General features: G+C 67.6%; 57 protein-coding genes and 4 tRNA genes (2 of these 61 only partly in view). 31 read left to right on the top strand and 30 right to left on the bottom strand.

Annotated features, from left to right (window positions below; translation table 11 throughout):
* The 6 genes from AB0I19_RS22510 to AB0I19_RS22485 all read right to left on the bottom strand — a co-directional run.
* Positions 1-102, bottom strand: partial view of a hypothetical protein gene (locus tag AB0I19_RS22510; RefSeq protein WP_357150867.1) — the beginning only. Its footprint begins 153 nt before the window's first position; 102 of the gene's 255 nt are visible here — the first part of the coding sequence; it begins with the start codon at positions 100-102; the stop codon falls past the left edge of the window.
* A gap of 194 nt (positions 103-296) precedes the next feature.
* Positions 297-1,322, bottom strand: coding sequence for an AAA family ATPase (locus AB0I19_RS22505; RefSeq protein ID WP_357150865.1), 1,026 nt, complete (start codon positions 1,320-1,322; stop codon positions 297-299).
* A 230-nt stretch (positions 1,323-1,552) separates the two neighbouring features.
* Positions 1,553-1,888, bottom strand: coding sequence for a hypothetical protein (locus AB0I19_RS22500; RefSeq protein ID WP_357150863.1), 336 nt, complete (start codon positions 1,886-1,888; stop codon positions 1,553-1,555).
* Positions 1,889-1,939: 51 nt separating this feature from the next.
* Positions 1,940-2,227, bottom strand: a complete 288-nt coding sequence (locus AB0I19_RS22495; protein ID WP_357150861.1) for a hypothetical protein — start codon at positions 2,225-2,227, stop codon at positions 1,940-1,942.
* Positions 2,224-2,739, bottom strand: a complete 516-nt coding sequence (locus tag AB0I19_RS22490; protein WP_357150859.1) for a hypothetical protein — start codon at positions 2,737-2,739, stop codon at positions 2,224-2,226. The genes AB0I19_RS22495 and AB0I19_RS22490 overlap by 4 nt, the downstream gene beginning before the upstream one ends.
* Positions 2,740-2,828: 89 nt before the next feature.
* The gene (locus AB0I19_RS22485; protein WP_357150857.1) at positions 2,829-3,017 is read right to left on the bottom strand and encodes a helix-turn-helix domain-containing protein; all 189 of its coding nucleotides are present in this window, start codon (positions 3,015-3,017) and stop codon (positions 2,829-2,831) included.
* 124 nt (positions 3,018-3,141) lie between these two features.
* Here AB0I19_RS22485 and AB0I19_RS22480 point away from each other — a divergent pair, with 124 nt between their 5' ends.
* Together AB0I19_RS22480 and AB0I19_RS22475 are read left to right on the top strand one after the other, a co-directional pair.
* Entirely contained in the window at positions 3,142-3,609 is a 468-nt protein-coding gene (locus tag AB0I19_RS22480) for a helix-turn-helix transcriptional regulator (protein ID WP_357150855.1), read from the top strand.
* On the top strand, positions 3,596-4,765 hold the full coding sequence (locus tag AB0I19_RS22475; protein WP_357150853.1) for a tyrosine-type recombinase/integrase: 1,170 nt from the start codon (positions 3,596-3,598) through the stop codon (positions 4,763-4,765). The genes AB0I19_RS22480 and AB0I19_RS22475 overlap by 14 nt, the downstream gene beginning before the upstream one ends.
* Before the next feature lie 38 nt (positions 4,766-4,803).
* Here AB0I19_RS22475 and AB0I19_RS22470 read toward each other — a convergent pair.
* From AB0I19_RS22470 to AB0I19_RS22460, 3 genes are all read right to left on the bottom strand, one after another.
* Positions 4,804-4,894, bottom strand: a tRNA-Ser gene (locus tag AB0I19_RS22470).
* 46 nt (positions 4,895-4,940) lie between these two features.
* Positions 4,941-5,375, bottom strand: a complete 435-nt coding sequence (locus AB0I19_RS22465) for a nucleoside deaminase (protein WP_084457211.1) — start codon at positions 5,373-5,375, stop codon at positions 4,941-4,943.
* Between the two features lie 11 nt (positions 5,376-5,386).
* Entirely contained in the window at positions 5,387-5,926 is a 540-nt protein-coding gene (locus AB0I19_RS22460) for a tRNA adenosine deaminase-associated protein (RefSeq protein WP_067494712.1), read from the bottom strand.
* A gap of 58 nt (positions 5,927-5,984) precedes the next feature.
* On the opposite strand from AB0I19_RS22460, the gene AB0I19_RS22455 reads away from it, so the two are divergent.
* Positions 5,985-6,932, top strand: a complete 948-nt coding sequence (locus tag AB0I19_RS22455; RefSeq protein ID WP_357150851.1) for a prephenate dehydrogenase — start codon at positions 5,985-5,987, stop codon at positions 6,930-6,932.
* Between the two features lie 95 nt (positions 6,933-7,027).
* On the opposite strand, the gene AB0I19_RS22450 is transcribed toward AB0I19_RS22455, so the two are convergent.
* Genes AB0I19_RS22450 through AB0I19_RS22440 form a run of 3 tightly spaced genes read right to left on the bottom strand, consistent with a single transcriptional unit; the run spans position 7,028 to position 11,368 of the window.
* Positions 7,028-7,645, bottom strand: a complete 618-nt coding sequence (locus tag AB0I19_RS22450) for a putative glycolipid-binding domain-containing protein (protein WP_357150849.1) — start codon at positions 7,643-7,645, stop codon at positions 7,028-7,030.
* Positions 7,646-7,694: 49 nt separating this feature from the next.
* Positions 7,695-9,539, bottom strand: coding sequence for an ABC transporter ATP-binding protein (locus AB0I19_RS22445; RefSeq protein WP_357150847.1), 1,845 nt, complete (start codon positions 9,537-9,539; stop codon positions 7,695-7,697).
* On the bottom strand, positions 9,539-11,368 hold the full coding sequence (locus AB0I19_RS22440) for an ABC transporter ATP-binding protein (RefSeq protein ID WP_357150845.1): 1,830 nt from the start codon (positions 11,366-11,368) through the stop codon (positions 9,539-9,541). Before AB0I19_RS22440 ends, AB0I19_RS22445 begins: the two co-directional genes overlap by 1 nt.
* A gap of 271 nt (positions 11,369-11,639) precedes the next feature.
* Between AB0I19_RS22440 and dcm the strand changes: the two genes are divergently transcribed.
* Both dcm and AB0I19_RS22430 read left to right on the top strand, forming a co-directional pair.
* The gene (gene dcm, locus AB0I19_RS22435; protein WP_357151028.1) at positions 11,640-12,773 is read left to right on the top strand and encodes a DNA (cytosine-5-)-methyltransferase; all 1,134 of its coding nucleotides are present in this window, start codon (positions 11,640-11,642) and stop codon (positions 12,771-12,773) included.
* The gene (locus AB0I19_RS22430) at positions 12,770-13,219 is read left to right on the top strand and encodes a very short patch repair endonuclease (RefSeq protein WP_357150843.1); all 450 of its coding nucleotides are present in this window, start codon (positions 12,770-12,772) and stop codon (positions 13,217-13,219) included. The genes dcm and AB0I19_RS22430 overlap by 4 nt, the downstream gene beginning before the upstream one ends.
* Positions 13,220-13,262: 43 nt before the next feature.
* On the opposite strand, the gene AB0I19_RS22425 is transcribed toward AB0I19_RS22430, so the two are convergent.
* On the bottom strand, positions 13,263-13,391 hold the full coding sequence (locus tag AB0I19_RS22425) for a hypothetical protein (protein WP_255284037.1): 129 nt from the start codon (positions 13,389-13,391) through the stop codon (positions 13,263-13,265).
* A 112-nt stretch (positions 13,392-13,503) separates the two neighbouring features.
* Positions 13,504-15,084: an esterase-like activity of phytase family protein gene (locus AB0I19_RS22420; RefSeq protein WP_357150841.1), complete on the bottom strand. Its 1,581-nt coding sequence runs from the start codon at positions 15,082-15,084 to the stop codon at positions 13,504-13,506.
* A gap of 85 nt (positions 15,085-15,169) precedes the next feature.
* Between AB0I19_RS22420 and AB0I19_RS22415 the strand changes: the two genes are divergently transcribed.
* Together AB0I19_RS22415 and AB0I19_RS22410 are read left to right on the top strand one after the other, a co-directional pair.
* The gene (locus tag AB0I19_RS22415; RefSeq protein ID WP_067494731.1) at positions 15,170-15,565 is read left to right on the top strand and encodes a RidA family protein; all 396 of its coding nucleotides are present in this window, start codon (positions 15,170-15,172) and stop codon (positions 15,563-15,565) included.
* Between the two features lie 144 nt (positions 15,566-15,709).
* Positions 15,710-16,435, top strand: coding sequence for a maleylpyruvate isomerase family mycothiol-dependent enzyme (locus tag AB0I19_RS22410; protein ID WP_357150839.1), 726 nt, complete (start codon positions 15,710-15,712; stop codon positions 16,433-16,435).
* A gap of 55 nt (positions 16,436-16,490) precedes the next feature.
* Here AB0I19_RS22410 and AB0I19_RS22405 read toward each other — a convergent pair.
* The 3 genes from AB0I19_RS22405 to AB0I19_RS22395 form a co-directional block, all read right to left on the bottom strand.
* Positions 16,491-16,563 (bottom strand) — tRNA-Arg (locus AB0I19_RS22405).
* A gap of 30 nt (positions 16,564-16,593) precedes the next feature.
* A tRNA-Ser gene (locus tag AB0I19_RS22400) sits at positions 16,594-16,683 on the bottom strand.
* A gap of 93 nt (positions 16,684-16,776) precedes the next feature.
* On the bottom strand, positions 16,777-17,505 hold the full coding sequence (locus AB0I19_RS22395; protein WP_357150837.1) for a dienelactone hydrolase family protein: 729 nt from the start codon (positions 17,503-17,505) through the stop codon (positions 16,777-16,779).
* A 45-nt stretch (positions 17,506-17,550) separates the two neighbouring features.
* Here AB0I19_RS22395 and hisC point away from each other — a divergent pair, with 45 nt between their 5' ends.
* Together hisC and AB0I19_RS22385 are read left to right on the top strand one after the other, a co-directional pair.
* Positions 17,551-18,618 carry a histidinol-phosphate transaminase gene (hisC, locus tag AB0I19_RS22390; protein ID WP_357150835.1) on the top strand — a complete coding sequence of 356 codons (1,068 nt, stop codon included), beginning with the start codon at positions 17,551-17,553 and terminating at the stop codon, positions 18,616-18,618.
* A gap of 247 nt (positions 18,619-18,865) precedes the next feature.
* Complete coding sequence (locus tag AB0I19_RS22385; RefSeq protein WP_357150833.1) at positions 18,866-19,654, top strand: PRC and DUF2382 domain-containing protein; 789 nt, start codon at positions 18,866-18,868, stop codon at positions 19,652-19,654.
* Positions 19,655-19,710: 56 nt separating this feature from the next.
* Here the strand turns inward: AB0I19_RS22385 and AB0I19_RS22380 are convergent, their stop codons facing one another.
* Positions 19,711-20,127, bottom strand: a complete 417-nt coding sequence (locus tag AB0I19_RS22380) for a hypothetical protein (protein ID WP_357150831.1) — start codon at positions 20,125-20,127, stop codon at positions 19,711-19,713.
* A 47-nt stretch (positions 20,128-20,174) separates the two neighbouring features.
* A tRNA-Ser gene (locus tag AB0I19_RS22375) sits at positions 20,175-20,262 on the bottom strand.
* Positions 20,263-20,423: 161 nt separating this feature from the next.
* Between AB0I19_RS22375 and AB0I19_RS22370 the strand changes: the two genes are divergently transcribed.
* A complete protein-coding gene (locus AB0I19_RS22370; RefSeq protein WP_357150830.1) occupies positions 20,424-21,407 on the top strand; it encodes an NAD(P)H-quinone oxidoreductase in 984 nt (327 codons plus the stop codon).
* Between the two features lie 18 nt (positions 21,408-21,425).
* Here the strand turns inward: AB0I19_RS22370 and AB0I19_RS22365 are convergent, their stop codons facing one another.
* Entirely contained in the window at positions 21,426-22,628 is a 1,203-nt protein-coding gene (locus AB0I19_RS22365; RefSeq protein WP_067494785.1) for a cysteine desulfurase-like protein, read from the bottom strand.
* An 86-nt stretch (positions 22,629-22,714) separates the two neighbouring features.
* Here AB0I19_RS22365 and AB0I19_RS22360 point away from each other — a divergent pair, with 86 nt between their 5' ends.
* The 6 genes from AB0I19_RS22360 to rsgA all read left to right on the top strand — a co-directional run bounded on the left by AB0I19_RS22360 (position 22,715) and on the right by rsgA (position 28,056).
* Positions 22,715-23,305, top strand: coding sequence for a bacterial proteasome activator family protein (locus tag AB0I19_RS22360; protein ID WP_067640291.1), 591 nt, complete (start codon positions 22,715-22,717; stop codon positions 23,303-23,305).
* Between the two features lie 173 nt (positions 23,306-23,478).
* On the top strand, positions 23,479-24,306 hold the full coding sequence (locus AB0I19_RS22355) for an ABC transporter permease (RefSeq protein WP_067494965.1): 828 nt from the start codon (positions 23,479-23,481) through the stop codon (positions 24,304-24,306).
* 18 nt (positions 24,307-24,324) lie between these two features.
* On the top strand, positions 24,325-25,143 hold the full coding sequence (locus AB0I19_RS22350; RefSeq protein WP_067494791.1) for an ABC transporter ATP-binding protein: 819 nt from the start codon (positions 24,325-24,327) through the stop codon (positions 25,141-25,143).
* Positions 25,140-26,222 carry a glycosyltransferase family 2 protein gene (locus AB0I19_RS22345; RefSeq protein ID WP_357150829.1) on the top strand — a complete coding sequence of 361 codons (1,083 nt, stop codon included), beginning with the start codon at positions 25,140-25,142 and terminating at the stop codon, positions 26,220-26,222. The genes AB0I19_RS22350 and AB0I19_RS22345 overlap by 4 nt, the downstream gene beginning before the upstream one ends.
* A gap of 39 nt (positions 26,223-26,261) precedes the next feature.
* A complete protein-coding gene (locus AB0I19_RS22340; RefSeq protein ID WP_357150828.1) occupies positions 26,262-26,789 on the top strand; it encodes a hypothetical protein in 528 nt (175 codons plus the stop codon).
* 235 nt (positions 26,790-27,024) lie between these two features.
* Positions 27,025-28,056, top strand: coding sequence for a ribosome small subunit-dependent GTPase A (gene rsgA, locus AB0I19_RS22335; RefSeq protein ID WP_357150827.1), 1,032 nt, complete (start codon positions 27,025-27,027; stop codon positions 28,054-28,056).
* A gap of 72 nt (positions 28,057-28,128) precedes the next feature.
* Here the strand turns inward: rsgA and AB0I19_RS22330 are convergent, their stop codons facing one another.
* Together AB0I19_RS22330 and AB0I19_RS22325 are read right to left on the bottom strand one after the other, a co-directional pair.
* Positions 28,129-30,027, bottom strand: a complete 1,899-nt coding sequence (locus AB0I19_RS22330; RefSeq protein ID WP_357150826.1) for a glycosyltransferase — start codon at positions 30,025-30,027, stop codon at positions 28,129-28,131.
* A 110-nt stretch (positions 30,028-30,137) separates the two neighbouring features.
* Positions 30,138-30,668 carry a GtrA family protein gene (locus tag AB0I19_RS22325; RefSeq protein WP_067640283.1) on the bottom strand — a complete coding sequence of 177 codons (531 nt, stop codon included), beginning with the start codon at positions 30,666-30,668 and terminating at the stop codon, positions 30,138-30,140.
* A 128-nt stretch (positions 30,669-30,796) separates the two neighbouring features.
* On the opposite strand from AB0I19_RS22325, the gene AB0I19_RS22320 reads away from it, so the two are divergent.
* Complete coding sequence (locus AB0I19_RS22320) at positions 30,797-31,762, top strand: glycosyltransferase (protein WP_357150825.1); 966 nt, start codon at positions 30,797-30,799, stop codon at positions 31,760-31,762.
* The gene (locus tag AB0I19_RS22315; RefSeq protein WP_357150824.1) at positions 31,759-33,276 is read left to right on the top strand and encodes a DUF2142 domain-containing protein; all 1,518 of its coding nucleotides are present in this window, start codon (positions 31,759-31,761) and stop codon (positions 33,274-33,276) included. Before AB0I19_RS22320 ends, AB0I19_RS22315 begins: the two co-directional genes overlap by 4 nt.
* A 25-nt stretch (positions 33,277-33,301) precedes the next feature.
* Here AB0I19_RS22315 and rfbB read toward each other — a convergent pair whose 3' ends face one another.
* Positions 33,302-34,303 (bottom strand): dTDP-glucose 4,6-dehydratase, encoded by a 1,002-nt coding sequence (gene rfbB / locus AB0I19_RS22310; RefSeq protein WP_357150823.1) that lies wholly within the window; start codon positions 34,301-34,303, stop codon positions 33,302-33,304.
* Positions 34,304-34,609: 306 nt separating this feature from the next.
* On the opposite strand from rfbB, the gene AB0I19_RS22305 reads away from it, so the two are divergent.
* A complete protein-coding gene (locus AB0I19_RS22305; RefSeq protein WP_067640277.1) occupies positions 34,610-35,311 on the top strand; it encodes a hypothetical protein in 702 nt (233 codons plus the stop codon).
* 117 nt (positions 35,312-35,428) lie between these two features.
* On the opposite strand, the gene AB0I19_RS22300 is transcribed toward AB0I19_RS22305, so the two are convergent.
* Complete coding sequence (locus AB0I19_RS22300; protein WP_357150822.1) at positions 35,429-36,478, bottom strand: alpha/beta hydrolase; 1,050 nt, start codon at positions 36,476-36,478, stop codon at positions 35,429-35,431.
* 242 nt (positions 36,479-36,720) lie between these two features.
* On the opposite strand from AB0I19_RS22300, the gene rfbA reads away from it, so the two are divergent.
* Both rfbA and rfbC read left to right on the top strand, forming a co-directional pair.
* Entirely contained in the window at positions 36,721-37,593 is an 873-nt protein-coding gene (gene rfbA, locus AB0I19_RS22295) for a glucose-1-phosphate thymidylyltransferase RfbA (RefSeq protein ID WP_357150821.1), read from the top strand.
* Positions 37,594-37,596: 3 nt separating this feature from the next.
* Positions 37,597-38,145, top strand: coding sequence for a dTDP-4-dehydrorhamnose 3,5-epimerase (gene rfbC, locus AB0I19_RS22290; RefSeq protein ID WP_357150820.1), 549 nt, complete (start codon positions 37,597-37,599; stop codon positions 38,143-38,145).
* A gap of 50 nt (positions 38,146-38,195) precedes the next feature.
* Here the strand turns inward: rfbC and AB0I19_RS22285 are convergent, their stop codons facing one another.
* A complete protein-coding gene (locus AB0I19_RS22285) occupies positions 38,196-39,659 on the bottom strand; it encodes an MFS transporter (RefSeq protein WP_357150819.1) in 1,464 nt (487 codons plus the stop codon).
* 85 nt (positions 39,660-39,744) lie between these two features.
* Between AB0I19_RS22285 and AB0I19_RS22280 the strand changes: the two genes are divergently transcribed.
* Positions 39,745-40,143 carry a MarR family transcriptional regulator gene (locus tag AB0I19_RS22280; RefSeq protein ID WP_067494823.1) on the top strand — a complete coding sequence of 133 codons (399 nt, stop codon included), beginning with the start codon at positions 39,745-39,747 and terminating at the stop codon, positions 40,141-40,143.
* Between the two features lie 3 nt (positions 40,144-40,146).
* Here the strand turns inward: AB0I19_RS22280 and AB0I19_RS22275 are convergent, their stop codons facing one another.
* Positions 40,147-40,992, bottom strand: a complete 846-nt coding sequence (locus AB0I19_RS22275) for a helix-turn-helix transcriptional regulator (protein WP_357150818.1) — start codon at positions 40,990-40,992, stop codon at positions 40,147-40,149.
* 121 nt (positions 40,993-41,113) lie between these two features.
* Positions 41,114-41,719, bottom strand: coding sequence for a DUF4282 domain-containing protein (locus AB0I19_RS22270; protein ID WP_067494828.1), 606 nt, complete (start codon positions 41,717-41,719; stop codon positions 41,114-41,116).
* Positions 41,720-41,899: 180 nt separating this feature from the next.
* On the opposite strand from AB0I19_RS22270, the gene AB0I19_RS22265 reads away from it, so the two are divergent.
* The 3 genes from AB0I19_RS22265 to AB0I19_RS22255 all read left to right on the top strand — a co-directional run bounded on the left by AB0I19_RS22265 (position 41,900) and on the right by AB0I19_RS22255 (position 45,423).
* Positions 41,900-42,391, top strand: coding sequence for a hypothetical protein (locus AB0I19_RS22265; protein WP_174552230.1), 492 nt, complete (start codon positions 41,900-41,902; stop codon positions 42,389-42,391).
* A gap of 107 nt (positions 42,392-42,498) precedes the next feature.
* On the top strand, positions 42,499-44,661 hold the full coding sequence (locus tag AB0I19_RS22260; protein ID WP_357150817.1) for a molybdopterin-dependent oxidoreductase: 2,163 nt from the start codon (positions 42,499-42,501) through the stop codon (positions 44,659-44,661).
* 138 nt (positions 44,662-44,799) lie between these two features.
* Positions 44,800-45,423 carry a pyridoxamine 5'-phosphate oxidase family protein gene (locus AB0I19_RS22255; protein WP_357150816.1) on the top strand — a complete coding sequence of 208 codons (624 nt, stop codon included), beginning with the start codon at positions 44,800-44,802 and terminating at the stop codon, positions 45,421-45,423.
* A gap of 1 nt (position 45,424) precedes the next feature.
* Here AB0I19_RS22255 and AB0I19_RS22250 read toward each other — a convergent pair whose 3' ends face one another.
* The gene (locus AB0I19_RS22250) at positions 45,425-45,880 is read right to left on the bottom strand and encodes a GtrA family protein (protein ID WP_084457194.1); all 456 of its coding nucleotides are present in this window, start codon (positions 45,878-45,880) and stop codon (positions 45,425-45,427) included.
* A 69-nt stretch (positions 45,881-45,949) separates the two neighbouring features.
* Between AB0I19_RS22250 and AB0I19_RS22245 the strand changes: the two genes are divergently transcribed.
* The 3 genes from AB0I19_RS22245 (at position 45,950) to AB0I19_RS22235 (ending at position 50,261) form a co-directional block, all read left to right on the top strand.
* Positions 45,950-47,365: an FAD-binding oxidoreductase gene (locus AB0I19_RS22245; RefSeq protein ID WP_357151025.1), complete on the top strand. Its 1,416-nt coding sequence runs from the start codon at positions 45,950-45,952 to the stop codon at positions 47,363-47,365.
* On the top strand, positions 47,362-48,141 hold the full coding sequence (locus AB0I19_RS22240; RefSeq protein ID WP_181700776.1) for a decaprenylphospho-beta-D-erythro-pentofuranosid-2-ulose 2-reductase: 780 nt from the start codon (positions 47,362-47,364) through the stop codon (positions 48,139-48,141). Before AB0I19_RS22245 ends, AB0I19_RS22240 begins: the two co-directional genes overlap by 4 nt.
* A 149-nt stretch (positions 48,142-48,290) precedes the next feature.
* Positions 48,291-50,261, top strand: a complete 1,971-nt coding sequence (locus AB0I19_RS22235; RefSeq protein ID WP_357150815.1) for an arabinofuranosyltransferase — start codon at positions 48,291-48,293, stop codon at positions 50,259-50,261.
* 1 nt (position 50,262) lies between these two features.
* Here AB0I19_RS22235 and AB0I19_RS22230 read toward each other — a convergent pair whose 3' ends face one another.
* Positions 50,263-50,655, bottom strand: a complete 393-nt coding sequence (locus AB0I19_RS22230) for a type II toxin-antitoxin system VapC family toxin (protein ID WP_067640260.1) — start codon at positions 50,653-50,655, stop codon at positions 50,263-50,265.
* Positions 50,652-50,906: an AbrB/MazE/SpoVT family DNA-binding domain-containing protein gene (locus tag AB0I19_RS22225; protein ID WP_357150814.1), complete on the bottom strand. Its 255-nt coding sequence runs from the start codon at positions 50,904-50,906 to the stop codon at positions 50,652-50,654. Before AB0I19_RS22225 ends, AB0I19_RS22230 begins: the two co-directional genes overlap by 4 nt.
* 190 nt (positions 50,907-51,096) lie before the next feature.
* Here AB0I19_RS22225 and AB0I19_RS22220 point away from each other — a divergent pair, with 190 nt between their 5' ends.
* The 3 genes from AB0I19_RS22220 to AB0I19_RS22210 all read left to right on the top strand — a co-directional run.
* Positions 51,097-51,633 (top strand): hypothetical protein, encoded by a 537-nt coding sequence (locus tag AB0I19_RS22220; protein ID WP_357150813.1) that lies wholly within the window; start codon positions 51,097-51,099, stop codon positions 51,631-51,633.
* Between the two features lie 191 nt (positions 51,634-51,824).
* Positions 51,825-52,334 (top strand): hypothetical protein, encoded by a 510-nt coding sequence (locus tag AB0I19_RS22215; protein ID WP_357150812.1) that lies wholly within the window; start codon positions 51,825-51,827, stop codon positions 52,332-52,334.
* 48 nt (positions 52,335-52,382) lie between these two features.
* Positions 52,383-55,387, top strand: partial view of an arabinosyltransferase domain-containing protein gene (locus tag AB0I19_RS22210; protein WP_357150811.1) — the 5' portion only. 430 nt of this gene lie beyond the right edge of the window; 3,005 of the gene's 3,435 nt are visible here — the first part of the coding sequence; it begins with the start codon at positions 52,383-52,385; the stop codon falls past the right edge of the window.

Below are 55,387 nucleotides of genomic sequence, written 5' to 3'. Positions count from 1 at the left end.
GGGCTGGACTTCCACGGAGTGAACGGAGAGCCAGTCTCGCCGATCGTTCAGGAAGTCGTCGGCGGTGATGTAGGCGCCACGCTCACCAAGCGGTTCGGTCATCGGGGTCTCCTCGCTGTTTCCGGGTGGTGAAAGTGGTGAAAGTGGTGAATTCGTCGGAGCAAGGGAGCACGGCTCGCGTAGACCCGCTCCCTTGCTCCCTTGCTCCCTTGCTCCCTTGAAACCCCTTGCGAACTGGAAGGGAGCAAGGGAGCACGCCACAGGTGTAGTACTCCGTTGCGCTCCCTTGCTCCCGCTCATCCGACTGCCTTCTTCCAGAACCACAAGTCGCCGTCCTTGTAGCTCGTGGCCTTGATGCGGGCCTTCGCACGCTTGGCCTTGTCGGCGGAGAAGCCCGCACCTACCGCCGCCTTGTAGACATCCGTCGACTGGACTGGGTTGTTGGCGAGCAGATCGCGAAGCCATTCGTCGACCTCGTCGTTGGCGGAACGTGAGTCCGACTCGGTGCGGCCGTTGTCGCGTAGGACGTCGCCGACTGTTCGGTCGGATGTCCCGACGATGACGAACCGGCCGACGTCGGCGGACTTGCCGGTGTCGGTGGTGACGGTGGCCGACTCGATTCGGTAGGTGAGGGCCAGGTCCTCCTCGCCGATCGAGTTCTTCTCCTGCGAGAGGATTCGATCGCCATCGTCGGAATCGGGATCCTTGGCGAAGCCGAACACCGACCGTGCGACTTCACCGAAGGCCGACGAACCGTTGATCCCGGCGACGACGTCGCCGTTGCCGGACTTGTTCAGGTGGGCGATACCGAGGACCACGCCGTCGATGTCCTCGGCCAGCTTCGACCATGGCTCGATCAGCGAGCGGACCTCGTTGTTGCGGTTGATGTCGGTCTTGGAGCCGATCGTCGACATCAGTGGATCGACGACGACGAGTTTCACCTCGTGCTGTTTCAGCTGGGCGGCCAGCTCCTCCATGTCGTGTGAGGACAGGAACCGGACCTGTTCGCCGATGATCTGCACCTTCGGCATGAACACGCGGCGTAGGTCCGCACCAGCGGCCCGCAGTCCTGGCTTCACCACATACTTCGCGGACTCCTCGGCGGCGATGTACGCGGTGTTCACCGGCTTGCCATACCAACAGCCCTCGAGCACGCCGTTACTCGCGGCCGCGGCGAACCATCGTCCGGCGGTCGACTTGCCAGCGCCAGGGCGACCGGCGAACAGGGCCAGCGCACCCACGGGTACCCGACCCTTTCCGCCGTAGCTCCATGCCCAGACCGGAACGTCGTCGCGCTCGGTGGCGAATGAGGAAAGGACCACAGACCGGGTCGCTGGGACCGTTCCCGGAACGGTCCCGGCACGTTCTGGGCCCGCGGGAACGTTCCGGGCTGGTTGCTCGAAGTCATCCGTGACCACCTCGAGTGCCGGGCGCTCCTGATCCTGGCGCAGCTCCTCGATCTGCTCCTGATACGCCAGGTCGCAGGAGAAGCACCCCCGCTTGTGAGTCGGCCGATGGACGTGGCAACTCCGGGGCGGCTCGGTCGCTACGGTCACTGTCCACCGCCGAGAGCTTCCTCGGCCTGGTCGCGCGACTCGACCAGTTTGGCGCGGAACTTGATGTGAGGCAGCGCCTGGTCAAGAACTTCCAGCAGCGGCGCGAGGATGTTTCGCGTCATCAACGACAACGCGCCCGCGGCCACGTACCCAAACGCGTCCGGGTCGAGGCGCTCGACCCACTCGCATGCGATGCGATCTGTCTCGGCGTCATCCCCCGCGACGGCAGCAAGTTGATACATGAGCCGGGTCGCGTCGCTCTCCATCCGGTCGCGGTCGACAACACCGCGCGGCAGGCCGTCGTCGCCGACGACCATAAACAGGTCAGGCATTACGGTCTCTCCTCTCGGCCGCCCGCTCCGGAGAGCGGGCGGCCTGCGTAGCTACGGGGTGGTGAAGACGGATCGAGCGAGCTGGATGGCCGAGAGCCACGCGGCCTCGGCGTCCGGCCAGGGCGCACGGTCCGCGCCCTCGAGGCGCTGGCGCGCGGCCTCGAGCTGGTCTCGCCGGACCCGTTCGCGGTCGGCGTCGGCCAGGGCACGGCGCAGACGGTTTGCGTCGGGAGCCTGTGTAGGTACCGGCCGATCGCCGCTCCACTTAGCCCACAACGCGCGCACGTCGGCTTCGGAGAAGATCGCGTGACCCAGGCTCGGGGCGATATGGCGGGTCATGCCTGCTCCGCCTCGGGGAGCGGGTCGTTGCACCCGGTGAGATCGGCGCAGGCATGGTCCACGTGCCCGGTCTCGGCATCGTGGCCGACAACCAAGGCATCAGCGCCCAGTCCACGGCCGCAGTAGACGCAGTGCACGGGCACGTCGTCCCGGCCGATCCTCGGGTCGAACTCCGCGGCCACATCGGACGCCGCCCGCCCCTGCTCATCGGCCATGGCGAGAACGTCCGCGACAGTCACCGGCAGGATTGCCACCCGCAGCGCCTCAAGGTTGTCGAGCTCGGCGATGAGTCGTTCCCATGCCTCGACAGGGTCCATCTCACGGATCTCGGCGTACACGGGCTCGAGCAGGCCGATCACGTTGAGGTGGCCGCCGTAGTTGCGACGCAGCCCGGCCATCCACCCCTCGATCGGCAATGCCAGCGGGTGAACGACGCCGAGGAAACTGGAGACCATGAGGATCAGGTGACGCACGCCACTGTTCTCGGCGGGGGTGGAGTTGGTATCGTCCATGCTGAAGTCCTGCTTCCTAACGGGGTGGCTGGATTCGTTGGCCCGGTGAGCTGTTCGAGCAGCTCCCGGGCCGCTTTCGTTCTGGGACATCAGGCAGCGCCCGGCTTCACAGTCCGCGAGTTCTCGTAGTCGGCGATATCCGACAGCCGGTAGAACACGCGCTTTCCGCCGACCTTCACGTAGGCCGGACCGCGGCCGAGGTAGCGCCACTGCGCGAGGACCGCCCTCGACGTTCCCCAGCGGGTAGCCAGCTCGTCCGGATTCAATAGATCACCCATGTTCGCCCATCCTTTGAAGTGTTTGCGCCATCTTTGATGCCACACACTTTAAGAGATACAGGATGAACGGTCTCTAATCAAGCATGATCTATCTGCGTCATGTTTGATGTGCCATGATTCAGTCATGGCAGGGAAGAAAAACGAACTTGGACCGACAGGCGAAACCGTCGCGACCAACGTGCAGAAGATCCGAACCAGGCTGAACCTCAGCTATGCGGAGCTCTCGCGCAGGCTCGAGGCTGTCGGCCGTCCGATCCCAGTTCTGGGCCTTGGGCGCATCGAGAAGGGCGAGCGGCGCGTCGACGTGGATGACCTGATGGCCCTGAGCATCGCGCTCGACGTCACGCCGGCCGCGCTATTGATGCCGGAGACGGCCCTCTCCGAGGACGTCGTCGAGCCGACCGGCAGCACCGTCGATGGCCTCACCGCCCGGGCTCTGTGGAACTTCCTCACCGCACGAAAGCCGTTGAGGGGAGGCAACGTCCGCGATATCGCCGAGTTCCACAGCCGCACCTATCCACGATGGGAGGAGCTCCAAGTGTTCATGGCCCCCTCGGTGACGTTCGAGGGTCCGGCCGATGGCGACGATTGAGCCGTACGACACCCAGTCAGGAAAGCGGTACCGCGTCCGCTACCGCAAGCCCGACGGCAAACAAACCGACAAGCGCGGATTCCGACGCAAGCTCGACGCCGAGAAGTTCGCCGCCACCGTCGAGGTTCAGAAGATGTCCGGCGAGTACGTCGCGCCGTCGCTCGGACGGGTGACCGTGGGCGAGCTGGCGCCGAAATGGCTACTCCGGAAGGAGGTCGACGTGGCACCGTCGAATTACCGGACGCTGGATTCCGCATGGCGCACGCACGTCGAACCACGTTGGGGCACAACACCTGTCGCCGATATAGAGCTCGACGCCGTCGAGACTTGGGTAGCCGATATGGGTCGTACGATCACGGACCCGCAGGACCCGGACAAGGTGATCCGGAAGGGCAGCGGCGCCACCACGATTGTCAGGGCCTATGGGGTGTTGGCGGGCATCTTGGATACCGCGGTGAAGTCGAAGCGGCTGCGGTCGAACCCCGCTCGAGGCGTCGAGAACCTGCCGAAAAAGACGGGCAAGCGGCACGTCTACCTAACGCGCGACGACGTGGCTCGGCTGGCCGATGAGGCGGGCAAGGACCGGCGCGCATTGGTGCTCACGCTGGCTTACTGCGGCATCCGCTGGGGCGAGCTGGTCGCGCTGCGGGTCAGTGACATCGACTTCCTGCGGCGTCGATTGTCCGTCGCAGACAACGCCGTACAGCTCGGCGTCGATCATGCCGTCGGGGAAACCAAGAGCCGCAAGGTTCGCCCGGTCCCGGTCCCGCAATTCGTCCTCGACGAACTGTCGGTGCAGTGCAAGGGCCGCGGCCGTGGGTCGCTCGTGTTCGGCGATGGCACCGACTACCTACCGCGGCCGAAGTCCTCGGGCGGATGGTTCGCGGGCGCGGTGAAGCGAGCGCAAGTGCAGGCGATTACCCCGCACGACTTGCGGCACACCTGCGCGTCATTGGCGATCTCGGCGAACGTGAACGTGCTGGTGCTCGCAAGGATGCTCGGCCACGCCGACGCCAGCGTCACGCTGCGGGTGTACGCGGACCTGTTCGACAGCGACCTCGACCGGGCGGCGTCCGCGATCCATGCCGCATACGCTCCGCCGGGGTGTGGGCAAAATGTGGGCACGGTATCCGATCCGGACCGCGACACGGCATAGAAAAAGCCCCCCACCTGCGTGAACAAGTGAGGGGCTCGTGGCGGTGGCGGAGGGATTTGAACCCTCGGACGGGGGTTACCCGTCACACGCTTTCGAGGCGTGCTCCTTAGGCCGCTCGGACACGCCACCGCCGACTACGGTACCGGATAGGGGGCTCGATCACTAAATCGGCTGGTCAGCGCTGGTTACGGAAGAAGGTGTCGAGAAGGGCGACGCACTCGGATTCGAGGATTCCGGCGCGTACCTGAGGGCGGTGGTTGAGGCGGCGGTCGCGGACTACGTCCCACAGGGAGCCGACGGCCCCGGTCTTGGGTTCCCAGGCGCCGAAGATCACCTTCTCGACGCGGGCGAGAACCAGCGCGCCCGCGCACATCGTGCACGGTTCCAAGGTGACGGCGAGGGTCGCGCCTTCGAGCCGCCAACCGTCGCCGTGGACGGCCGCGGCTTTTCGCAGGGCGAGGACTTCCGCGTGGGCGGTCGGGTCGCCGAGGGCTTCGCGGGCATTGGCCGCGCGGGCCAGCTCGCGGCCCTGCGCATCGAAGACGACGGCGCCGACCGGCACATCGCGCGGGTCGGCGTCGGCGGCGGCCGCGAGTGCGGCGCGCAGCATGTCCTCGTCGGTCACTTCTGCAGTTTGTCCAGCACCGCCGCGTATTCGTCGGCGAAACCGAGGCGCTCGGCGATCAGTTTCAGCTGTTCGTCGGGGTAGAGGTCGGTGTCGGCGAGGATCACGCTGAGCACCGGTTCGGGCAGACCGAGGTCGGCGAGTACGCCGAGGTCGCCCTCTTCCCACGGTTCGATGTCGTCGAGCTCGTCGGGGTCGATGTCGGGGATCTCGACATTGAGTGCGTCGAGGACGTCGGCGGCGATGTCGTAGTCGATCGCGGCGGTCGCGTCGGAGACGAGCAGCCGGGTGCCGCTCGGCGCGGGCCGCAGCACGATGAAGAACTCGTCGTCGACGTCGAGCAGCCCGAACACCGCACCGGAGCTGCGCAATGCCTTCAATTCGGTCTCGGCGGTGGAGAGGTCGACGAGGGCGTCGTGGCTGAGAGGACTGCACCGCCACGTACCTTCTTCGCGGACCACCGCCACGGCGAACCCTTCGACGTCGAAGTCGTCATCCGACGCCGCCCTGTTCGTGCCCGAGCGCTGTGCTGCCATGGACCAAACGGTAGTCTGTCCCGCCCGTAATGATGAACTCGTGTGCCAATCTGTTCTCGTGAGTATCGACGAGCGTGGTGCCGTGTGTGTCCTCGGAACGGGTCTGATCGGCGGCTCCGTGCTGCGCGCGGCCGTGGACGCCGGGTACGAGGCGTTCGGGTACAACCGATCGGCCGACGGCGCTCAGGCCGCCCGGCTCGACGGTTTCGACGTGTCGGGTGACCTGCCCGAGGTGCTGAGCCGGGCCGCTGCCGCCGACGCGCTCGTGGTGCTCGCGGTACCGATGCCCGCCGTCGCGCCGGTACTCGCGGAGGTCGCCGCCTATGCGCCGGAGTGTGCGCTGACCGATGTGGTCAGCGTGAAGGGACCGGTGGCCGACGCGGTACGCAAGCAGGGGCTCGAGGCCCGGTATGTGGGCGGTCACCCGATGGCCGGTACGTCTGAATCAGGCTGGGCGGCAACCGATCCCGAGCTGTTCCGCGGCGCGGTGTGGGCTGTGGGCGTGGATGAGGGCACCCGGGTTGAGCCGTGGTCGCGGGTGGTCCGGCTGGCTTTGGACTGCGGTTCCGTCGTGGTTCCGGTCGTTGCCGAGGAACACGACCAGGCCGTCGCGCGGATCTCGCATCTGCCGCATGTGCTGGCCGAGGCGCTGGCCGCGGCCGGGGCGGACGGGGGTGAGCTGGCGCTCGGGTTGGCAGCCGGTTCGTTCCGCGACGGCACCCGGGTAGCCGGTACCGCGCCAGACCTGGTTCGCGCGATCTGTGAACCGAATGCCGGGGCATTGGAACTGGTGCTCGACGAAACCATCGAGGCGCTGATCGCCGCGCGTGAGGCTCTTCGCGCCGACGGCACGCTCGGCGAGATTGTCGAGGCGGGTTACCGGGGGCGGTCGGCCTACGACAGCCGGGCGCAATGGGAGATCACGGGGGTGACGCCCGGCGCCGACGGCTGGCTCGACGAGCTGCGGCGTGCTGGTCGGCGCGGCGGGGTGCTGCGGGCGCTGTAGTCGGTCGCGACCGTTCGCCAGCCGCCGTGACCAGGTCGATCAGGGCGGTCGACGCCGGCAGGTGGCCGCCTGCGATGGGCGGCCGGTGCCGCGGTTCAGACCCGCTCGGCCAGCCCCGGGTAGTCGAGCACGAACCCTTCCGGGTCGACCGTCAGCGTGGCGCTCGAAACCGGGGAGAGCACGTTGATGCCGTCGGCGGCACTCGAATAGGTGAGTTCGGCCTCCTGCACCAGCAGGTCGGGCAGACGCACATAGACGACCGGCACCTGCACGTCACCGACGGCGTTCTGCAGGCAGAACCGGCGGATCGGCAGGGTGTTGAAGAACGGGCTGAGCACCACGTCCACATCGAGGGCGCCGGCGAACGTCGAGCGCACGTGTGTGCCGCCCGCGTCGACGAGCCAGTAGTTCTCCTCGTCGCGTGAGACCGAGGCGTGGCGTTCACCGGCGGCGGTCGTGGTGCGCAGCGACAAACGCCTGGTGGCGCCCGCTTCGTCGGTGACCAGATCGTAGGAGGCGCTGAACGCCGGGTGCTCGTTGGTGGCGCTGCCGATCATCCGGCCCGCGGCCCTGATCCGGTTGCCGTTCACCGTCACCCGGACCGATTCCATCCGGGAGTTGTCGTGGGCTCGCCAGGTGAGCACCGCCGGCCACCGAGAGGCCGGTCTGTTCTCGGTGGGGCCTGCGGCCGGGCCCGGGGCTGGGGTCGTCACCTCTCTACGGTAAGCGACACCAGCCCCCGCGCTGTACAACACGAGCGCATCACACCAGCGAATCCCGCCAGGCGGCGTGCAGTCCGGCGAAGCGGCCCTGGCCTGCGATCAGCTCGGCCGGTGCGCCGTCCTCCACCACGCGGCCGGCGTCGAGCACCAGCACCCGGTCGGCAATGGCGACCGTGGACAGGCGATGCGCGATGATGACGGCCGTGCGGCCACGCAGCAGCGTCTCCAGCGCACGCTGCACCAGGCGCTCACCGGGGATGTCGAGACTCGACGTCGCCTCGTCGAGCACGATCACCACCGGATCGGCGAGGAACACCCTGGCGAAGGCGACCAGCTGACGCTGACCGGCCGATAATCGCCCACCCCTGGTTCGCACGTCGGTGTCGTACCCGTCCGGTAGCGACCCGACGAACTGGTCGAGCCCGACCGCGCGGGCCGCCGCCCGCACCTCGGCATCGGTGGCCGACGGCCTGCCGAGCCGGATGTTGTCGGCGATCGTGCCGGAGAACAGGTAGGCCTCCTGCGTGATCATCACGACGTGCCTGCGCAGCTCGGTGTCGGCCAGTTCGCGCAGGTCGACACCGTCGAGGGTGATGGTGCCGCCGGACGGGTCGTAGAACCGGGTGAGCAGCTTGGCCAGCGTCGACTTGCCCGCCCCGGTGGCGCCGACCAGTGCGACGATCTGGCCGGCCGGGATGTCGAGGTCGAATTCCGGCAGCACCGGCGAGGCCGCGTCGTAGCCGAACCACACCTTGTCCATCCGCACCGCACCGGTGGGATGCTCGACGGTGACCGGCTCGACCGGTTCCGCGACCGCCGGTTCCTCCTCGAGCACACCGGAGATCTTCTCCAGCGCTGCCGCGGCCGACTGGTAGGAGTTGAACACCTGGGCCAACTCGTCGAGCGGGCCGAAGAACTGGTCGAGGTAGAGCAGGTAGGCCGCGAGCACACCGATGGCCAGGTTGCCCTCCATCACCTGCCAGGACCCGACGAGCAGCACGACCACGGTTGTCACCTTGCCGATGAAGTTCGACAGGCCGACGTAGTCGCCGACGCCGCGCATCGCGGTGGTCGTCGCCTTCTGGTACGCCGCGTCCTCGACGCCGAGCACTTCCTGGTTGCGGTGTTCGCGCCGGAACGCCTGCACCGCCCGCATACCGCTCATCGATTCGACGAACTGCACGACCACCCTGGCGATCGCACCACGGGTACGCCGGTAACCCGCCCGTTGACGCCGCTGCGCCCACCGGGTGACGAACACCAGCGGCACGAAACCGAGCAGCACGATGGCCGCGAGCATCGGGTCGAGCCAGACGAGCAGGACGGCGATAGTGACCACCGAGAGCAGCGCGCTCGCCGCCTGGTTCAGCGCGCCTTCGAGCAGGTCCTGCAGTGCCTCGATATCGCTGGTGAGCCGGGTGACGACCTTGCCCGAGGTGTATTTCTCGTGGAACGACACACTCAACCGCTGGGTGTGCGCGAAGGTGCGCACCCGCAGATCGAACAGCACCCGCTGGCTCAGCGCTCCGGCCGCGCGCAGGAAGGCGAAGGTGGTGAGACCCGACAGCACCGTCACCGCGATGAACCCGGCGACGGTCGCGATCAACGGCGTCCAGTTGCCTTGGCGCCCTTGGGTTATCCCGTGGTCGAGCCCGTAGGCGATGAACAACGGCACCGACACCTTCGCCGCGTTGTCCAGCACGATCAGGACGAAGGTGAGGACGGCCAGCTTGCGGTAGGGCCGGACCAGATCGAGCAGCAGCCTGCGGGAACGGCCGGCGAGCACCACGTTGCCGGTGCCGGTGACGGCGTCGTCCTCCTTGGCGATACCGCGCCAATCGGCCGCCTGATCCTGTTGTGGTTCAACTGTTTCGGTGGTGGTCATCAGGCACCGCCCATCAGTTCGCGGTAGTGGCGGCTGGTGCGAAGCAGCTTGTCGTGGGTGCCCTCGGCGACGATGTGTCCGTCGGCGAGCAGCGCCACCCGGTCGGCCAGTGCGGCGGTGGACGGGCGGTGCGCCACCAGCAGGGTCGTCGCACCGGAGAGCACCGCGCGCAGCCGATCCTGCACGCGCTCCTCGGTTTCCACGTCCAGCGCGGAGAGGGGGTCGTCGAGCACCATGATCCGGCCCTCGTCGGCATCCGCCGCACCGGTGAGCACCGCCCTGGCCAGCGCGAGCCGTTGCCGCTGCCCGCCGGACAGACTCATGCCCTGCTCGCCGATCCTGGTGTCGAGACCCCACGGCAGCGCGTCGACGAAGTCGATGGCCTGGGCGATGTCGAGCGCGCGCCGCACGTCGTCGTCGGTGGCGCTCGGGTCGCCGAGGGCCACGTTCTCGCGCACGCTCGCCGAGAACAGCACCGGCTCCTCGAAGGCGACCGTCACCACCCGGCGCAGGTCGGCCAATCGCAGCGTGGCGATGTCGACGCCGTCGATGGTGATGCGCCCGGCGTTCACGTCGTAGAGGCGCGGAATCAGCTCGAGCAGTGCGGTTTTGCCGCTACCGGTCGCGCCGACGAGCGCGACCGTCTCGCCCGGCCGGATCCGCAGCGAGACATCCTCCAGCACAGCGTTTTCCGGACCGCCGTCGGCGCGCGGGTAGCCGAACCGGACGCCCTCGATCACCAGTTCGCCGCGCACCGGCACGGGCAGGTCGACCGGGTCCGGCGGGTCGGCGATGTCGAGCGGGGTGTCGATGATCTCCCAGTACCGGTCGGCGGCGGTGCGTGCCTCGAACAGCTCCGACAGCAGGAAGCCGAGCCAGATCACCGGCCACTGCAGGAAGGTTTCCAGTGTGACGGCGGCGACCAGGGTGCCGATGGTCATGGAGCCCTGCGCCACCGCGTATCCGCCGACGCCGAGCGACAGCGCGATCGCGATGGTCGGCAGCGCGACCAGCGCCGACCACAGCGTGGCGTCCAGATGCACCTTCGTCAGCTCGGTGCGTTGCAGTTCCCGCGACAGTGCGGTGAAGCGGGCGCCGAAGAACTGGCCACGGCCGAGCGCCTTGAGCACACGCACGCCCTGCGCGGATTCCTGGGCGATGGTCGCCAGGTCGCCCGCCTGGTCCTGGGAGCGGCGCGAGGCCACCTCGAATCGGCGGACGAAACGCGCGCAGTACACGGTGAGCGGCAGGCAGGTCACCGTGAAGATCAGCCCCACCTGCCAATTCAGCACGAACAAGGCGATGAGCCCGACGGGCGCGATCACCGAGTTGACGATGAGGAACGGCCCGGCGAACGCGACGAACCGGCGCAGCGCCGACATGTCGTCGATCGCACGCGAGAGCAGCTGGCCGGACTGCCACCCGTCGTGACGGCCGATCGACAGCGCCTGCAGCTTCGCGAACAGCATTGCCCGCATGGTGATTTCGAATGTCGTCGCCGGTTTGGACACCAACCAGCGTCTGCCCCACATGCCGAACGATTCGAGTGCGCCGAGCAGGAACACGAATGCGACGGGCACGAGCAGGCCCGCGAAATCGCGGCGGGCGATCGGTCCGTCGATGATGCGGGCGATGACCAGCGGTGTCACCACCGCGGTCGCGGCCATCATGATGGCCAGCAGGTTCGCCAGGATCAGCGGAACCCGGTACGGCTTCAGGTAGGGCAGGAACCGGCGCAGCGAGCGCATACCCCCGCGCGCTCGCTGTGTGGGCTGCCCGGAACTGTCGGCCTCCGATTCGGCGACCGCCAGTTCTGATGTGACAGACAAAGACTCCCCCTCGGGTCCGGTTGGATGGTTGGTTACCGGAACGGACTCCCAGACGATGTTCGCATCGGGGTCCGACAAGTAGGCCCTTCCAGAGTCGCACCGGACCCCCGTTCCCGGCCACCGATTTTTCTGCCGGACGAAAGCATCCACAGCCGTGCACAGTCCCGGCCGCTACGCCCTCTGCCGCTGTTCAGCGGCCCGATACAATGCCGCAGGCGCGAGAAGTGGGTGGTTGCGCGTTCCGACAAGCACAGGAGGACTGTTGACGCGGATGGTCGGGTTGTTCGCCGGGATCGGCGGGCTCGAACTCGGCCTCGGCAGACACGGATGGTCCACCGAGTTGCTGTGCGAGATCGATCCGGGTGCGCAGGGCGTGCTCGCCGCGCGTTTTCCCGAAACACCACTGCACGCCGACATCACCCGCCTGCGTTCGCTGCCCGCGCGCACCGAACTGGTCGCGGCGGGGTTCCCGTGCCAGGACCTCTCCCAGGCCGGGCGCACCGCGGGTATCACCGGTCGCCGTTCCGGGCTGGTCGACGAGGTGTTCCGGCTCGTCCGGCGGCAGCGCGGGCCGCGCTGGCTGCTGATCGAGAACGTGCCGTTCATGCTCCAGCTGGGTCGTGGTGCGGCGATGCGCCACATCACCACCGCCCTGGAGGAACTCGGATACACCTGGGCCTACCGGGTGGTCGACGGTCGCGCGTTCGGCCTGCCGCAACGGCGCCAGCGCGTGCTGATGCTCGCCTCCCGCACCGAGGACCCGCGCCAGGTGCTGTTCGGTGACGACGCGGGCCCGCGCGACTACGGCGACCCCGAGCGCGACCCGTGCGGCTTCTACTGGACCGAGGGCGTGCGCGGCCTCGGCTGGGCGGTGAACGCGGTGCCGACCTTGAAGGGCGGTTCCGGGCTCGGCATCGCCAGCCCGCCCGCGGTGCGGCTTCCGGCGGGCGAGATCGTCACTCCTGGCATCATCGATGGGGAACGATTACAGGGTTTCGATGCCGAGTGGACCGCGCCCGCGCTCGACGTGCCGGGTGTGCGGCAGGGGCATCGGTGGAAGCTGGTCGGCAACGCGGTGAGTGTGCGGATGGCGAACTGGGTGGGTGAGCGGCTGGCCGCGCCGCTGGAGCCGCTCACCGTCGGTGCGCCGCTGCGACCGGGCGCACCGTGGCCGAGTGCGGCGTGGGGGCATGCGGGCGTGGTGCATCAGGTTCCGCTGTCGACATGGCCGGTCCACGAGCCCTACGAGGATCTGAAGAATTTCCTCACCGAACCGCGACTGCTGTCCCCACGTGCCACGGCCGGGTTTCTGCGACGAACATCCATGGGCAACTTGCGTTTTCCGCCCGGATTCCTCGACGACGTGCGCGACCATCTCGATCGCATGGGTGGCTGGGCGGCATGACCGGGCGGCGGGACCACGGAGACGATGCTCCGCGGTCGGCACCCGTCACCGACGCGGCCACCAGCGCGCGGATGTCGCGCCAGCGCCGTGCCCATACCGCTCCCGAACTCGCCCTGCGACGCGAGCTGCACCGCGCGGGCCTGCGCTATTTCGTCGACCGTGCGCCGATCAAGGGCCAGCGCAGGCGCGCCGATGTGGTTTTCCCACGCCGTCGTGTCGCCGTCTATGTCGACGGGTGCTTCTGGCATCGGTGTCCCGAGCACGCGACCGATCCGAAGAACAATGCCGAGTGGTGGGCGCAGAAACTGGCGGGCAATGTGGCACGCGATCGCGCTACCGATGCCGCGTTGATCGAGGCGGGCTGGCAGGTGGTGCGGGTGTGGGAACACGAGGACCCGCAGGTGGTCGCCCAGCAGATCGTCGCGTTGGTTCGCGGGACTGGTTGATCGGCCCCTCGTCCGAGAATGCCCGGTGACCGGGAGCGCTTGGTCAGCGGCGGTGGGGCGAGCGGTCGGCGCGGACGCGGACCAGGGAACGGGGTGCGTTGGCGGCGGCGTAGCCGGAGACCACCATCGCCAGGATCGTGGCGAAGCCGGCCAGTGCGATCACGTAGCTCATCTAAGACCTTCCGGTTGGTTGCATCGCCCAGCTTGCCCGTCCAACCTGACAACAACCTGTGCGCCCTGTGATGAAACCGCGTGTGACGCGGTCACACACCCGTTCGCCCCACCTACTCCACGGTGATCTTCACTGTATGACCCCCCACCTTCGCGGGCAGCTTCGTCGTGTCGACCACCAGCACCTCACCGGTGTCCTGTAATCCGTTGGCCAGCGTCTTCGGCTTCAACCCGAACGGCGGCTGCTCACCGGTGCTCGCGGCGAGACCGAAGTCGCTGTCGTTGGCGATGTAGATGGTCTTGCCGCCGTCGGGCGACGCGATGCCCTCGATCTTGTCGTGGCCGAAGAACCTGCCCTTGTCGTCGAGCGCGGTGACCAGGGCCGCCAGGTCGAGATTGCTCTTCTTCTCCACCGGGGTGATGCCCGACTTCTTGAGTGCGGCAACCGCATCGGCGGTCGAGACGGTGCCGATCAGGGTTTCGATCGGCTTGCCGTCGACCAGCAGACCGCCCTGCTCGGCGTCGTACCGAGCGCCCGCGAGGGTGGAGTTGGGGCCGACGTCGGTGGCGCCCGCGATGTCGATCGTCCAGATCTTCTTGTTCGCCTCGGGCGCCAGGTTCCCGTCACGTTCGGCGACCAGGAAGGTCGTCGCGCTCAGCGCCGTGATCTCGGAGACCGCGACCTTGTTCTGCTTCGGGTTCTCCAGCGGGTACAGGAATTCCTTCTGCGCCTTGGTCTTCAGATCGACGGTGACGATCCGCGCGAACGGAACTTCCTTGGCCGAGCCGTCGAGGCCGGGTGTCTTCAGCGCGCTCTGCACCATGCCGACCAGCGTGCCGCCGTCCGGGGTGATGGTGAGCCCTTCCATGCCCTGGTTGGGGCTGCGCAGGGCGATCTCCTTCGGTAGCCCGCTGCCGGGCGCCAGCCGTTCGATCTCGGTGCCGTCGGCGGCGAAGTGCACCAGGAACGGTCCGTATTCGTCCGACACCCAGAACGTGCCGTCGGCAAGGGCGACAAGGCCTTCCGGGTCGAGGCCGTGGTCGGTGGCCGGCAGCACCGTGCCCGCCAGATCCTTGATGGTTTCGCCGGTACTTGCCGCCGAATCGACCTGGCCGTTGAACGGGACGCCCGCCCGGTTGCGCAGCTCGATGCTCGACTGCAGCACAGCTTTGCTGCCGACCAGCTTGAACTTGCCGATCTTCGGAACGAACGACGGTGTGGGCGAGAGCTTCTCGTTCTTTCCCGGGCCGTCGACATTGGGGCCGCGGTCGGTGAGGCCGTAGAACTCGTCGGTGGTGCCCGGCACCGGGGTCCACGCCGACCCGAAACCGCTGCCCTGCACCGTGGTGCCGCCGAATTCGCCTAGCACCGGGATGTCGGTGGTGTACAGGCGAACCGCGTCGCTGGTGGTCACGGTGAACTGGTCGAGCCCGGTGTAGCCGGCGCTCGGTGTGTACACGTAGGACCCGTCGGTCTTGCGGGTGAGGTTGCCGTGCTCGGGTTCCATGCTCACGCCGAGCACCGCATCCCCACCCGCGCTCGCCACGAGTTCGTCCAGCGAGATCACCAGCGCCTGGTCCTTGGCCGTGGTGAAGTCGGGATCGGAGCCGGGCGTCGAGCAGGCCGCCGTGACGGCGGCGGCACACAGCGCGGCCGTGAGCGGGAAGAGACGAAGAGCTGGTCGTGCGTTCATCCGCCTTGCGTACCGCGCGCAACCGACCAGCAGACGACCGGGAAATGAATTGTCCTCCCGCAGCCTGTGCCCCATTCTGGCCACTATGACAACAACCCGGTTCAACATTTCCTCTGCCTCCGACTTCGAAGATGTCGTCGGGTATTCGCGCGCCGTGCGGGTGGGCGACCATGTGCTGGTCAGCGGCACGACGGCGGCGCTGCCCGGTGGGGGCGCGGTCGGTGGCGACGATATCGGCGCCCAGACCCGCGAGATCCTCGCGCGGATCGCCACCGCTCTCGACCAGGCGGGTGCGAGTGTGCGCGATGTGGTGCGGACCAGGATGTTCGTCACTGATATCTCCCGTTGGCCGGAGGTCGCGGCCGCTCACGCCGAGGTGTTCGGCGATATCCGGCCCGCGGCGTCGATGTACGAGGTCACCGCGTTGATCGCGCCGGGGCTGCTGGTGGAGATCGAAGCCGATGCGATCGTCGCCGGCTGATCGTCGCACCACGGGCACTTCGCGCCCCGGGCGTCGACCGTGAAAAGTGCACAGTTGTCCACAGATTTCGAGTTATCCACAGGGCGGGGTCGAGGGCGTCGTGAACGCCGGTGCCGCGCGCACCGAACTACTACCCTCGATCTCGTGACCAGCGAAATGGCAACGCCCACCGACCTGTTGGCTCAGGTCTCCGCCTCCACCGCGCGTCTCGAGGCCTCGATCAGCGGGCTCGGCGAATCGGCTCTGGCCGAGCCGTCCCAGCTGCCCGGCTGGACCCGCGGCCATGTCGTCGCCCACTTGTCCCGCAATGCGGACAGCCTGCTGAACCTGCTGTTGTGGGCGCACACCGGCATCGAGATCCCGCAGTATCCGAGCGTGGCGGTGCGCGACGCCGACATCGAAACCGGTGCGGGCCGCGCACCCGACGTCCAGCGGGCCGACTTCGCCGCGTCGGCTCATCGCTGGCAGGCCTTGGCCACCACCATGTCCGCCGCCGACTGGGCGGCCGAGGTCCGCAACCGCCAGGGCGGCACCCTCACCGCCGACATCGTCCCGTGGATGCGTCTGCGCGAAACCGAGATCCACCACGTCGACCTCGGCGTCGGCTACACCCCCGCCGACTGGCCGAAGGAATTCGTCGCCCGCTTGCTACCCGAAACCGTCGCCGACCTGTCGGCCAAGGTCCACCCCGAAGCCACCCCGACCTTCGACATCCAAGCCACCGACACGGACTTCATCGCCACCATCGGCCCCGACCGCCCCCACCACACCGTCCTCGGCCCCGCCACCTCTCTCCTGGCCTGGCTCCTGGGCCGCACCCCCGGCACCGACCTCACCGGCCCCCTCCCCCCACTCCCGGCCTGGAAGTAACCACACAAAAAAAATCCGCCTCCTACCGGGTATACCGATAGGAGGCGGATTGTTGTGCGCCCGAAGGGATTCGAACCCCTAACCTCTTGATCCGTAGTCAAGTGCTCTATCCGTTGAGCTACGGGCGCATGGTCTTCAGTTGTACCGGCGAACCGGTGTGGCGGAGGCGAGAGGATTTGAACCTCCGGTCCCCGTGAAGGGACAACTCATTAGCAGTGAGTCCCATTCGGCCGCTCTGGCACGCCTCCTGGAGCCTTCTCTTTCGAGGGCACCGGTCCTTGTCGAACCGCCGGGAATGAAGATTACACGAGCAGTCGTAGGAGTCCAAAACGCCTGGTCAACTAGCGTAAATTGCTGTCGAACCAGTCGTAGATGCGGGTCTGGGAATCGATGCGGATGGCGGCGGCAGCGTCGTCATCGGGGTCGGGGCGGTCGGCGCGGTGACGCAGGCCGGGGTAGGTGACGGTGAGACTGGCCACATTCGCGCGGGCGGTGGCGTCGCGGAGCTGGTCGACGGCCTCGGGCGGAGTGGCGGGATCGTCGGCGCCGAACAAGCCGAGCCAGGGGGCTTGCAGGCTCGGAGCGACCTCCACCAGTGAGGTGCGCTGGTCGGGGAGCGGGTCGACGATGCCGGCGGCGGCCACGCTCACGGCGGCGCCGATGGGTCGGTTGGTGGCCACGAGGAAGGCGGCCGTGCCCGCGGTGTCGAAACCGAGGACGCCGATGGTGTCGGGGAAGACCCCGCGACGGGTGAGCCAGTCGAAGCCCGCGTCGAAGTCGGCGAACAGTTCGTCACCGAACACCTCGTGGACGTCGTCGTCGGGGAGACGATCGAACAGGTGCGGGGCGACCACGATCCAGCCTTCCAGCGCCAGCGATCGCATGAGCTCGACGAGCTGGGGCGGGAACTCCCGCGACTCGTGCAGGACGACGATGCCGCCGCGCGCCGTTCGTTCCGGCTCGACGACGGTGATCGGCACCGAGGTGCGCGCGCTGGTTTCGGCGTCACCCGGCTCACCGGCGGACTCCACCGGCCGCAGTGGGGCGACATCGTTGTAAGTGCCCGGCATATTCCCAGCGTAGGCGGCAGAACTGGTCTTGGGTAGGGTGGAGCGGTGACCGCGCGTATCCGGCCCGACCTGGCCACCATTCCCGCCTATGTTCCCGGCCGCACCCACCCGGACGCGGTGAAGCTGGCCTCGAACGAAACGACGTTCGGCCCGCTGCCGAGCGCGGCGAAGGCGATCGCGGCGGCGGCCGAGCAGGCCAACCGGTACCCCGACAACCAGGTCACCGAGTTGCGGGCGGCGCTGGCCGAATTCCTCGGTGTGAGCGTCGCCAACGTTGCGGTCGGCTGCGGCAGTGTGGCGCTGTGCCAGGAACTCGTGCAGATCACCTGCGATGCCACGACCGACGAGGTGGTGTTCGCGTGGCGCTCGTTCGAGGCGTATCCGATCGTCACCCAGGTGGGCAATGCCACCGCGGTGCCGGTGCCGCTGACCGCCGATCATCGCCACGATCTGGACGCGATGGCCGACGCGATCACGGAACGAACCAAGCTGATCTTCGTCTGCAATCCGAACAACCCGACCGGCACGGCGCACCCACGCGCCGAGCTGGAGCGTTTCCTCGATCGGGTGCCCCCGCACGTGCTTGTGGTGCTCGACGAGGCGTATTTCGAGTATCTGCGGTTGCCGGAGACCGACGGTATCGAGATCGGCCGCACCCGGCCCAATGTCGTTGTGCTCCGCACGTTCTCGAAGGCGTACGGCCTGGCCGGGCTGCGCGTGGGTTACGCCGTGGGCGATCCCGAGGTGATCACCGCGCTGCTGAAGGTGCACATCCCGTTCAGCGTGAACCGGGTGGCCCAAGCGGCCGCGATCGCCTCGTTGGAGGCGCACGGCGAGCTGCTCGACCGCACCGACGTGCTCATCACCCAGCGGGCGCGAGTGCGCGACGCACTGCTGGCCGCCGGGTACGAGGTGCCACTGAGTGAGGCCAATTTCGTCTGGCTGCCGCTCGGTGCGCGCAGCCTGGAATTCGCCGAGGCGAGCGCTGCTGTGGGTGTGCTGGTTCGCCCGTTCGCCGGTGACGGCGTGCGCGTGACCATCGGCGACCCGCACGAGAACGATCGTTTCCTCACCTTCGCCACCGCACCGGAGACGGCACTCCGCTTCCGCTGACCGCTGCGCCACTTGCCTTTTCGGGCAAAAAGATGGACGTCTGACCGAATACGTCGCATCCTTCGCGGCCCGATCTCATAACCGCGCCCTCACCTCGGGTTGTTTGGCCCCCTGGACCCCGGGTATTTGCCGCCACGTAGCTGATCTGGTCAACCCGGTCACTGCGTCCCGACTGGTCACCCACAACCACGCGGACCGTCACCCGGATCGCGGGCGACGGCCTCCGCTCCCGGTAGGAGGGATGAAAATGAGCAAGGCAACATTGGATTCGCTGATCGGCGCCACCGCCTATGACGAGCGGGGCGAGAAGATCGGCAAGGTCAAGCAGATCTACATCGACAACAACACGGGCTCCCCGACCTGGGCCGCCGTCTCGACCGGCCTGTTCAGTGCCGACTCGCTGGTACCCCTGGCGGGCGCCGAGCACAAGGCCGACGAGGACACGTTGCGTCTGCACGTCGACAAGGAGCAGGTGAAGTCCGCCCCGCACCTCGATGACGGCGGCCGCATCAGCGCCCAGTCCGAGCAGGAACTGTTCCGCCACTACCACGTGGACCCGCGTTCGGCCGGCTGGAACACCTATGGGCGTCAGCAGATTCGCCCCGGTACCGACGAGCCGATGACCCACGGCAATCCGGCGGCCATGAATCGTGGCACCACCGACGATTCGATGATCCGTTCGGAGGAGCAGCTGCGCGTCGACACCGAAAGCGCGGAGGTCGGCACCGCACGGCTGCGTAAGTACGTGGTGACCGAGGAGCAGACCATCAAGGTCCCGACCACCCACGAAGAGGCGCACATCGTCCGTGAGCCCATCACCGGCGAGCGCACCGGTCGCACCGAGATCGGTGACGACGAGCGCGAGGTGACGCTGCACGCCGACCAGGTGCACGTCCAGAAGGAAGCGGTCCCGGTGGAACGTGTCCGTCTCGAGGTGGACGAGGTCGCCGACGAACAGACCGTCTCCGACACCGTCCGCAAGGAGCGTGTGGAAACCGAAGGCTTCGACGACGACCGTCGTCGGAACAAGCCGTGACGTAAATGCTCTCGCGTAGGCCCCGGTTTCGCACCGGGGCTTAGGCGCGTCCGGGGTCAGATCGCCAGGGCGATCCAGGCCACTACCAGGAGCACGCAGAACGCCAACGCCACGTAACTGAGTGCCACTCCGGGCGTGGCCTGACGTTCCGCACCGAGCGCACCCTTCAGATAGATCTGGGCGGGCGCGGAGTAGTGCACCTCGGTGGTATGACCGTGGAAGACCTGGACGGATGCATGGTTACTGCCGTAGCCCATTCCCCATTGCGTGGTCTCGACGGTCAGCATGTGCGTACCCGGCGGCACGGGGACGAAGTTGGCGCCCCACGTGATGTTCTGCACCTCGAAACCGTCGACCCTCACCCGCGCACCGATCCCGAACGCGATCGGCAACTTCCGCGTGTGGACGACGACCCCGGTCTGCCCCGGTACAGCCCGGAACTGCGGAGCCGCGGGAAATGCAGCACCGGTCATGAGAACTCCCCCTCGAAACAACCTGATGCCGGGCGAAAACCCGGCGGTGGCGGAGACGGAGGGATTTGAACCCCCGATGGTGTTACCCATGCTCGCTTTCAAGGCGAGTGCATTCGGCCGCTCTGCCACGTCTCCCTGAGCAGAAATACTAGCCGACGCGCAGCCAACACCTGATCTCGCACGAACATGGGTAACTCCCCGGGCACGGGCTGCCCCGTCCCAACACGATCCGCAAGACGCCAACGCACAGCCCCACGCACTTAGTCTGGCCAAAAGACGCGGAGAGGCGGAACAGCATGCGTGCTATCGAGCTGGACGGGTTCGGTGGACCCGAGGTGATGGAGTGGACCGTGACGGTCGACCCCGAACCCGGCCCGGGCGAGGTGTTGATCGAAGTTGTTGCCGCAGGGGTGAATCGGGCCGATGTGATGCAGCGGCGCGGCTTCTATCCCCCGCCCCCGGACGCCAGTTCCGTGCCCGGTCTCGAGTGCTCCGGAACCATCGTCGAGCTCGGCCCGGGGGTCACGGATTGGAAGGTCGGTGATCGGGTGTGCGCGCTGCTGGCGGGCGGTGGGTACGCCGAGTTGGCGGCTGTGCCGACCACCCAGCTGTTGCCGGTGCCCGAGGAGATGGACCTGGCTGCCGCCGCCGGCTTGCCCGAAGTGGCGGCGACGGTGTGGTCGAACCTGGTGATGACCGCGGGCATGCGCTCGGGGCAGCTGGTGCTGATCCACGGCGGAGGCGGCGGGATCGGTACGCACGCCATCCAGGTGGCGCGCAGGCGGGGTGCGCGGGTGGCGGTGACGGCCGGGTCGGACGCGAAGTTGGCCAAATGCGCGGGCCTCGGCGCCGAAATCCTCGTCAACTACCGCACCCAGGATTTCGTGACCGTACTCGCCGACGCCGGTGGCGCCGACATCATTCTCGACAATATGGGCGCCGCCTACCTGGAACGCAATGTGGAGGCGCTCGCCCCGCACGGCCGGTTGGTGGTGATCGGGTTGCAAGGCGGCACTACCGGGTCGCTGAATATCGGTGGGCTGCTGCGCAAATGGGGTTCGGTGCACGCCACGAACCTGCGCGCCCGACCACGGGCAGGAGAGGGCAGCAAGGCCGAGGTCATCGCCGCGGTGCGCACGCAACTGTGGCCGGATGTGGCGGCGGGCGAGATCTTTCCGGTGATCTCGGCAGAACTACCCGTCACCGAAGCCGGACGCGCCCACGAATTGCTCGACGCACCCGAAACTTTCGGCAAGGTCGTGCTGCGCGTGCGCGACTGAGCGAAAGATCGGCACGGACTACTCGAGCGAGCTGAGGGCCCGGCCGAGCTGGTCGATTTCGTAGCGTGTGGTGTACGGGGCCAGGCCGATGGTGACGGCCCCGCCCTCGTCGTTGACACCGAGGGCGTCGAGTAATCGGCTGCCGCCGTGCACCCCGCTGACCGTGCCGATGCGGGCGTCGGCCAGCTTGGCCGCCACCTTCTCCGCCTGCATGCCCGCCATCGTAAAGCTGACGGTGGGGATGCGGGTGGAGGCACGGCCGATCACGGTCAGGCCCTCGACCTGCTCCAGCACCTGCATGAGGTGGTCGAAGAGCTGATCGTGGTAGTCCTGCAGCGAGGTGATCGAGATTTCGAGGCGTTCGCGGCGGGTGCCGGTGGCGCGCTCGTCGAGTCCGGCGAGGAAGTCGATGGACTGGGTGAGCCCGGCGAGCAGCGCGTACTGGTGCCCGCCCACTTCCAGGCGTTCAGCCCCCTTGGCGTAGGGGTTGAGCGACATCGACGGGATGCGGTCGAGGAAGGCGGGGTCGCGGAACACCAGCGCACCGACCTGCGGACCGCCCCACGACGGCGCACTCAGGGCGACCACATCGGCATTGAGCTCGTCGATGTCGATCAGCGCGTACGGTGCGGCGCCGAACGCGTCGGCGACCAGCAGACCACCCACATCGTGGACCCGGTCGGCGGCCACCCGAACGGCGGGCGCGGAACCGACGATCGGCGACGCGGCGGTGAGCGCGACCAGGCGCGCGGTCGGCCCGATCAGCTCCTCGAACTGCCACGACGGCATCTCACACGTCTCGATCTCCACCTCGGCCCAGCGCACGTGCGCGCCGTAGCGGTTGGCGATGCGCAGCCACGGCGCGACATTGGCCTCGTCGTCGAGGCGGGAGAGCACGATGCCCGTGCCGAGACCCAGGCGCGAACTCAGGGACTCGGCCAGCCAGGCGAGCAGAACCGCACGATCGGGACCGAGCACGACGCCGGCCGGATCTCCGCCGACGAGGTCGGCGACCGCCTCCCGGGCGGCGTCGAGGATCGCGCCGCTGCGGGTCGCCGCACCGTGGCGGCCGATGTGGGAAAACGAGGAGGTACGGAAACCCGTTGAGACGGCACGCGATACCGAATCGGGAACCAGCATCCCCGCCTGCGGGTCCAGATGGATCCAGCCGTCGCCCAGGGACGGTATCAGGCCCCGAACCCTCGCGACGTCATAAGTCATGGTGGCCACTTTAAGGGCAGCGGGCGTCGCGGTGTAACCGCGTGGGGGTTTTAGCGCGAAGCCGACACACGCGCAATGATGGGGCTATGACGCACTCGGAGGACACCCCCGAATCCATCGTCGTGATCGGTCCCGACGGTCGGCCGGTCACCGTGCCCGCCGACTCCGACGCCGCGGCCGAATACACCGCGCAGGTGGTCGACGGGGACAAGAAGGCCGACGACGACCGCGACGAGTCGGCCGAGTCGCTGGCCGACATGGTGGAGCAGCCCGCCAAGGTGATGCGGATCGGGACCATGATCAAACAGCTGCTCGAGGAGGTGCGCGCCGCTCCCCTCGACGACGCGAGCCGCTCGCGCCTCAAGGACATCCACAAGTCCTCGGTCCGCGAACTCGAGCAGGGCCTCGCCCCCGAGCTGCGCGAGGAACTCGAACGCCTCACCCTGCCCTTCACCGACGAGTCCGTCCCGTCCGATGCCGAACTGCGCATCGCCCAAGCCCAGCTAGTCGGCTGGCTCGAAGGCCTGTTCCACGGCATCCAGACCGCCCTGTTCGCCCAGCAGATGGCCGCCCGCGCCCAACTCGAACAGATGCGCCAGGGCGCCCTCCCGCCCGGCATGCACGCGGCCGACGGGAAGGCAGGCCATGGCCATGTCGGCGGCGGGCAGTACCTGTAAGGTCGGGGATCGTGCCCGCTGCTGCCGCTCGTTCCGAATCGGTCTCCGACCAGGGTGACGCGCGTACCGAAGAGAGCCCCGTGCATACCGACGACACACCGACCGAAGCCGAGGTGGCCGACGCGGCCGCCGCCGAACAGACCGCCGACGCCCCGCTGCTGGTGAAGACGCCGATGGTGTCGGATTCGCAGACGTTCCGGCGCGCTTTCAAAGACATGCGCGACGGGTTCCATCAGCGTGAGCTGTGGTTGTCGCTGGGTTGGCAGGACATCAAGCAGCGCTATCGCCGGTCGGTGCTCGGTCCGTTCTGGATCACCATCGCGACCGGTCTGCAGGCGCTGGCGATGGGCCTGCTGTATTCGACGCTGCTGAATCAGCCCATCAGCGAGTACCTGCCGTATGTGACGGTCGGTTTGATCGTCTGGAACGTGATCAGCGCGTCGATCCTCGAGGGTTCGGATGTGTTCATCGCCAACGAGGGACTGATCAAACAGTTGCCCTCGGCGCTGAGCGTGCATGTGTATCGCCTGGTGTGGCGCCAGTTCCTGTTCTTCATCCACAACGCGGCGATCTACGCGGTGCTACTGCTCGCGTTCTCCATCTGGCGCGATCTGGACTGGACGTTGTTGCTGGTTGTTCCGGCGATCCTGCTGCTGTTCCTCAATGCCATGTGGGTGTCGATCGTGTTCGGCATCTTCTCCACCCGCTACCGCGACATCGCCCCGATCCTCGGCTCGATGACGCTGATGCTGTTCGTGCTGACCCCGGTGATGTGGTCGACGAAGGCGCTGGAGAACTCGGTCGGCGGCATGAGCGACCGGGCCAAGCTGATCGAGATCATCCCGACCTTCCACTACCTCGAGATCGTGCGCGGCCCGCTGCTCGGCGAGCCCACCGACTGGCATTCCTGGGCCATCGTCGGCGCGATCACGGTGGTCGGCTGGGTGGTCGCGATCCTGGCGCTCAAGCAGTACCGTGCCCGCGTCCCGTACTGGGTTTAGGAGACTGTCGTGAGCCGTGTGAGTATCGAAACCCATGACGCGTGGGTCGAGTTCCCGATCTTCGACGCCAAGTCGCGGTCGCTGAAGAAGGCCTTCCTCGGTAAGGCGGGCGGCGCGATCGGGCGCAACAGTTCCGATGTTGTCGTGGTCGAGGCGTTGCGCGAGATCAACCTCTCGCTCAAGGAAGGCGACCGGGTCGGGCTCGTCGGGCACAACGGCGCGGGCAAGTCGACGCTGCTTCGCCTGCTCTCCGGCATATACGAACCCTCGCGCGGCAGTGCGCGCATCCGCGGCCGGGTGGCACCCGTGTTCGACCTGGGTGTCGGCATGGACCCGGAGATCTCCGGCTACGAGAACATCATCATCCGCGGCCTGTTCCTCGGGCAGACCCGCAAGCAGATGCTGGCCAAGATCGACGAGATCGCCGACTTCACCGAGCTCGGCGAGTACCTGTCGATGCCGTTGCGCACCTACTCCACGGGTATGCGGGTGCGCCTGGCGATGGGTGTGGTCACCTCCATCGACCCCGAGATCCTGCTGCTCGACGAGGGCATCGGCGCCGTCGACGCCGAGTTCATGAAGAAGGCGCGTACCCGGCTGCAGTCGCTGGTCGCGCGGTCGGGCATCCTCGTTTTCGCCAGCCACTCCAACGAATTTCTCGCCCAGCTGTGCGATACCGCGATGTGGATCGACCACGGTCGCATCCGTGAGCAGGGCGGCATCGAAGACGTTGTGCGAGCGTATGAGGGGCCCGAGGCGGGTAATCACGTGGCACAGGTGCTTCGCGAGCTGGAAGCCGAGCAGGGCGACAAAGAATTGGAGCAGAATCAGGCATGAGCGGTCACAGTGAGGACGCTGTCCCGGCCGCTGTGCCCGGTGGGTTCAGCATGGCCGATCGGCTCGAGGCGGGGGTTGCCCCGATTGAGCCCGCCGCCGTGCTGCCCGTGACCGAGGAGCCCGAGCTGCCCGCAGGCGCCGAACCGGCCGACCTGAGCACCGACACCGGGCCGGACGCGCGGATCATCGCGGTCGTCGTCACCCACAGGCGCCGCGAACTGCTCGCCGAATCGCTGAAAGTACTTGCCTCGCAGTCGCGTCCGATCGACCATCTGATCGTCGTCGACAACGCCAACGAGGACGAGGTGGCCGAGCTGGTCGCCCAGCAGCCCATCGAGGCCACCTACCTCGGTTCGCGCCACAACCTCGGCGGCGCGGGCGGTTTCGCGCTCGGCATGCTGCACGCGCTCACCCAGGGCGCGGACTGGGTGTGGCTGGCCGACGACGACGGCCGACCCGACGGCCCGGAAGTCCTCGCGACGCTGATCGATTGCGCGCGCAGGCACAACCTGGTCGAGGTATCGCCGGTGGTGTGCGATATCGACGACCCCGATCGGCTCGCTTTCCCGCTGCGCCGCGGCGTGGTGTGGCGCAGGCGACGCTCGGAGCTCGGTGACGAGGACTTCCTGCCCGGCATCGCGTCGCTGTTCAACGGCGCGCTGATCTCGGCGAAGGCCGTCGACCTGATCGGTGTGCCCGACCTGCGCCTGTTCGTGCGTGGCGACGAGGTGGAGGTGCATCGGCGCCTGGTCCGGTCGGGCCTGCCGTTCGGCACCTGCCTGCAGACCGCGTACCTGCACCCCAACGGTGCCGAGGAGTTCAAGCCGATCCTCGGCGGGCGCATGCACACCCAGTACCCCGACGATCCGGTGAAGCGCTACTTCACCTACCGCAATCGCGGGTACCTGATGTCGCAACCCGGTATGCGGAAGCTGTTGCCGCAGGAGTGGATTCGATTCTCCTGGTTCTTTCTGGTGACGCGCCGCGATCCGGCGGGCTTGAAGGAATGGTTCCGGTTGCGCTCGCTCGGACGCAATGAGCAGTTCGGCAAGCCGGACCAGCGAGGCCCCCAGAAATAGGGGCATAGATCCTGGGGCCCGCGACCTAGGATTCGATAGGTGACCTTACGAACGAGTTTCGCGTCCGCCGCTGCCGCCGTTCTCGCAGGCAGCGCGCTGTGCCTTGCCGTGCCGGGCACCGCAACCGCCGACGACACCTGTCAGCTCGGCGCATCCAATGTCGGCCCCCGCTCCTGCGTGATGAACGAAGTGCGCACGGCCCCCGTCCCCACGCTCGGCAACGGCGTGTGCTTCGGCATCGTCAACGTGGGCGGCACCGCGTTCGACGGACCGCTCAACGACCCGAGCGTGGCGCCCGGCGCCACCCACAGCATCTCGCTGCGCATCTCGCACGGCCTGCTCGGCAACATGGCGCCCGCCCTGCTCACCTGCGATGTGAACGTCATCGTCGACTGGCGGAACCTGGACAACGGCGTCACCGGCTCCATGACGCATTTCGTCCCCGCCCGGCACAACAGCACCTACCCGTTCCAGGTGATCGCCCCCACCGGTCCCGGCCGGTTCCAGCTCACCGTGCGCACCGACCGGCCGAGCCTGCCCGCTTCGACCGAGGTCGTCGTTCCCTGACCTGCGTCGATACCCATGGTGAGCCGATCGGGCTCTCGCCGGGATAAATCGGTTGTGCGGTGCCGCGGGTATGCGGCACAGTAGGAGCAACGTTGGAGAGGAGGTGGATGTCCGTGAGTACAGACGTGTGGATTGCCGTGCCCGGGGTGCGCGATGGCGCCCCGACCGCTCCGGACATCACCTCTACTCGCTGAGCCCGACGTCGGGCTCAGCGCCCGACGAAGGACTTCTACCGATGGTCGACTACGACCTGCTCGTCCCTTACGGCTGGACCGAAGCCGTAGCTACCGAATATCTCCCGCTGCTCGGCGATCTCGTGCCCGCACGCATCGTCCGGATGGATCGCAGCGAATGCGATGTGGTCGCACCGGGCGGCCCGTCTCGTGCCGCCTGTCCGCGTGACATCACCGGCTTGTGCACCGGCGACTGGGTCGGTCTCGATGCCGAAGGCACTGTGCGCCTGCTGCTTCCGCGCCGCTCGGCGATCATGCGATCGTCGGTGTCGGGGCGCTCGGTCGCCCAGGTGCTCGCCACCAATGTCGACACCGTGCTGATCTGCAGTGCCGCCGACGGCGACGTCGACCTGGGCCGGATCGAGCGCATGCTCGCCCTCGCCTGGGAGAGCAATGCACAGCCCGTGGTCGTGCTCACCAAAGCCGATGCGGCGGATCATCTTCCGCTCGACGAGGTGCGCGCGGTCGCGCCGGGGGCGACGGTGCTCGCGGTGAGTGCCGCCGCCGAGACAGGGCTGGATGTGCTCACGGCCGTGCTGCACGGCACGGTTGCCCTGATCGGGCCGTCCGGCGCGGGCAAGTCGACCCTGGCCAACGCCCTGCTCGGCGCGGAAGTGTTCGCCACCAACGCCGTTCGCGCGGTGGACGGCAAGGGCCGCCATACAACAGTCCACCGGGAACTGCGACCGCTCCCCGGCGGCGGCACCCTCATCGACACACCGGGGCTACGCGGCATCGGCCTCTACGACGCCGCCGACGGTATCGGCAAGACCTTCAGCGACATCGAATCCCTCGCCGCTGATTGCCGTTTCGCCGACTGCGCGCACGAGACCGAACCGGGCTGCGCGGTCCAGGCGGGCATCGCCGACGGCACCATCACCGAGCGCCGCCTCACCAGCTACCGCAAGCTGGCGAAGGAGAACGAGTGGATGGCCGCGCGCACCGACAAGCGCCTGGCCGCCGAACGCGAACGCGCCTGGCGCTCCATCGCCAAGCAACACCGCAAGCAGTACCGCGAACGCGGCTACCGCTGACCTAGCCGATCACCACGCTCTGGTGGCGGAAGCCTCTCGGGCGATCCCGCCACCAGAGCGTGGTGATCTCGGTCAGCTGGGGTCGATGCCGTAGAGGCGGGCCCAGTTCTCACGGCTGGTGAGTTCGGGAACCGCCGCACGGTATTCGGCCTGGAGCCTGGGGAGTTCGCGGCGGAGTTTGCGCAGCGTGCGGTAGGTGCGGATGAGCAGAGCGCGGGCGCGGGCCTTGTCGCGGCGGCGCACGCGGACACCCGACTGGGAGGCGTCGGTGACGACCACGTGGTCGAACAGGCCCACATGCCACCAGTGCGCGTCCTCGCGGGTGACACCGATCAGGCCGTGCTGGGTGCGCCCGGTCCACTGCATGATCGCGCGCTTGATGAGCACGAGGGTGATGCGGCTCGGCTCACCGCTCGCCCGGCGCACCTGGATCTCGGCGGAGTTCACCGGCGGGGTCGCGGCGGGGTGCTTGATGGTCTCGGGGTAGTCGTTGCGGGAGGTACGGGCCGCGGCCAGCGCCTCGATTCCGCCGTCGCGCAACACCTTCGGACCCTTCATGAAGTCCTCGATGCCCTGCAGGGTGGTGTGCACCAGGCCGTACTGCATGCCGACGAGGTGTTCGGCGATGTAGCGGAAGAAGTCCTTGGTGATGGCCTTGCCGTCGAGATCGGTGTGCAGGGCGCCGACGATGAGCGAGTTGCGCGTGGAGAAGTAGCGCGCCCAGTCGTCGTAGTCCTTCCAGTAGAAGTCGGCGTGCCAGACGGCGGCATTGGGCAGGGTGACGGTGACGAAACCGTGCTCGCGGGCCCGGATGCCGTATTCGACGTCGTCCCACTGGAAGAAGATCGGGACCGGAAGGCCGATCTTCTTCACGACCTCGGCCGGGATCAGGCAGGTCCACCAGGCGTTGTAGCCGGCGTCGACGCGGCGCTCCTGGTTCTTCTTGAGCATGGAGGTGTTGCGCAGCGCCTTGGGCACCTTCTGCCCGTGCTTGAGCTCGCCCAGGCGCACGTCCTCGGCGCCCACGTTGAGGTAGTCGGGGTTGAGCAGGAACAGCATCTGCGCACCCACCAGGGTCGGCTCGACCGTCAGGTTCGCGAAGGCCTGCAGGCGCAGGACGGTCTCGGGCTCGCAGAGGATGTCGTCGTCCATCAGGATGACGTCGGCGTGCTCGTTGGCCGCCGACACCTCGTACAGGCCACGGGTGAAGCCGCCCGCGCCACCGAGATTGGGCTGACGGATGTAGCGCAGCTTGTCGCCGAAATCGGGGCGGACCTGCTGGAACAGCGGCCGGTTCTCGACCAGGTCGGTGCCCTGGTCCACGACGTAGACCGCGTCGATGGCGGCCAGCACCGTGGGGTCCGAGGCCAGCGCGGCGACGGTGTGGGCGCAGTCCTCGGCCCGGTTGAAGGTGCAGATCGCGATGGCGACCGGGCGAACCGTCTCGGGCGCCTTGGCGGTCCAGGTGAGCTCGGTGATGTCGAGTTCGCCGCCGAGCGCGTCGAACTCGAGCCACAGCGCACCACCGTCGACGTACTGATCCAGCGGCGCGGACAGGCTCACGAACCCGCTGCTGGTCGCCACGAGCGAGGCGACGATGCGGCGGTGGCCGGCGATATCGGAGGCGACCAGGCGCACATTGGCCTTGTGCCCCACCCGCAGGTTGGCCGTGGCGGTCACCTCGGTGACGGTGGTCCAGCGCTGCCAGTAGCTGGCGGCGAAGCGACCGAAGTAGGTGTTCGTGTGCGCGGTCGCGCCCTTGGGCAGGTGCAGCGACAGGCGCTCGCGGATGGCGGCACCGCCCTTGACGACGGCGTAGAGCTCGTCGCTCACCCGGGCCGACGGGCCGGTGAAGATGCCCCTGGCCAGGACCAAGCGTTCGGGTGCCGAGTGTTCACCACGCAGTGACGCGGGTGCGGCCTCGTGCCGTTCGTTCGATTCGGTCACGACTCGAGTAGCCGACTGCTCCATGAAGTCCTCGAAATTCTCGGTATCGACTGCGCCGACGCAAGCAGTCACGTAAGGAAAGGGCGGCGCGGCGGGCGGGGTGAGGATATCAATCACCGCCGGGCCGGGCGCCGTCAGTGAGGGGTAACAGCACCCCGCGCGTGTTGCTCACCGGTTGCCTCGGCGCCGGTGAACACGAATTTGTCGTAGGCCCAATAACGGAATATGACAGCAAGCGTCTGGCCGATGACGGTCGCGGAAATGTTGTCCGACAGCGGCGACGACAGGTCGAGCACATAGCGGGAAAAGCCGAGGCAGCCCAGTTGCAGGCCGATCGCCACGACATTCACCAGCGCGTACAACAGGTATTCGCGGCCCGCGCTGCCGGACTTCTTGTGCGCGAAGGTCCACCACTTGTTGCCGAAGTAGGTGACCACCGTCGCCACCACGATCGCGACGACTTTCGCGGTGAGCGGGGAGTGATAGAGCACACCTTCGGACAGCGACAATCCGCCGCCCCAGAACACCAGCAGGTTGTACGTACCGGCGTCGACGAGGAAACCGACCGCGCCGACGACGAGGAACGCCGCCCCCTGCCGCAACGCCGTCGTCACCTTCGTCAGCAGCGAAGCGGGGGCGGGCTCGGATAGATCAGGGTGGGACACGGGCCGACGGTACACCGAGGACCGGCGTGTCCCCGAGTTACGCTCGGCGAACCGGATGAGCGCCGAAGACCTGTGCTGTGTACCCTCCCGGTGACCCTTTTAATGCCTACATCTGAGGATTGACCCGGGTGGACTCCACCGAGCTTCGCATTGCCGCCGTGGTCCCCTGCCACAACGAAGAGGCCGCGGTCGCCAAGGTCGTCGCCGACCTGAAGGCCGCCGTGCCGGGGATCGTCGTCTACGTCTACGACAACCTGAGCACCGACCGCACCGCCGAATGCGCCCGTGAGGCCGGGGCGATCGTGCGCTACGAGAACACCAAGGGCAAGGGCAATGTGGTTCGCCGCGCCTTCGCCGATATCGAGGCCGACGTCTACCTGATGATCGACGGCGACGACACCTACGAGGCGTCGGCCGCACCGCTGATGATCAAGACCCTGCTCGAGGGCCCCTACGATCACGTGCTCGGTGTGCGCAAGCAGGACGAGGACACCAACGCCTACCGGTCCGGGCACGAGACCGGCAACAAGGTGCTCAACGGCGTGGTCGGCAAGGTGTTCGGCGACAACGTCGAAGACATGCTGAGCGGTTTCCGGGTGTTCTCGCGCCGCTTCGTCAAGAGCTTCCCCGCCGTCTCCCGCGAGTTCGAGATCGAGACCGAACTGACCGTGCACTCGCTGCACCTGCGCGTTCCGCAGACCGCGGTGCAGGTGGGTTTCCGTGACCGCCCCGCGGGCAGCGAATCGAAACTGCGCACCTACCGCGACGGCACCAAGATCCTCGCCCTGATCCTCGGCCTGGCCAGGCACGAACGCCCGGTCGCCTTCTACGGCCTGTTCGGCACGCTGGCCCTGCTGTTCTCGGTGGTCCTCACCGTGCCGATCGTGATCGAGTTCTACAACACCCACGAGGTGGCGCGGTTCCCGACGCTGTTCTTCGCGTTCACGCTGATGCTGCTCGGCTGCCTGGCCTGGACCGCTGGGCTGATTCTGGACGGCATCCGCCGGTCGCGTCACGAAGCGGCGCGGCTGGTGTACCTGCGGTATTCGGCCGTCGGCGAGAGCACGGACATCGCGGCCGGAGACCGTCGGTGACCAGCACCGTCGAACCGGAAACCGTCGCCGCCGAACAGGTACCCGCGACCGAGCGCAAAGACCGCCTGCCCGCCCCCGTCCGTTCCCTGACCGGCCGGTTCGGTGCCGCGACGGTGGCGTTCGCCGTGCTCGCGACGGTGTTCGGCGCCCTGTTCGCCGTGCTCACCCCCGCGTTCTGGGGCCACGACGAGATCACCCAGTTCGGCCGCGCCTACCAGGTGGCGCACGGCGGGGTGTTCCCGCAGCGCATCCACGACGATCGCGGTGTCGCCTACGGCGGGCAGATCCCGGTGAGCATCGACGAGCTCATGGGCTACGCGTTCCGCGACTACAACGACAACCCCGAGGAACCGGGCGCGATGGTCGCCGACCCCGGCGCCTACGACCGGCTCGCCGGTGCCGACATCTCCTCGGCGACCCGGCCGATGTGGTTCACCAACACCGCCGCCTACTCCCCCGTGCCGTATGTGCCTGCCGCCGTCGGCATCCGGGCGGGCGAGGCGCTAGGGCTGAACATCGGCGGGATGTACCTGCTCACCCGCCTGGCCGGGTTGGCGGCCTACCTCGCGGTGGTCGGGTTCGGGCTCTACGCCCTGCGGCAGCGGCGCAGCCAGTGGCTGGTGTTCACCGTGGCCGTGCTGCCGATCGCGCTGTTCCAGGCGGGCACCGTCACCGCCGACACGCTCACCAACGCGCTGGCCATTCTGATCTCGGCGCTGCTGGTGAAGGCGCTGTTCATCGGTGACCGGCTGAGCAAGCCAGAGACCGCCGCCCTGCTGGCCGCCACGATCGCGCTGCCGCTGAGCAAACCCGCCTACGTGCTGTTGGCCATGCTGATCGTGGTCGTGCCCGCCGAACGCCTCGGCTTCACCGGCAAGCTGAAGGTGCTGCCGTGGGTGTTCGCGATCACCGGCGGCACGCTGTTCCTGGTCTGGACCAAGATCGCCGCACCGACCGGCGACGGCATGAGCCTGATGCGCCCGCCGCACCAGTGGGGTCAGGTGCGTCCCGGTGACCAGCTGCGCGGGATCCTCGGCGACCCGCTGCACTTCGTACACACCTTCGGCGAGAGCATCGCCCTGCGCGATCACCGCTGGTTCAACCAGTTCTTCGGTGAACTCGGCTTCGCCTACGTCGACGCGCCCGCGCTGACGATGCTGGCCTGCCTGATCGCGTTCGCGGTGAGCTTCGGCATCGCCGACCTGCTGACCAGCACCCTGCGCCGCACCCTGATCGTCGCGGCGACGGTGCTCGCCAGCGTGGCGATGGTCTACGTGACGCTGTACATGTCGTTCACGCCGGTGGACTACTACATCATCGACGGCGTGCAGGGCAGGTACTTCGTGCCGCTGGCCATCCTCGGTATCGCGGTGGTGATCCGCTTGGTCCCGCTGCGGCTGCGCGATGCCGACGGTGCCGTCCCGACCCGCGGGCCAGGACTCACCGTGGCCTGCGCGTCGCTGATCGCGCTGATCGCCGCTGCCGCAACGTATTACACCGTCGTCTGGGGCTGACCCCCGCGGACGACGGTGTAGTCCGTCAGAGTTTCTGTTCGCCCGCGGCGGCGTAGGCGCGTTCGGTGTCGGCCTTCTTCGGTCGCCACCAGTCCTCGTTCTCGCGGTACCAGGTGATGGTGTCGGCCAGCCCGGCCCGGAAGTCGCTGTAGCGCGGTGACCAGCCGAGTTCCGTGCGCAGCAGGCTCGCATCGATCGCGTAGCGCTGATCGTGGCCGGGCCGGTCGGTGACGTGGTCGAAATCGGTTGGCTCGCGATCGAACGCTTCCAGAATCAACTGCACAACGGTGAGGTTGTCGAGTTCACCATCGGCGCCGATGAGATAGGTCTGCCCGATTCGGCCGCGCTCGAGAATTTCCCACACCGCGCGATTGTGATCGTCGACGTGAATCCAGTCGCGCACCTGATGACCGGCACCGTACAAACGCGGGCGCACGCCGTCGATCAAATTGGTGATCTGGCGTGGGATGAATTTCTCCACGTGCTGATACGGGCCGTAATTGTTGGAACAGTTCGACAGCGTGGCGCGCACACCGAAGGAACGGGTCCAGGCGCGCACGAGCAGATCGCTGCCCGCTTTCGTCGCCGAATACGGGCTCGACGGGTTGTAGGCCGTTGTTTCGGTGAAGGCGGGGTCGTCGGGGGTGAGGTCGCCGTAGACCTCGTCGGTGGAAACGTGGTGGTAGCGCACGTCGTGGCGGCGCACGGCCTGCAGCAGGGAGTAGGTGCCGACGATATTGGTCTGCACGAACGGCCACGGCTCGGCGAGCGAGTTGTCGTTGTGTGATTCGGCCGCGAAATGTACAACCGCGTCGACACCGCTGACGAGATTGTCGACGAGGTCGAGATCGGCGATGTCGCCGTGGACGAATTCGATGCGGTCGGCCACCGGATCGAGCGACGCACGGTTTCCGGCGTAGGTGAGCGCGTCGAGGACGGTCACCGCTACGTCGGGGCGCGTGGCCACCGTCTGCTGGACGAAATTCGCACCGATGAATCCGGCCCCGCCGGTAACGAGCACTCGCACGGCGACAACGATACGTGCTCGCGATCGGGGACAGAAAGCGAACCGGCGCTCGCCCAGGTAGAAACAGTCACGGTATTTACACCGTGATGTCCGTCACACCCGGCGCGTTCAGGTTACGACCCGGGGTCTGCTTTCCTGAGAAAAACCCTAGTCGGCACTCAGGTTTCTAGGTGCGCACCGGCCCTGGGGTATCAACGGTGAACAGAATTTGAATAGAAGTACACAGGTGGTTCACCGCTCGTTAGCTGCGGGGGCTTTTGATCATCGGGTCCCCTCCGAACGCTCCAACATCGAGGTTCAACAAAAATGCTGATGAGGAAATTCGCCGCCACTTCGGCGCTGCTGATCGCTGCCATGGGCGTCGCCGCCGGCACCGCGCACGCCGAAGAGGCCCCCGCCGCCGCTGCCCCGATCAACTACACCGCCGAAATCGTCGAGGACTCGAAGGCCGTCGTCACCACCGACGCCGGCTCGATGGTCGTCGAGGACAATGTCCTGAAGATCAAGGCGGCCGACGGCACCGTCGTCGCGGGCACCCCGCTGGCGTTCCGCATCGAAGAGCACGAGCTCCCGATCGTGGCCGAGATCTCCGGCAACACCGCCACCCTGACCCCGGTGATGGACCCGGCCAAGGCCGTCTACAAGCCGGTCGCCCTGCCTTACGAGGCGCAGGCGCCCTGGAAGACCGAGTACGACCGTGAGGTCGCGGCGTTCAACCGTCTGAAGGACACCATCTCCGTCGGCGCCACCATGGGTGCCCTCGTCGGTGGCCTCGGTGGCGCGGCTGTCGGCTGCATCGCCGGTGCCGGTGCCGGCCTGGTCCTGACCGGTGCCCTCCTCGCCCTGTTCGGCGCGGGCCCGCTGGCCGGCTGCATCGCCGGTGCCGCCGCTGTCGGCTTCCTCGGTGTGCTGGCCGGTCAGCTGTTCATCACCGCTCCGGTCGCCATCGGTGCGGCGATCCAGTACTTCGCCACCGTCACCTCGCCGTTCACCCCGCCGGCCAAGTAATTCCGGTTCGGAACGTGCGATAACCGCACTCGCGTAACCATCTTCGCGAGTAGGTAGATGCTCCGGTGCCCCGCTGCGACTCGAAAAAGTTGCGGCGGGGCACCTGTCGTTTCGAGGTCAGGCGGTGCGGGCACGTTCGGCGGGCGCCACCGCTTCCCGCACGAACTTGGCGACCCGCCCGAGCGCCGAACGGCTCTCCGGCATGTCCGGCAGGATGCTCATGAAGGCGTGCACCTGCCCCCGCCACAGCTCGAGTGTGTGCGGCACACCCGCCGCGCCGAGCCGATGGGCCATGAGTTCGCAGTCGTAGCGCAGTAATTCGTCTTCGGCCGCGATCAGCAGTACCGGAGGCAACCCGACCAGGTCGGCGTTGACCGGCGAGAGCTTCGCGTCGAGCGGACCCTCGTGCTCGGCGCCGAGGCGGACCACGGCCTCCAGCCCGGCCAGCGGAATGTAGGCGTCGCGGCGCACATTCACGTAGTCCTTCTTCGCCCGGTAGTCCAGATCGAGCAGCGGACTCAAGCCGACGAGACCGGCGGGCAGCGGCAATCCGATGTCTCGGGCGCGCAGCGCGGTGGCGAAGGTGAGGAACCCGCCCGCCGAGTCACCGGCGAAGACGATGCGGCCCGGGTCGGCGCCGTGGCGCAGCAGCCAGCGGTAGGCCAGGACGCAGTCGTCGATGGAGGCGTCGATCGAACCCGGCAGCTGACGGTATTCCACATTGAGCACCGGCAGCCCGGTCCGCCTGGCCAGCCCGGCCGCGACGGCCCGATGGGTCGACAATCCGCAGACGGCGAAGCCGCCACCGTGCAGATACAGCAGCGCGCCGTGGCGCAGCGCCCGCGAGGCGCCCGCGGGACGGATCATCTCCATCTTGAACCCGTCGAGCTGGATCTGTTCGCGCTCGATGCCCGTCGGTTCGGGGCGCAGGCGCGCGAGCAGGTCGACGGCGATTCCGCCGATGGGGATGGTTGTCCGGTTGATGGGGACGGTGCGCAGCAGCGGTCCGACGACGCCGACGCAGGCACCCATCAGCACGCGTGACGCGGTGCTCGTCCGCCCGGAGTTGACGACGATTCCCGCCGCCTTCGGGCTGGTGGTGACCCTGGGGGCGGCGGGGACGATCCCGCCCAACACACCGGGCCTGCCGATCTTCGAGGCTTCCATCGCGCACCTACCTCACACTGGCGCGTCGACTCGGTGGCCCGGGTGCGAGCCCCGGATCGGATGTCGACGCTGACATCTAACACAGTGATGTTTCACACATCGACGCTCACATAATCAGATGAACGCCGTCGTGTCCCAGTTATCGACCGACACACCCGGTTGCGAAACGTTCGTGATCAATTCGTCCACGTGTCGGAACCTCCCCGACTCCTGCCGCACCGGAGCTGGCAGACTTGCCACCTATGCGCGGAATCATCTTGGCGGGCGGCACCGGATCGCGGCTGCACCCGATCACGCGCGGGGTGAGCAAGCAGCTCGTCCCGGTCTACGACAAACCGATGGTCTATTACCCCTTGTCCACCCTCATGTTGGCAGGGATCGACGACATTCTCGTCATCACCACGCCGGAGGATGCCGAGGCGTTCACCCGGTTGCTCAGTGACGGCAGCCAGTTCGGGGTGTCGATCAGCTACGTGGTCCAGCCCGAACCCGACGGCCTGGCCAGGGCTTTCGTGCTCGGCGCCGACCACATCGGCACCGAACCCGCCGCGCTCGTGCTCGGCGACAACATCTTCCACGGCCCCGGCCTCGGCGCCAGCCTGCACCGCTTCCACGACATCGACGGCGGCGCGGTGTTCGCCTACTGGGTGAGCGACCCCACCGCCTACGGCGTGGTGGAGTTCGTGGACGGTCGCGCGGTCTCCATCGAGGAGAAGCCGAAGGTGCCGCGCTCCAACTACGCCATCCCCGGTCTGTACTTCTACGACAACGACGTGGTCGAGATCGCGCGCGAGCTGCGTCCGTCGGCGCGCGGGGAGTACGAGATCACGGATATCAACCGCGCCTATCTCGAGCAGGGCAGGCTCAGCGTCGACGTGCTCGCGCGTGGCACCGCCTGGCTCGACACCGGCACCTTCGACTCGCTGCTCGACGCCGCCAACTACGTGCGGACCATCGAGGAACGCCAGGGCCTCAAGATCGGGGTGCCCGAGGAGGTGGCGTGGCGGCGCGGCCTGATCTCCGACGACCAGCTGTGCGAACTGGCCGAGCCGATGGTTCGCTCCGGCTACGGCCGCTACCTGCTCGACCTGATCGACCGCGGAAAAGACTGGTAGCGCATGGAGATCCGTGAACTGGCCATCCCCGGCGCGTGGGTGGTCACTCCCCGCCTGCTCGGCGACGACCGCGGCATGTTCTGCGAGTCGTTCAAGGCCTCGGAGTTCGAGAAGGCCACCGGGCGGCCCTTCGACCTGCACCAGGTGAACACCTCGGTGTCGGCCGCGGGGGTATTGCGCGGCATCCACTACACCGAGGACCCGCCGGGCCAGGCCAAGTATGTGACGTGTGTGCGCGGCGCCTTTCTCGACGTGGTCGTCGACCTGCGACCGGGTTCGCCCACCTACGGCCGCTGGGACAGCGTGCTGCTCGACGACGTGGAACGCCGCTCGGTGTTCCTGTCCGAGGGTCTCGGCCACGCCATCCTCTCGCTGGAGAACTACTCGACGGTGACCTACCTGTGCTCGCTCGAGTACACCCCCGAATTCGACCGTGACCTGGACGCTTTCGACCCCCGGTTGGCCATCGACTGGCCGACCGAGGGCCGCGACGGCCGCCCGCTCACCTTCATCCGCTCCGCCAAAGACCAAGCAGCGCCACCGTTCGCCTGATACGCCGAAAGGCACCACCCTGAATGGTGGTGCCGTTCAGCGCTCTCGGATCAGACCGTCTGGAGCACCTTCTCCTCGACGACCGGCGCGTCGGTGACCCGCTTGCGGGGCCAGAAGACCGTGAGCGCGACCAGTGCGCCGAGCACCGTGACACCGGCGGCGAACTCGAGGCCGGGGCGGTAGGTGTCGAGCATCTGCTGCGGCGAGGTGCCGTGCGCGGTGCCGGAGGTGACGATGGCGGTGGTCACCGCGAGCACCACGGCGGCGCCGACCTGCATCGAGGTCTGCAGCACGCCGGCCGCCAGACCCTGCTCCTCGTCGTCGATACCGCTGGTGGCCTGCACGTTGATGGCGGGGAAGCCGACCCAGCCGATGCCGATCAGCAGGACCGCGGGCAGCAGCACGGTCAGGTAGTCCGGCGCGGTGTCGATCCGCAGGAACAGCAGGTAGCCGACGGCCATCACGGACATGGTCACGGCGATCACCGGGCCGGTACCGAAGCGGTCGATCAGCTTGTCGGAGAAGAACGCCGAGGCGACGACCAGGATGCCGACCGGAAGCAGCGCCATGGCGAGCTTCAGCGGCGACCAGCCGAGGGTGTCCTGCAGGTACAGCGTGACGATGAACTGCCAGCTGAAGTACGAGCCGGCGACCGCGATGATGGCCAGGCTGGCCCGCACCAGCGACACCTTGCGCAGGATCCCGAGCCGGACCAGCGGGTGGGCGACGCGCTGCTCGGTGACGACGAACGCGGCGAACAGGGCGCCCACGGCGATGAACGAGACGACGGTCCGGGCCGAGGCCCAGCCGACCTCGGGCGCGGTGACCACGGTGTAGACCAGCAGCAGCATGCCCGAGGTGGACAGCAGCGCGCCGAGCAGATCGTGGCCGCCTTCCTCGGCCTTGCCGTCCTTGGGGATCAGCACGAACGCCGAGATCAGGGCGGCGACGGCGATCGGGACGGGCAGCAGGAAGGTCCAGCGCCAGCCGACGCCGGTCATCAGGCCACCGAAGAGCAGGCCCATGGAGTAGCCGCCCGCGCCGAACACGGTGTAGATGGACAGCGCCTTGTTGCGCGCTTTTCCTTCGGCGAAGGTGGTGGCGATGATCGACAGGCCGGTCGGCGCGGTGAACGCGGCGGCCAGGCCCTTGATGAAGCGGGTGACGATCAGCAGCGTCGGGTCGCTAACCAGGCCACCGATCAGGGACGCGACCGCGAAGACGGCCAGGGCGATGAGGAAGACCTTGCGGCGCCCGAGCAGATCGGCCGTGCGACCGCCGAGCAGCAGCAGACCACCGTAGCCGAGGACATAACCGCCCACGAGCCACTGCAGGGTGGAGGTGGACATATCGAGTTCGGCGCCGATGGACGGCAGGGCGACGCCGATCATCGAAACATCGAGACCGTCGAGGAACAGAACAATGCACAGGGTGATCAGCAGGCCCCAGAGGCGAGCGGACCACCGGGTCGGGTCGGTCGCCTCGGCGGCCGAGAGCGTTGCTGGCGAAGTCATGCGGAGGACATTACATGCATGCGCATTTAATGCCAACACATTTAATGCAGTTGCATGGATCGGTCGGGCGCACTAAGATGGCCGCATGTCGAACCCGGCCAACACAGCTCGGCGCAACGAAGCGCCCACCGAGCTGGTCGGCCAGTGGCGCGCATTGCTCGACCGGCACGCCGCCGTGAGCTGCGCACTGGAGAAGGCGCTTCAGAACGAACACCGGATCGGACTCAGCGAGTTCGAGATCCTCGACCGTCTCGTCGACGCGGCCTGCGAGAAGTACCGCATGACCGACCTGTCCGGCGACATCTACCTGAGTCAGAGCGCTCTATCCCGCGCCGTGGCCCGGCTCGAACGCGACGACCTGGTCGAACGCATCACCTGCGACGGCGACCGGCGGGCGTGTTTCGTCAAGCTCACGGAAAAGGGCAGGGCGGTCTACGACCAGGCCCTGCCCACGCACCGTTCGGTGCTCACCGACTCCTGGTAGGAGCTACACCGTCGCGCTCGCCGCGGCGGTGATGTCGGCGAAAGCGCTTCGGTAACGGTCGAATTCGGCCGGCTTGTCGAGATAGACCGAACCGGCGAAGGTCTCCACGTAGACCACCGGCGGTTCCTGCTTGTCGACCGCGTTGTCACCGTCGAAATCGAGCACGGTGAACCGGCCCGACTCGAGCCCGGCGTGGTAGCCGCAGTCGTCCGGGATCACCCGGATGTCGACGGTGTCGCGTTCGGCCAGCTCACGCAGTCGCGCACGCTGACCGGCGAGCACCCGATCATCACCGATGCGCCGCGACAGCACCGGCGCGGCGAGCACCACCCGCAGCCGCAACGGCGAGCCCGCCCTGGTGAGCAACGCCTGCCTGGCCGCGCTCACCCGCAGCCGCCGTTCCAGGTCGGCGTCGGTGAGTTCGGGAACCGTTCGTTCGAGCAGCGCCCTGGTGTAGTCCTCGGTCTGCAACAGCGCCGGGACCAGGCCGTCCTCGTAGATCGACAGCTCGGCCGCCGCCTCTTCGAGTCCGATGTAGACCTCGAAACCCTCCGGAATCACATCGCCGTAACTCGTCCACCATCCCCTTGCCTTGGTTTCGCGAGCCAATGCGGCCAACGGTTCCACCTGATCGGCGGGCGCGCCGTACACCTTGCACATGGCCTCGACATCGAGGCTGCGCAGCGATGTCTGCCCCGTCTCGATCCGCCAGATCTTCGCTTCCGACCACTCGAGTTGCGCCGCCGCGGTTCTGGTGGTCATCCGCGCACGATTGCGCAGGTCACGTAAGTGCCTGCCCAGCTGCCTGCGCGGCATGGTCGAACCGGTGACGCCCTGCGGTGAAGCCATACTTCCCCCCTGTATCCAAATCCGGCCTCCCCCTTGTTCTCTGGAGGCCGCCGTTCGCAGCTGACGCATCATCAGATCTGCGGACGGATTGTTTCACAATGAATCGGACACCGCGCAAGACCTACTTCTTCTTCCGGAACCGCCAGAACTGAACGGCGCGAACATCTTCGGACAACTGATTCACCGGTTCGGCGACATCGGACAGTGCTTGGAACAGTCCGTCGGCGAGTTCGCTGATGTGCTCGACCCGGCCCGCGAGCCGGGCGGCGTTGTCGGCGAATTCGAGCATCAACCGCACCGACGCGGCGATGGTGAGCCCGAGCGGAACGGCCACGAGGGCGGCGAGCACACCGAGCACCGCCGAGGCCTTCCACATCAGCACCGTCAGCGCGATCGGCAGGCCGATCGCGAAGGAGATCACGCACAGGATGTAGGCCAGCGGCAGCAGCGTGCGGGTCGCGGGCCTGCGGAATTGCACGTCGAGCAGGGAGCGGAGCGCCTCGGCGCCCCACTGGGTGGCCGAGCGGGTGCTGCGGAACGGATCGTCGAAGCCCGCGTCGCGCGCGAGCCTCATCGCCTCGGTCTCTTCGGAGTCCTCGGCCTGCTCTCGCGAACGCGACGCCGTACGCTTCACGTCGGCCTCTTTCCAAGAGAGCCAGCGGGATTCGGCCTCGAACTCCTCGGCCTCCGGTTCACCGGCCGGGGTGGTGTTCGGCACGTCGGTCATGGTCCGAATCCTGCCCGCTTTCCGACGACACGCCAACACCACGGAGACCGAACCTGCGATAGCGAAGGTTCGTCGAATGAGACGAAGCAGACACTCTCGATTATTTTTCGGAATCCGCGTAACAACTCGGCCACCTTGCGCCGATACGCCCATGAACGCAGGAACAGAGCTCTTCGGGGAATGGAGAACACAGTGCGCACGACGTTTCCGACCAACACTATGGCCGCCGACAAGGGTGCCGCCGCGCTGGACTACGCCGCGCGGGGTTGGAACGTCGCCGAGACCACCAACGGCCTGTGCCTGGTGACCGACGAGAACGTTTCGGCCATCGAGATCACCGGCGAGATGGCGGGCGAGGTCCGCCGCTTCCTGCGCGCCAACAACCTGTCCGGCCCCGTGATCGAGATCCCGGGCGCCGAGCGTCGCGAGATCCACCTGGTGACCGGCGTCGCCAAGGCCACCATGGCCATCGCCGCGATGCGCGAGGCCGGTGTGCTGGTGCACACCGACGGTGCGAGCATCCCGCTGCCGCCCACCCAGCTGGCCGCCGGTTCGGCGTCGTGGGGCGTCGCCCCGTCCGAGGCCCGCTGGATCCCGCCGGTCGTCGCGCTCGGTGCCGCCGTGCGCGCCGCCGCCACCCGCAAGCGCGCCACCCTGACCGTGGCCTGCTGAGGCAGCTTTTCCACAGACGACCCGCGACCGCGACGGATCCCCACGTCGCCTCGCGGGTTTTCTGCGTTTCCCGGTGCCGAGCGGCCGGGGTGGAGTAGGCATGAACCATGGCTCCGCGTTCGTTGCTTCGCACCTGTCCGCTCTGTGAGGCCGTCTGCGGCCTGAGCATCACCCTCGACGACAACGACCGGGTGCTCTCGGTGCGTGGCGACCGCGACGACCCGTTCAGCAAGGGCTTCATCTGCCCCAAGGGCGCCGGGTTCGGCAAGCTCGACGACGACCCCGACCTGGTCACCACGCCCCTGATCCGCGACGGCGCCGACTTCCGCGCCGCGAGCTGGGACGAGGCGTTCGACCTGATCGCGCGGCGTTTCGCCGCCGTCCACGCGGCACACGGCACCGGCGCCACCGCTGTCTACCTCGGCAATCCCACCGCTCACACGATCGCGGGCGCCCTCTACGCACCAGCGCTGGTCCGCGCGCTGAGCACCCGGCATGTGTACTCGGCGAGCACCGCCGATCAGATGCCCAAGCAGGTGGCCGCCGGGCTGATGTTCGGCGACCCGATGGTCGTGCCCGTTCCCGACCTCGACCGCACCGACTACCTGCTGATGCTCGGCGCCAACCCGCTGGAATCGAACGGTTCGCTGTGCACGGCGCCCAACTTCCCCGGCCGGTTGAAGGCGTTGCGGGCGCGCGGCGGCAAGCTCGTCGTTGTCGATCCGCGGGCGACGCGGACAGCGGAGCTGGCCGACGAACACCTCTTCATCCGACCTGGCACCGATGCGTATCTGCTGTTCGCGGTGGTGCACACATTGTTCGCCGAAAACCTGGTCGACGTCCGCGTGGAGGTCGACGGCCTCGACGAACTGCGCGCGGCCGCAGCGGATTTCACCCCCGAGATCGCGACGGACCGCACCGGCATTCCGGCCGAGACCATCCGCCGCATCGCCCGCGAACTCGCCGCCGCCCCGACGGCCGCCGTCTACGCCCGGATCGGCACGTGCACCACCGAATTCGGCACGCTCACCCAGTGGCTCGTCGACGCGATCAACGTCCTCACCGGCAACCTCGACTCCCCCGGTGGCGCCATGTTCGCCACCCCCGCGGCACTCGGCATCACCCGCACCAAGCCGTTCCGCCCGGGCCGCTGGACCAGCCGGGTGCGCGAATTGCCCGAAACCATGGGCGAACTCCCCGTCGCCACCCTGGCCGACGAACTCGAAACCCCTGGCGAAGGACAGATTCGGGCGCTGGTGACGGTGGCGGGCAACCCGGTGCTCTCCGCACCGAGCGGCGCGCGGCTCGACGCGGGACTGGCCGGGCTCGACTTCATGGTGAGCGTCGACCGGTACGTCAACGAGACGACCCGGCACGCGAATGTGATTCTGCCGCCGCCTCGTTCGATCCAGTCACCGCACTACGACTTCGCGCTGCTGCATTTCGCGGTGCGCAACTACGCGCGTTACTCGCGCCCGCTGGTGCCGCTCGACGGCAGGCCGTCGGAATCGGCGGTGCTCGCCCGGCTCGCCGCGGCCGTGAGCGGGCAGCCGCATCACAGCGACGAAGCCGTCGCGATGATCGACGAGCTGGTCATCGCCGGCATGCTGCACAAGGCGGGTATGAGTGACCGGCGCGACGAGCTCGAGGGCGCCGACACCACCGAACAGCGCGTCGACCTGATGCTCAAACTCGGCCCGTACGGCGCGTGGAACGGCGGTGACCTCGGCCTGCGCACCCTCCTCGACAACCCGCACGGCATCGACCTCGGCCCGCTCGAGCCACGTCTGCCGGGAGTGCTGCTGACCGCAACGGGACGCGTCGACCTGGCACCGCAGCCCTTGCTCGCCGATGTGCCGCGTCTCCGGGAAGGCCTCGCGACGACTACGCCGCCCATGGTGCTGATCGGGCGCAGGCAGCTGCGTTCCAACAACAGCTGGATGCACAACATCGAGGCACTCGTCGGCGGATCCAACCACTGCACCCTGCACATCCACCCCGACGACGCCGACCGCCTCGGCATAGGCGAGGCGGCCGAGATCACCTCGGCCGCCGGATCACTGACCGTGCAAGTGGAGCTGACAGCGGCGATCATGCCCGGGGTGGTGAGCCTGCCGCACGGGTGGGGACACGCCGCGAGCACCACCCAGTCGGTGGCCCGCGCGCACGCAGGCGTGAATGCCAATGCGCTGACCGACAATTCGATCGTCGACGCGATCACCGGAACCGCCGTCTTCAACGGAGTGCCGGTGACGGTCGGTCCGGCCTGATCGGTCGTCGTCCAGGAAACCCGAAGCAAACCGCCCGTTACGGTCCTTCGCAATACTGGACTCGCCACGCGGCACGCCGAACTCCCCTAGACTCCAATGAGATTGTGGTCACAGCACTTCGGCAGCAGAGGGGCCCCGATGCCTGGAACACAGGTCGGCAGCGACGGAGAGCACGAACTTCAGGAAACGTTGGGCACCACCGAACGCGCCGAACGGTTCTACGACGACCAGGTCATCGACTATCTGAACCCGATGATGATGGAATTCGTCACCCGGATGGACATGGCGTTCATCTCCACCGCCGACGCGCACGGCGAATGCGACGCCAGCTTCCGTGCAGGCACCCCCGGTTTCCTGCACGTGATCGACGATCGCACGATTGCGTACCCCGAATACCGTGGTAACGGGGTGATGGCCAGCCTGGGCAATATCCTCGAGAACCCGCACGTCGGCATCCTGATGATCGACTTCGTCCGCGACCTCATCGGCCTGCATGTGAACGGGAAGGCCCGCATGGTCGCCGACAGCGAGCTACGCGAGACCGTCACCGATCTGCCACCCGCGGAACGCGGCAAAGCGGCGCAGGTGTGGGTGGTCGTCGACGTGGAAGAGGCATACATCCACTGCCGCAAACACATTCCGCAGATGATTCCCGTCGCCCGCGACCGCCGTGAATGGGGCACCGACAACGTCCGCGCGAAGGGCGGCGACTACTTCGGTGTGAAGGCGGGCCGCCGGCACGCCGAAGTCAAAGCCGGCTGACCTACTTGATCTTGAAGATCACCACACGCTGCACGACGAAGTTGATCACCGTCGCCGTGCCCTGCGCCACGACGAACGCCACCGCCTGACGCCACCACTGGTCGGGCAGCGCGAACGCGAACGCGGCATACATCCCGAGCTGCACGGCGAACGTCACCGCGTACAGCGCGACGACCGCCACGAACCGCTTGCGGCTCGGTTCGGCCTGGAACGTCCAGCGACGATTGATCAGGTAGGCCGTCGTCGTACCGGCGATGAAGCTGATCGCCTTGGCGAGCACCTCCGGCACCCCGAGCACGTTCGACAGCAACAGCAGCAAGCCGAAGTCGACGATCGCCGAGAAACCGCCCGTGAGGGTGAACCGGACAATCTGCGTCTTCAGATCGACATCGGTACCCCCCGGCTCGTCGACCAGCGGAATTTCGGGGGGCAGGGGCAGATGCGGCTGTGCTTGCACGTGAGGAAGGGTACGAGACCGGTCACAGGTTGTGCCATGCCTGTAGCCTCTAAGCCGATGTCTGAGAACATTTCGACCACCAACGACGGGCCGTTTGCGCTTCCTACGCGTACGCGCAAGCTCACCGGTTGGGGTCGCACCGCACCCACCTCCGCCGAAGTGCTCTCGACCGGCGATCCCGAGCTGATCGCCCAGGCCGTGCGCATGGTCGCCGAGGACAACGACAGCAAGCCGGCGCATCTGCGACGCGGCGTGATCGCCCGTGGCCTAGGCCGCTCCTACGGCGACCACGCCCAGAACGCGGGCGGCCTCGTCATCGACATGCCCGCGCTCAACCGCATCCACCGCATCGACCGCGACACCCGCCTGGTCGACGTGGACGGCGGCGTGAGCCTGGACCAGCTGATGAAGGCCGCGCTCCCGTTCGGGCTGTGGGTTCCCGTGCTACCCGGCACCCGCCAGGTGACCATCGGCGGCGCCATCGCCTCCGATATCCACGGCAAGAACCACCACAGCGAGGGCAGCTTCGGCAACCACGTCCGCTCGATCGACCTGCTCGTCGCGGACGGTTCGGTGCGCACGGTGTCACCCGACAACGACGCCGAGCTGTTCTGGGCGACGGTCGGCGGCAACGGGCTCACCGGCATCATCCTGCGCGCGACCATCGAGATGGCGCCGACGGAGACCGCCTACTTCCTCAACGACGGTGTGAAGACCGCGACCCTCGACGAGACGGTCGCCGCGCACAGCGACGGCAGCGAGGCGAACTACACCTACTCGAGCGCCTGGTTCGACGTGATCAGCCCGCTGCCCAAGCTGGGCCGCGCCACCATCACCCGTGGTCGTCTCGCCAAGCTCGACGAGCTGCCCGAGCGGTTGCAGAAGAAGCCGTTGAAGTTCGACGCGCCACACCTGATGACGGTGCCGGACATCTTCCCGAACTTCACCATGAACAAGCTGACGCTGTCGGCCATCGGTGAGGCGTACTACGCGATGGGCGGGAACTACACCGGCAAGGTGCAGAACCTGACGCAGTTCTACCACCCGCTCGACATGATCTCGGAGTGGAACCGTGGCTACGGTTCCAACGGGTTCCTGCAGTACCAGTTCGTGGTGCCGACCGAGGCGGTCGAGGAGTTCAAGCGGATCATCATCGACATCCAGGCCTCGGGCCACTACTCGGCGCTGAATGTGTTCAAGCTGTTCGGCCCCGGTAACGACGCGCCGCTGAGCTTCCCGATGCCGGGCTGGAACATCTGCGTGGACTTCCCGATCAAGCCGGGCCTCAACGAGCTGGTCACCGAGCTGGACCGACGCGTGATGGAATTCGGCGGCCGTCTCTACACCGCGAAGGACTCGCGCACCAGCGCCGAGACCTTCCACAAGATGTACCCCCGGATCGACGAGTGGATCAAGGTCCGCCGCAGCGTCGACCCGAACGGCGTGTTCATGTCCGATATGGCCAGGAGGCTGGAGCTCCAGTGATCAACGCAGTTGGCAACCCGCAGACCATCCTGCTGTTCGGCGGCACCTCCGAGATCGGTCTCGCGATCTGCGCGGAGTACCTGCGCAAGAGCCCCGCGCGGATCATCCTGGCGAACCTGCCCGGCGACCCGCTGCTCGACGATGCCGTCGCCAAGCTGAAGGGTGCCGGTGCCACGGCGGTCGAGGTGATCGACTTCGACGCGCTCGACACCGACTCGCACCCGAAGGTGGTCGACGCCGCGTTCGCCGGTGGTGACGTGGATGTCGCGATCGTGGCGTTCGGTGTGCTCGGCGATGCCGAGCAGCTGTGGCAGGACCAGCGCAAGGCGGTCATGACCGTCGGCATCAACTACACCGCCGGTGTGTCGGTGGGTGTGCTGGTCGGCGACAAGTTCAAGGCGCAGGGGCACGGCCGGTTCATCGTGATGTCGTCGGTGGCGGGCGAGCGGGTTCGTCGCTCGAACTTCGTGTACGGCTCGACCAAGGCCGGCCTCGACGGCTTCTACCTGGGTCTGGGCGAGGCGCTTCGTCCCTACGGCCCGCGCGTCACCGTCGTGCGGCCGATGCAGGTGCGTACCTCGGCGACCAAGGCCCACTGGGAAGCGACCGGCTCCAAGGAAGCGCCGCTCACGGTCGATCCGGAAGACGTCGCCCGCCAGGCCGTCGCCGCCTCGGAGAAGGGCACCGAGATCGTGTGGACCCCCAACGAGGCCCGCTTCGTGATGTCGGCCCTGCGCCACGTCCCGCGCCCGATCTTCCGCAAGCTCCCCATCTGATCGAGAGCAACCGCGACTGCCGCACCGCCACTCCGGCGGTGCGGCAGTTTCTTTGTGCCGGGGCCTCGGCGCGAGCCCGACGGACTCGGCACGCTCCACTAGGCTGACCCGGACCGTCGAGCAGAGTGGACCCGGAGGAATGCGCGCCGATGACTACCGATGACAACGTGCGGGCGGGGCGCGCGACAGCGACCGGTCTCGCCGAAGGTGCCGCGGCGGCGCTCGTCGCACTGGTCGTGGCGGTGGTCGGCTTGTTCGCGTTCTCGGCGGTGCAGTGGCCTGCGTTCAACTCCTCCAACGTGACTCGGGCGCTGACCACCGTCGGACAGGTCGTCTCGGTGGGGCTGTTGGTGGTCTCGGTGTTGCTGATCCGGCTGCGGAAGTGGCCCGTGGTCGCGAAACTCGCTTCCTGGGTGGGCATTTCGGGATTCGTCACGGTGACGCTCGGGATGCCGTTGGCGGCGACGAAGCTGTACCTGTTCGGTGTTTCGGTCGACCAGGAATTCCGCACCGAGTATCTGACGCGGCTCACCGACAGTGCGGCACTGCGGGACATGACCTATGTGGATCTGCCGCCGTTCTATCCGGCCGGGTGGTTCTGGATCGGTGGGCGGGTCGGGAACCTGCTCGGCATGGACGGCTGGGAGGTGTTCAAGCCGTACTCGATCGGGATGCTCGCCGTGGCCGCGACGGTGGCGCTCGTGCTGTGGGCGCAGCTGGTGCGCGCCGACATGGCCGTGGGCGCCGCGGCCGCGGTGACCGCGATGACCTTGGCCTATGCCTCGCCCGAGGCGTACGGGGCGGTGCTTGTCGTGTTCATTCCGCCGGTGCTCGTGCTGGCATGGGGTGCGCTGCACCGCCGCTCGGGCGGGTGGGGCGCGGTGCTCGGGACCGGGTTGTTCCTCGGGGTCGCGGCGTGCTTCTACACGTTGTACCTGGCGATCGCGGCGTTCACCGTTGTGCTGATGGCGGTGATCGCCGCCGCGTGCGCGCTGTACGCACGGCGAGCGAGCGGCCGGGCGATCGGCAAGCGCGATGCGGCCGTCACCACCGAGCCCGCGTGGCGGGTGGTTGTCGTGCCGTTCACGCGGCTGGCGGCGATCGGCGTGCTCGCGATCGCGGTGGCGCTGGTGGTGTGGACGCCGTATCTGCTGAAGATGCTGTCGGGTGCGAAGTTGCCCTCCGGCAACGCTTTCCACTACCTGCCCGAGTCGGGTGCGCAGCTGGCGTTCCCGATGCTCGAGTTCTCTTTGCGTGGGGCGCTGTGCCTACTCGGGCTGCTGTGGCTGGTCGTGCGGGTGGGATCGTCGCGGCGGGCGCAGGCGCTCGGCATCGGCGTGGTGTCGATCTACCTGTGGACATTGCTGTCGATGGCGGCGACGGCGGCGGGCACCACCCTGCTGTCGTTCCGGCTGGAGCCGGTGCTGCTCGCCTTGCTCGCCGCCGCGGGTGTTTTCGGCTTCGTCGAGGGCGGCCGTGCGGTGTACCAGGCGCTGAACGAACCCGCGCCGGTGCGTACCGCGGCCGCCGCGCTCGCGGTGCTCGGCGCGATGGCCTTCGCCCAGACGATCCCCACCGTTCTGGTCCACGAGATCGACACCGCCTACACCGACACCGTGCCCACCGAAACACCCGACGCCTACGGCACTTTCGGTGAACGCGGCGACAAGCGCCGCCCCTCCGCCGTGGCCTACTACCACGCCGTCGACGAGGCTCTACTGGCCCAAACCGGCCGCCCCCGTGACGAATCCGTCGTCCTCACGGCCGACACCAGCTTCCTGTCCTTCTACCCCTACTTCGGTTTCCAGGCCCTCACCTCGCACTACGCGAACCCCCTCGCCGACTTCAAGGCCCGCGCCGACACCATCGCCGCCTGGAGCAGACTCGACTCCCCCCAGGCCCTCCTCGACGCCATGTCGGCCGCCCCCTGGCGCGCCCCCGACGCCTTCCTCTTCCGCCGCGACGGCGACAACTACACCCTCCGCCTCGCCGAAGACGTCTACCCCAACGACCCCAACGTCAAGCGCTACACCGTCACCTTCCCCCGCTCCCTCTTCGCCTCCCCCACCTTCACCACCACCGACATCGGCCCCTTCACCCTCATCACCGTCAACCGCTGAATCAAGGCTCGATACGGCGCACGGTGCCGACCTTGCCGATTCCTTTGTCGAAAGACGCGATCACCGAATCGGAGTCGGCTTCGGCGAGCGCGACGAGGTAGGCATCGGCGAATGAAAGCCGGTGGTGCTCATACACATCGACGGTCCGGATGAGGACGGCCGGATCGTCGGTCTGGATATTTCGGGAGCCGATCACGGCACGGGCCAGTGCCGCGACCTCGGGCCTGGGCACCCGGTACACGCTCTGCAGGACGTACACGGTTTCCGCGAGGATGAGATCCGGAAGGTAGAACTCGTCGGTCCCCGCGAGCAGGGCTGTGGCTCGTCGGCCCATCTCGGGTGGGTCCTGCGTGAAGTGCCTGACGAGGATGTTCGTGTCGAGGAAGATCGTCACTCCGGATTGGCCTCCCGCCACTGTCGCGCCCAGGCCTCGTCGCGGATCTCTTCCCACGAACGGCCGCGCACCTGTGGTGGGACCTGCACACTGCCCGCGAGATCCAGCAGGTCAGGTGTCTTCGCGAGCACCACGACATCACCTTCCACCCGGAAGTGCACGTTGTCGCCGGTGTGTAATTCCAGCGCGTCACGGACCGCTTTGGGCACCGTGATCTGCCCCTTCGATGTCAACCTCGCCAGCGCGTCCACAACGACTCCTTACTTCCCCACTGAAGTAAGGATACCGCAATCGAGTTTCACCAACCCTGTCTTCCGGGCGGGGAGGCGCACTACACTTGGCGGTGCGGAACGGTCGTCGTCGGTGGGGGTCGGCGGATGGCGAAGGTTATCGATCCTGCACGTTGTGGGTCCGGGTGGCCCGTTACCGGAGGAGGACTTCATGTCCGATCCGTTGCACACCAGGGTGTGCCTCACCGGAGTGAACTGCATCTGTCCGAGTATCAGTGTGTTCGTGGTGCCCGAGCCGCTGGTTCGGGGAGGGCAGATGCTGCATCTGCTGGAACAGGCGCCGGTAGCCGAAGGGGGGCCCGAACCCGATCCCGAGCTGATCGACCTGATCGAGGCGGTGCGCACGCCGTTGAATCTGCCCGGGCTCGCCCGGGTGCAGCGGGTGGCGTTCACCGGCCCACGGCACGATCCCACGGCGGCACGCACGGTGCTGCACGATCATCTGATCGAGGAACCGGCGCCGATCGGGCTCGATGTGGACGATCCGGCGGAGCTCACCCGGCTCTCGATGCTGCCCGAACACCGGATCGGAGCCCGGCGCATCGACGACTTCCAGGCGCACTCGGTGCGTCAGGCGATGGCGGCGGTGTACCAGTTTTTCGGTGTGGACCAGCGGGTACCCCTCGTCTACCACGGTTTCGCCGACCCCGGCGACGGCTGGTTCGCCCTGCGCGCATCGGCAGCCTGACCGGACATGTGTCCATAGACACCCGGTAGCTACTGGTGTGCGGAGCACCGATAGACAACAATATGTGCGGTTGCAGCGAACAAACCGCACAGTCCGTCGGACGGGGCGGGTACGCTGCGAAATGTTGACAAGTTCGGCCGACCGAAATCAGTTTTGGTAGCGCTGATCGGTACGGATGCAGAGGTATAGCTATGACGCTCAGCAGACCGGAGCGAATCGATCTCCTGATGCGGGAACACCGCCAGGACGCCGAACCTGCGCCACGGGAACAACTGCACTCACTCGGCGAAATCGAGAAGTTCGTGGTCGATGCCGCGATCGCCATGCTCTCCCCCGGTCAGAAGTTCGCCCTGCTGTGGTCGCTGCAGGTCGGCGGGCATCTGGTGGCGGGCGTTCAGGTCAAGGAGCGCGACGGGTCGGTCACCAATATGGTGCCGCCGACCGAGGTCGTCGAATACCTGGCCGACCACAAGCGCATGTCCTACGACCCGGCGGTCGGCGCCTGGCTGAGTGCGGAGATCTTCATCGCCGGACCCACCCGTTTCAAGGCCACCTACTCGGCGGGTACGGTCGCCGACTGGATGCCCGAGGTGTCGGTCGACGATCTGCGCGCCGAGTTCGTGGCCTACCCGCGTCCGGCCGCGGAAATTCCCGATTGGGCCCGCTCGCAGCTCGATTGGTCGAACAGGATGACCGGATAGGACGCGGCGCCCCCGCACGATCGGGTGGGGTGGCTAGCATCTACCCCCGTGCGACCGGACCGATCTGAACGAGCGTTCACCCGATACCGCCTGATCGCCCTCGTCTGTGGGCTGCTCGGGTTCGTGCTTGCCCTGCTCACACCGCTGTTGCCGGTGCGCCAGGACCGCGCGAGCCTCGATTGGCCGCAGGCGGGTGCGGCGAGTGTGCAGGCACCACTCGTGTCGTATGTGCCCCAGCAGGTGAACGCGCAATTGCCGTGTCCGGTGCTGCGCGGGCTGCCCGGCGGTGATGTGCGCGGCCCGGAGGGTGAGAACACCACACCGCAGCCGACGACCTTGCTCACCACGGTCCCGGCCGAATCCGGGCAGATCACCAAGGGTCTGAGCGTCGTCGCGCGCGAGGGCGTGCTCACGGTGCAGGCCCGCGATGTGCCGATGCTGTCGGCGCCGATCGAGGAGATCGCGAACTGCGACCACATCGCGATCGAATCCACCATCGCCGCAACGACTGTCGAGTTCGTCGGGGTGACGCGGGCCGACGGCAGCCCGTTCCGCAACACCGTCACCGTGGACAAGCGTCCGCAGATCGTCGGGGTGTACACCGATCTCGACGAAACCCAGCTCACCGGCGCCCGCTTCCACGCCGATATCGATTCCCGCTTCACCTCCACCCCGACGCCGCTGAAACTGGCCGTGATGATCGTGGCCGCGCTCGCCACCCTCGCCGCGCTGGTCGCCCTGCACCTGCTCGACCGCGCCGACGGCCGCCGTGCCCGCCACTTCCTGCCCCGGCACTGGTGGCGCATCACGCCGACCGACGTGGTCGTGGTGGCGACGCTGCTCGGCTGGCATGTGATCGGCGCGAACACCTCCGACGACGGCTACATCCTGAACATGGCGCGCGCCTCCGGCCCGTCGGGCTACATGGCGAACTACTACCGCTGGTTCGGGGTGCCCGAGGCGCCGTTCGGATGGTCCTACGAGCTGCTGGCCTGGATGACGAAGATCTCCGACGCCAGCCCGTGGATGCGGCTGCCCGCGCTCGCCGCGGGCCTGGTGTGCTGGGCGGTGATCAGCCGGGAGGTGCTGCCCCGCCTCGGTGCCCGGGTGCGGCGCGACAAGGTGGCGCTGTGGACGGCGGGCCTGGTGTTCCTCGCCTTCTGGCTCCCCTACGACAACGGTCTTCGCCCCGAACCGCTCATCGCGGCCGGTGCCCTGCTCACCTGGTGCGCCATCGAACGCGCGATCGCCACCGCCCGCCTGCTCCCCGCCGCCCTCGCGATCCTCATCGCCGCGTTCTCCCTGGCAGCGGGTCCGACCGGACTCATCTGCATCGCGGCCCTGATCGCAGGCACGCGCCCGGTCATGCAGATCATCATCAAGCGCGCTCAAGGTCTGCGTCCACGCGAAATCGCCGCTGACAGAGACGGACTCGACGCCGCCGAAGTGGCGAGAAGGTCGCGTGCCGACCGAGCCACGGCAGAGGCAACGGCCACCGAGGGCAAGCACGAGGCTCGCAACACAGCCGACGGTGCTCACGCATCCGGCCGACTTTCCCTGGCCACCAAGATCTTCCGCTATGCCGCTCTCCTGGCCCCGGGCGTAGCCGCAGGCACCCTCGTGCTGATCGTCGTCTTCGCCGACCAGACCCTGGCGACGGTCATGGAAGCCACCCGCGTGCGCACCCTGGTCGGCCCCAACGCGGCGTGGTTCGATGAACGCACCCGCTGGGATTCGCTGTTCATGCTCTCCCCCGACGGCTCGCTGGCCAGGCGTTTCGGCGTCCTGGTGATGCTGCTGTGCCTGCTGGTGTGCATCCTGCAGGTGTTGCGCAAGGGCCGCATCCCCGGTACCTCGCGGGGCCCGTCGGTGCGCATTCTCGGCATCGTCTTCGGTGCGCTGCTGCTGATGATGTGGACGCCGACCAAGTGGACTCACCACTTCGGTGTGTACGCGGGCCTGGCGGGCTCGCTGGCCGCACTTGCCGCGGTCGCGGTGGGCGCCAATGGCATTCGCGCACCACGCAATCGCGCCTTGTTCACCGCGGCGGTCCTGTTTCTGCTCGCACTCACCTTCACCGGCTCCAACGGTTGGTGGTATGTGTCCAGCTTCGGTGTGCCGTTCTGGGACAAGGCGCCGATGGTCGCGGGCAAGGGTGTGTCGACGCTGCTGCTCGGGCTCAGCGTGCTCGCCCTGCTCGTCGCCCTCTACTTCCACCTGCGTGACCCGTACCGCAAGCCTTCGCGCCCAGCCCGTTTCGACCGTTTCGCCACCATGCCGTTGACGATCGCGGCCGCGCTGCTGGTGGCGTTCGAGGTGGCGTCGATGCTGAAGGGCGCGGTCACGCAGTACCCGGCCTATTCGATCGCCAAGTCGAATATCGAGTCGCTGCAGGGCAATACGTGCGCCCTGGCCAACGACGTACTGGTGGAGACGAATACGGCCGATTCCCTGCTCACCCCGATCACCGGCGCCCCCGCCGACGGGCTGAGCACCGAATCGGTGGCCTTCACCCCGAACGGGGTGGCCGCCGACCTCACCGCCGACGCCGACGAGACCGTGGTCGGCGGAGCCAACTCCGTCGACAAGGACTCGGCCAACAAGACGACCAACACCACCGGCGCGGGCACCGGCGGCGGCACGAGCACCGAAGCGGGCATCAACGGCAGCACCGTCGCCCTGCCGTTCGGCCTCGACCCGGCCCGCACGCCGGTGCTCGGCTCCTACCAGGACGGTGTGCAGCAGCAGGCGAAGCTGACCTCCCAGTGGTACGGCGCCGATGTCGACGCCGTGCGCGACGATCCCGCCTACCAGGCGCTGGTCGTCACCGCCGCGGGCCGCATCCGCTACGTCGACAACGACGGCGTCGTGCACTACGGCCAGGACCTGATCGTCGAGTACGGCACCCGCGCCGAGGACGGATCGGTACAGGTCACCGGCTCGATCCAACCGCTCGACATCGGCCCGTCGCCGTCGTGGCGCAACCTGCGCGTGCCGCTGGACCGCCTGCCCGCGGGCGTGAACGCGGTGCGCTTGGTCGCCACCGACAACGA

The sequence above is a fragment of the Nocardia sp. NPDC050413 genome, from assembly GCF_040655475.1.
Classification (GTDB): domain Bacteria; phylum Actinomycetota; class Actinomycetes; order Mycobacteriales; family Mycobacteriaceae; genus Nocardia; species Nocardia coubleae.
This window is presented reverse-complemented; position numbering and strand designations above follow the sequence as displayed.

Bases quoted from the DNA above. Each gene is read 5' to 3' on its own strand.
- AB0I19_RS22500 (WP_357150863.1), bottom strand. From the start codon at position 1,888: ATGCCTGACCTGTTTATGGTCGTCGGCGACGACGGCCTGCCGCGCGGT.
- AB0I19_RS22495 (WP_357150861.1), bottom strand. From the start codon at position 2,227: ATGACCCGCCATATCGCCCCGAGCCTGGGTCACGCGATCTTCTCCGAA.
- AB0I19_RS22490 (WP_357150859.1), bottom strand. From the start codon at position 2,739: ATGGACGATACCAACTCCACCCCCGCCGAGAACAGTGGCGTGCGTCAC.
- AB0I19_RS22485 (WP_357150857.1), bottom strand. From the start codon at position 3,017: ATGGGTGATCTATTGAATCCGGACGAGCTGGCTACCCGCTGGGGAACG.
- AB0I19_RS22480 (WP_357150855.1), top strand. From the start codon at position 3,142: ATGGCAGGGAAGAAAAACGAACTTGGACCGACAGGCGAAACCGTCGCG.
- AB0I19_RS22475 (WP_357150853.1), top strand. From the start codon at position 3,596: ATGGCGACGATTGAGCCGTACGACACCCAGTCAGGAAAGCGGTACCGC.
- AB0I19_RS22465 (WP_084457211.1), bottom strand. From the start codon at position 5,375: ATGCTGCGCGCCGCACTCGCGGCCGCCGCCGACGCCGACCCGCGCGAT.
- AB0I19_RS22460 (WP_067494712.1), bottom strand. From the start codon at position 5,926: ATGGCAGCACAGCGCTCGGGCACGAACAGGGCGGCGTCGGATGACGAC.
- AB0I19_RS22445 (WP_357150847.1), bottom strand. From the start codon at position 9,539: ATGACCACCACCGAAACAGTTGAACCACAACAGGATCAGGCGGCCGAT.
- dcm (WP_357151028.1), top strand. From the start codon at position 11,640: ATGGTCGGGTTGTTCGCCGGGATCGGCGGGCTCGAACTCGGCCTCGGC.
- AB0I19_RS22430 (WP_357150843.1), top strand. From the start codon at position 12,770: ATGACCGGGCGGCGGGACCACGGAGACGATGCTCCGCGGTCGGCACCC.
- AB0I19_RS22425 (WP_255284037.1), bottom strand. From the start codon at position 13,391: ATGAGCTACGTGATCGCACTGGCCGGCTTCGCCACGATCCTGGCGATG.
- AB0I19_RS22420 (WP_357150841.1), bottom strand. From the start codon at position 15,084: ATGAACGCACGACCAGCTCTTCGTCTCTTCCCGCTCACGGCCGCGCTG.
- AB0I19_RS22415 (WP_067494731.1), top strand. From the start codon at position 15,170: ATGACAACAACCCGGTTCAACATTTCCTCTGCCTCCGACTTCGAAGAT.
- AB0I19_RS22395 (WP_357150837.1), bottom strand. From the start codon at position 17,505: ATGCCGGGCACTTACAACGATGTCGCCCCACTGCGGCCGGTGGAGTCC.
- AB0I19_RS22385 (WP_357150833.1), top strand. From the start codon at position 18,866: ATGAGCAAGGCAACATTGGATTCGCTGATCGGCGCCACCGCCTATGAC.
- AB0I19_RS22380 (WP_357150831.1), bottom strand. From the start codon at position 20,127: ATGACCGGTGCTGCATTTCCCGCGGCTCCGCAGTTCCGGGCTGTACCG.
- AB0I19_RS22370 (WP_357150830.1), top strand. From the start codon at position 20,424: ATGCGTGCTATCGAGCTGGACGGGTTCGGTGGACCCGAGGTGATGGAG.
- AB0I19_RS22365 (WP_067494785.1), bottom strand. From the start codon at position 22,628: ATGACTTATGACGTCGCGAGGGTTCGGGGCCTGATACCGTCCCTGGGC.
- AB0I19_RS22360 (WP_067640291.1), top strand. From the start codon at position 22,715: ATGACGCACTCGGAGGACACCCCCGAATCCATCGTCGTGATCGGTCCC.
- AB0I19_RS22355 (WP_067494965.1), top strand. From the start codon at position 23,479: ATGGTGTCGGATTCGCAGACGTTCCGGCGCGCTTTCAAAGACATGCGC.
- AB0I19_RS22345 (WP_357150829.1), top strand. From the start codon at position 25,140: ATGAGCGGTCACAGTGAGGACGCTGTCCCGGCCGCTGTGCCCGGTGGG.
- rsgA (WP_357150827.1), top strand. From the start codon at position 27,025: ATGGTCGACTACGACCTGCTCGTCCCTTACGGCTGGACCGAAGCCGTA.
- AB0I19_RS22330 (WP_357150826.1), bottom strand. From the start codon at position 30,027: ATGGAGCAGTCGGCTACTCGAGTCGTGACCGAATCGAACGAACGGCAC.
- AB0I19_RS22305 (WP_067640277.1), top strand. From the start codon at position 34,610: ATGCTGATGAGGAAATTCGCCGCCACTTCGGCGCTGCTGATCGCTGCC.
- AB0I19_RS22300 (WP_357150822.1), bottom strand. From the start codon at position 36,478: ATGGAAGCCTCGAAGATCGGCAGGCCCGGTGTGTTGGGCGGGATCGTC.
- rfbA (WP_357150821.1), top strand. From the start codon at position 36,721: ATGCGCGGAATCATCTTGGCGGGCGGCACCGGATCGCGGCTGCACCCG.
- rfbC (WP_357150820.1), top strand. From the start codon at position 37,597: ATGGAGATCCGTGAACTGGCCATCCCCGGCGCGTGGGTGGTCACTCCC.
- AB0I19_RS22285 (WP_357150819.1), bottom strand. From the start codon at position 39,659: ATGACTTCGCCAGCAACGCTCTCGGCCGCCGAGGCGACCGACCCGACC.
- AB0I19_RS22280 (WP_067494823.1), top strand. From the start codon at position 39,745: ATGTCGAACCCGGCCAACACAGCTCGGCGCAACGAAGCGCCCACCGAG.
- AB0I19_RS22275 (WP_357150818.1), bottom strand. From the start codon at position 40,992: ATGGCTTCACCGCAGGGCGTCACCGGTTCGACCATGCCGCGCAGGCAG.
- AB0I19_RS22270 (WP_067494828.1), bottom strand. From the start codon at position 41,719: ATGACCGACGTGCCGAACACCACCCCGGCCGGTGAACCGGAGGCCGAG.
- AB0I19_RS22265 (WP_174552230.1), top strand. From the start codon at position 41,900: ATGGAGAACACAGTGCGCACGACGTTTCCGACCAACACTATGGCCGCC.
- AB0I19_RS22260 (WP_357150817.1), top strand. From the start codon at position 42,499: ATGGCTCCGCGTTCGTTGCTTCGCACCTGTCCGCTCTGTGAGGCCGTC.
- AB0I19_RS22255 (WP_357150816.1), top strand. From the start codon at position 44,800: ATGCCTGGAACACAGGTCGGCAGCGACGGAGAGCACGAACTTCAGGAA.
- AB0I19_RS22235 (WP_357150815.1), top strand. From the start codon at position 48,291: ATGACTACCGATGACAACGTGCGGGCGGGGCGCGCGACAGCGACCGGT.
- AB0I19_RS22220 (WP_357150813.1), top strand. From the start codon at position 51,097: ATGTCCGATCCGTTGCACACCAGGGTGTGCCTCACCGGAGTGAACTGC.
- AB0I19_RS22215 (WP_357150812.1), top strand. From the start codon at position 51,825: ATGACGCTCAGCAGACCGGAGCGAATCGATCTCCTGATGCGGGAACAC.